At 70.5% G+C, this 54,260-nt stretch carries 59 protein-coding genes (2 of these 59 cut by a window edge); 30 read left to right on the plus strand and 29 right to left on the minus strand.

Translation table 11 applies throughout. From position 1 onward, the window contains the following. The 4 genes from mppP to NLX83_RS26585 form a co-directional block, all read left to right on the plus strand. Window positions 1-283 carry the 3' portion of an enduracididine biosynthesis enzyme MppP gene (gene mppP / locus NLX83_RS26570; RefSeq protein ID WP_254237904.1) on the plus strand. The gene continues 878 nt to the left of window position 1, outside the view, so the window shows 283 of its 1,161 coding nt (coding positions 879-1,161); its start codon lies beyond the left edge, outside the window; it ends in the stop codon at window positions 281-283. Beyond that, the gene (locus NLX83_RS26575; RefSeq protein ID WP_254237905.1) at window positions 283-1,458 is read left to right on the plus strand and encodes an aminotransferase class I/II-fold pyridoxal phosphate-dependent enzyme; all 1,176 of its coding nucleotides are present in this window, start codon (window positions 283-285) and stop codon (window positions 1,456-1,458) included. Before mppP ends, NLX83_RS26575 begins: the two co-directional genes overlap by 1 nt. 7 nt (window positions 1,459-1,465) lie before the next feature. Further along, window positions 1,466-2,245 carry an enduracididine biosynthesis enzyme MppR gene (gene mppR / locus NLX83_RS26580; protein ID WP_254237906.1) on the plus strand — a complete coding sequence of 260 codons (780 nt, stop codon included), beginning with the start codon at window positions 1,466-1,468 and terminating at the stop codon, window positions 2,243-2,245. 453 nt (window positions 2,246-2,698) lie between these two features. After that, a complete protein-coding gene (locus tag NLX83_RS26585) occupies window positions 2,699-3,751 on the plus strand; it encodes a zinc-binding dehydrogenase (RefSeq protein ID WP_254237907.1) in 1,053 nt (350 codons plus the stop codon). Here NLX83_RS26585 and NLX83_RS26590 read toward each other — a convergent pair. Both NLX83_RS26590 and NLX83_RS26595 read right to left on the minus strand, forming a co-directional pair. Further along, window positions 3,741-4,295, minus strand: coding sequence for an alcohol dehydrogenase catalytic domain-containing protein (locus NLX83_RS26590; RefSeq protein ID WP_254237908.1), 555 nt, complete (start codon window positions 4,293-4,295; stop codon window positions 3,741-3,743). The two genes, NLX83_RS26585 and NLX83_RS26590, sit on opposite strands and share 11 nt — an antisense overlap. Before the next feature lie 28 nt (window positions 4,296-4,323). Next, a complete protein-coding gene (locus NLX83_RS26595) occupies window positions 4,324-5,100 on the minus strand; it encodes a helix-turn-helix domain-containing protein (protein ID WP_254237909.1) in 777 nt (258 codons plus the stop codon). A gap of 98 nt (window positions 5,101-5,198) precedes the next feature. Between NLX83_RS26595 and NLX83_RS26600 the strand changes: the two genes are divergently transcribed. After that, window positions 5,199-5,552, plus strand: coding sequence for a nuclear transport factor 2 family protein (locus NLX83_RS26600; protein ID WP_254237910.1), 354 nt, complete (start codon window positions 5,199-5,201; stop codon window positions 5,550-5,552). Here NLX83_RS26600 and NLX83_RS26605 read toward each other — a convergent pair. Next, a complete protein-coding gene (locus NLX83_RS26605) occupies window positions 5,512-6,366 on the minus strand; it encodes an oxidoreductase (RefSeq protein WP_254238146.1) in 855 nt (284 codons plus the stop codon). The genes NLX83_RS26600 and NLX83_RS26605 overlap by 41 nt on opposite strands. Before the next feature lie 67 nt (window positions 6,367-6,433). Between NLX83_RS26605 and NLX83_RS26610 the strand changes: the two genes are divergently transcribed. Genes NLX83_RS26610 through malQ form a run of 5 tightly spaced genes read left to right on the plus strand, consistent with a single transcriptional unit; the run spans window position 6,434 to window position 12,168 of the window. After that, a complete protein-coding gene (locus tag NLX83_RS26610) occupies window positions 6,434-7,060 on the plus strand; it encodes a DNA-binding response regulator (RefSeq protein ID WP_254237911.1) in 627 nt (208 codons plus the stop codon). Between the two features lie 21 nt (window positions 7,061-7,081). Beyond that, complete coding sequence (locus NLX83_RS26615) at window positions 7,082-8,938, plus strand: hypothetical protein (protein ID WP_254237912.1); 1,857 nt, start codon at window positions 7,082-7,084, stop codon at window positions 8,936-8,938. Between the two features lie 5 nt (window positions 8,939-8,943). Then, window positions 8,944-9,375, plus strand: a complete 432-nt coding sequence (locus NLX83_RS26620) for a hypothetical protein (RefSeq protein WP_254237913.1) — start codon at window positions 8,944-8,946, stop codon at window positions 9,373-9,375. A 10-nt stretch (window positions 9,376-9,385) separates the two neighbouring features. After that, complete coding sequence (locus tag NLX83_RS26625; RefSeq protein WP_254237914.1) at window positions 9,386-10,249, plus strand: SDR family oxidoreductase; 864 nt, start codon at window positions 9,386-9,388, stop codon at window positions 10,247-10,249. 23 nt (window positions 10,250-10,272) lie between these two features. After that, entirely contained in the window at window positions 10,273-12,168 is a 1,896-nt protein-coding gene (malQ, locus tag NLX83_RS26630) for a 4-alpha-glucanotransferase (RefSeq protein WP_254237915.1), read from the plus strand. Window positions 12,169-12,314: 146 nt separating this feature from the next. On the opposite strand, the gene NLX83_RS26635 is transcribed toward malQ, so the two are convergent. Beyond that, entirely contained in the window at window positions 12,315-13,790 is a 1,476-nt protein-coding gene (locus NLX83_RS26635) for an MFS transporter (RefSeq protein WP_254237916.1), read from the minus strand. A gap of 172 nt (window positions 13,791-13,962) precedes the next feature. Here NLX83_RS26635 and NLX83_RS26640 point away from each other — a divergent pair, with 172 nt between their 5' ends. Further along, entirely contained in the window at window positions 13,963-14,796 is an 834-nt protein-coding gene (locus NLX83_RS26640) for a TetR/AcrR family transcriptional regulator (RefSeq protein ID WP_254237917.1), read from the plus strand. Between the two features lie 9 nt (window positions 14,797-14,805). Continuing rightward, window positions 14,806-15,387, plus strand: coding sequence for a pentapeptide repeat-containing protein (locus NLX83_RS26645; protein WP_254237918.1), 582 nt, complete (start codon window positions 14,806-14,808; stop codon window positions 15,385-15,387). A gap of 1 nt (window position 15,388) precedes the next feature. On the opposite strand, the gene NLX83_RS26650 is transcribed toward NLX83_RS26645, so the two are convergent. Next, entirely contained in the window at window positions 15,389-16,087 is a 699-nt protein-coding gene (locus tag NLX83_RS26650; protein WP_254237919.1) for a TetR/AcrR family transcriptional regulator, read from the minus strand. A 62-nt stretch (window positions 16,088-16,149) separates the two neighbouring features. Between NLX83_RS26650 and NLX83_RS26655 the strand changes: the two genes are divergently transcribed. Together NLX83_RS26655 and NLX83_RS26660 are read left to right on the plus strand one after the other, a co-directional pair. After that, complete coding sequence (locus tag NLX83_RS26655; protein ID WP_254237920.1) at window positions 16,150-17,331, plus strand: FAD-dependent monooxygenase; 1,182 nt, start codon at window positions 16,150-16,152, stop codon at window positions 17,329-17,331. A 49-nt stretch (window positions 17,332-17,380) separates the two neighbouring features. Further along, window positions 17,381-18,433 carry an NlpC/P60 family protein gene (locus NLX83_RS26660; RefSeq protein ID WP_254237921.1) on the plus strand — a complete coding sequence of 351 codons (1,053 nt, stop codon included), beginning with the start codon at window positions 17,381-17,383 and terminating at the stop codon, window positions 18,431-18,433. Window positions 18,434-18,744: 311 nt separating this feature from the next. On the opposite strand, the gene NLX83_RS26665 is transcribed toward NLX83_RS26660, so the two are convergent. Next, window positions 18,745-20,160: an MFS transporter gene (locus NLX83_RS26665; RefSeq protein WP_254237922.1), complete on the minus strand. Its 1,416-nt coding sequence runs from the start codon at window positions 20,158-20,160 to the stop codon at window positions 18,745-18,747. Between the two features lie 179 nt (window positions 20,161-20,339). Between NLX83_RS26665 and NLX83_RS26670 the strand changes: the two genes are divergently transcribed. The 3 genes from NLX83_RS26670 to NLX83_RS26680 are packed head-to-tail and all read left to right on the plus strand — an operon-like array spanning window position 20,340 to window position 21,756. Beyond that, on the plus strand, window positions 20,340-20,951 hold the full coding sequence (locus NLX83_RS26670; protein WP_254237923.1) for a transglycosylase family protein: 612 nt from the start codon (window positions 20,340-20,342) through the stop codon (window positions 20,949-20,951). A 44-nt stretch (window positions 20,952-20,995) separates the two neighbouring features. Then, complete coding sequence (locus NLX83_RS26675; protein WP_254237924.1) at window positions 20,996-21,397, plus strand: MarR family winged helix-turn-helix transcriptional regulator; 402 nt, start codon at window positions 20,996-20,998, stop codon at window positions 21,395-21,397. Next, window positions 21,394-21,756 (plus strand): hypothetical protein, encoded by a 363-nt coding sequence (locus tag NLX83_RS26680; RefSeq protein ID WP_254237925.1) that lies wholly within the window; start codon window positions 21,394-21,396, stop codon window positions 21,754-21,756. Before NLX83_RS26675 ends, NLX83_RS26680 begins: the two co-directional genes overlap by 4 nt. A gap of 151 nt (window positions 21,757-21,907) precedes the next feature. On the opposite strand, the gene NLX83_RS26685 is transcribed toward NLX83_RS26680, so the two are convergent. Further along, the gene (locus tag NLX83_RS26685) at window positions 21,908-22,690 is read right to left on the minus strand and encodes a glycerophosphodiester phosphodiesterase family protein (protein ID WP_254237926.1); all 783 of its coding nucleotides are present in this window, start codon (window positions 22,688-22,690) and stop codon (window positions 21,908-21,910) included. Between the two features lie 67 nt (window positions 22,691-22,757). Between NLX83_RS26685 and NLX83_RS26690 the strand changes: the two genes are divergently transcribed. From NLX83_RS26690 to NLX83_RS26700, 3 genes are all read left to right on the plus strand, one after another. Continuing rightward, window positions 22,758-23,117, plus strand: a complete 360-nt coding sequence (locus tag NLX83_RS26690; protein WP_254237927.1) for a hypothetical protein — start codon at window positions 22,758-22,760, stop codon at window positions 23,115-23,117. Between the two features lie 123 nt (window positions 23,118-23,240). Then, complete coding sequence (locus NLX83_RS26695; RefSeq protein WP_254237928.1) at window positions 23,241-25,277, plus strand: putative bifunctional diguanylate cyclase/phosphodiesterase; 2,037 nt, start codon at window positions 23,241-23,243, stop codon at window positions 25,275-25,277. Next, window positions 25,274-25,696, plus strand: a complete 423-nt coding sequence (locus tag NLX83_RS26700; protein ID WP_254237929.1) for an acyl-CoA thioesterase — start codon at window positions 25,274-25,276, stop codon at window positions 25,694-25,696. The genes NLX83_RS26695 and NLX83_RS26700 overlap by 4 nt, the downstream gene beginning before the upstream one ends. A 17-nt stretch (window positions 25,697-25,713) precedes the next feature. On the opposite strand, the gene ligD (NLX83_RS26705) is transcribed toward NLX83_RS26700, so the two are convergent. From ligD (NLX83_RS26705) to NLX83_RS26740, 8 genes are all read right to left on the minus strand, one after another. Further along, on the minus strand, window positions 25,714-26,634 hold the full coding sequence (ligD, locus tag NLX83_RS26705) for a non-homologous end-joining DNA ligase (protein WP_254237930.1): 921 nt from the start codon (window positions 26,632-26,634) through the stop codon (window positions 25,714-25,716). Beyond that, window positions 26,631-28,079 (minus strand): non-homologous end-joining DNA ligase, encoded by a 1,449-nt coding sequence (gene ligD / locus NLX83_RS26710; RefSeq protein WP_308209381.1) that lies wholly within the window; start codon window positions 28,077-28,079, stop codon window positions 26,631-26,633. The genes ligD (NLX83_RS26705) and ligD (NLX83_RS26710) overlap by 4 nt, the downstream gene beginning before the upstream one ends. A gap of 3 nt (window positions 28,080-28,082) precedes the next feature. Further along, on the minus strand, window positions 28,083-28,928 hold the full coding sequence (gene ku, locus NLX83_RS26715) for a non-homologous end joining protein Ku (protein ID WP_254237931.1): 846 nt from the start codon (window positions 28,926-28,928) through the stop codon (window positions 28,083-28,085). A gap of 358 nt (window positions 28,929-29,286) precedes the next feature. After that, on the minus strand, window positions 29,287-30,186 hold the full coding sequence (locus tag NLX83_RS26720) for an SDR family oxidoreductase (RefSeq protein WP_254237932.1): 900 nt from the start codon (window positions 30,184-30,186) through the stop codon (window positions 29,287-29,289). 22 nt (window positions 30,187-30,208) lie between these two features. Next, window positions 30,209-31,318: a S1 family peptidase gene (locus NLX83_RS26725; RefSeq protein WP_254237933.1), complete on the minus strand. Its 1,110-nt coding sequence runs from the start codon at window positions 31,316-31,318 to the stop codon at window positions 30,209-30,211. Between the two features lie 112 nt (window positions 31,319-31,430). Further along, window positions 31,431-32,045, minus strand: coding sequence for a phosphotransferase (locus tag NLX83_RS26730; RefSeq protein WP_254237934.1), 615 nt, complete (start codon window positions 32,043-32,045; stop codon window positions 31,431-31,433). A 26-nt stretch (window positions 32,046-32,071) separates the two neighbouring features. Then, window positions 32,072-32,311, minus strand: a complete 240-nt coding sequence (locus tag NLX83_RS26735) for a hypothetical protein (protein ID WP_254237935.1) — start codon at window positions 32,309-32,311, stop codon at window positions 32,072-32,074. An 80-nt stretch (window positions 32,312-32,391) separates the two neighbouring features. Next, entirely contained in the window at window positions 32,392-32,823 is a 432-nt protein-coding gene (locus tag NLX83_RS26740; protein ID WP_254237936.1) for a CGNR zinc finger domain-containing protein, read from the minus strand. A 98-nt stretch (window positions 32,824-32,921) separates the two neighbouring features. Here NLX83_RS26740 and NLX83_RS26745 point away from each other — a divergent pair, with 98 nt between their 5' ends. From NLX83_RS26745 to NLX83_RS26765, 5 genes are all read left to right on the plus strand, one after another. Beyond that, the gene (locus tag NLX83_RS26745) at window positions 32,922-33,221 is read left to right on the plus strand and encodes a DNA glycosylase AlkZ-like family protein (RefSeq protein ID WP_254237937.1); all 300 of its coding nucleotides are present in this window, start codon (window positions 32,922-32,924) and stop codon (window positions 33,219-33,221) included. 147 nt (window positions 33,222-33,368) lie between these two features. Then, window positions 33,369-34,256: a DMT family transporter gene (locus NLX83_RS26750; RefSeq protein WP_254237938.1), complete on the plus strand. Its 888-nt coding sequence runs from the start codon at window positions 33,369-33,371 to the stop codon at window positions 34,254-34,256. A gap of 28 nt (window positions 34,257-34,284) precedes the next feature. Next, entirely contained in the window at window positions 34,285-36,072 is a 1,788-nt protein-coding gene (locus tag NLX83_RS26755) for a thiamine pyrophosphate-requiring protein (RefSeq protein ID WP_254237939.1), read from the plus strand. Between the two features lie 102 nt (window positions 36,073-36,174). Then, the gene (locus tag NLX83_RS26760; RefSeq protein ID WP_254237940.1) at window positions 36,175-36,567 is read left to right on the plus strand and encodes a hypothetical protein; all 393 of its coding nucleotides are present in this window, start codon (window positions 36,175-36,177) and stop codon (window positions 36,565-36,567) included. Between the two features lie 65 nt (window positions 36,568-36,632). Continuing rightward, window positions 36,633-37,499 (plus strand): hypothetical protein, encoded by an 867-nt coding sequence (locus tag NLX83_RS26765; protein WP_254237941.1) that lies wholly within the window; start codon window positions 36,633-36,635, stop codon window positions 37,497-37,499. A 21-nt stretch (window positions 37,500-37,520) separates the two neighbouring features. Here NLX83_RS26765 and NLX83_RS26770 read toward each other — a convergent pair whose 3' ends face one another. The 6 genes from NLX83_RS26770 to NLX83_RS26795 form a co-directional block, all read right to left on the minus strand. After that, complete coding sequence (locus NLX83_RS26770; RefSeq protein WP_254238148.1) at window positions 37,521-38,336, minus strand: carbohydrate ABC transporter permease; 816 nt, start codon at window positions 38,334-38,336, stop codon at window positions 37,521-37,523. A gap of 41 nt (window positions 38,337-38,377) precedes the next feature. Beyond that, entirely contained in the window at window positions 38,378-39,274 is an 897-nt protein-coding gene (locus NLX83_RS26775) for a carbohydrate ABC transporter permease (RefSeq protein ID WP_254237942.1), read from the minus strand. Then, window positions 39,271-40,536: an ABC transporter substrate-binding protein gene (locus NLX83_RS26780; protein ID WP_254237943.1), complete on the minus strand. Its 1,266-nt coding sequence runs from the start codon at window positions 40,534-40,536 to the stop codon at window positions 39,271-39,273. The genes NLX83_RS26775 and NLX83_RS26780 overlap by 4 nt, the downstream gene beginning before the upstream one ends. Before the next feature lie 107 nt (window positions 40,537-40,643). After that, window positions 40,644-41,342 (minus strand): PP2C family protein-serine/threonine phosphatase, encoded by a 699-nt coding sequence (locus NLX83_RS26785; RefSeq protein ID WP_254237944.1) that lies wholly within the window; start codon window positions 41,340-41,342, stop codon window positions 40,644-40,646. Beyond that, window positions 41,339-41,689, minus strand: coding sequence for a MerR family transcriptional regulator (locus tag NLX83_RS26790; protein ID WP_254237945.1), 351 nt, complete (start codon window positions 41,687-41,689; stop codon window positions 41,339-41,341). The genes NLX83_RS26785 and NLX83_RS26790 overlap by 4 nt, the downstream gene beginning before the upstream one ends. 15 nt (window positions 41,690-41,704) lie before the next feature. Continuing rightward, window positions 41,705-42,679, minus strand: coding sequence for an MDR family NADP-dependent oxidoreductase (locus NLX83_RS26795; protein ID WP_254237946.1), 975 nt, complete (start codon window positions 42,677-42,679; stop codon window positions 41,705-41,707). 59 nt (window positions 42,680-42,738) lie between these two features. On the opposite strand from NLX83_RS26795, the gene NLX83_RS26800 reads away from it, so the two are divergent. Then, window positions 42,739-43,242: a tetratricopeptide repeat protein gene (locus NLX83_RS26800; RefSeq protein ID WP_254237947.1), complete on the plus strand. Its 504-nt coding sequence runs from the start codon at window positions 42,739-42,741 to the stop codon at window positions 43,240-43,242. On the opposite strand, the gene NLX83_RS26805 is transcribed toward NLX83_RS26800, so the two are convergent. Then, window positions 43,224-43,592 carry a YciI family protein gene (locus NLX83_RS26805; protein WP_254238149.1) on the minus strand — a complete coding sequence of 123 codons (369 nt, stop codon included), beginning with the start codon at window positions 43,590-43,592 and terminating at the stop codon, window positions 43,224-43,226. The two genes, NLX83_RS26800 and NLX83_RS26805, sit on opposite strands and share 19 nt — an antisense overlap. 100 nt (window positions 43,593-43,692) lie before the next feature. Here NLX83_RS26805 and NLX83_RS26810 point away from each other — a divergent pair, with 100 nt between their 5' ends. After that, window positions 43,693-44,118 carry a YybH family protein gene (locus tag NLX83_RS26810; RefSeq protein WP_254237948.1) on the plus strand — a complete coding sequence of 142 codons (426 nt, stop codon included), beginning with the start codon at window positions 43,693-43,695 and terminating at the stop codon, window positions 44,116-44,118. On the opposite strand, the gene NLX83_RS26815 is transcribed toward NLX83_RS26810, so the two are convergent. The 4 genes from NLX83_RS26815 to NLX83_RS26830 form a co-directional block, all read right to left on the minus strand. Then, window positions 44,115-44,810 carry a DUF6193 family natural product biosynthesis protein gene (locus tag NLX83_RS26815; RefSeq protein WP_254237949.1) on the minus strand — a complete coding sequence of 232 codons (696 nt, stop codon included), beginning with the start codon at window positions 44,808-44,810 and terminating at the stop codon, window positions 44,115-44,117. The genes NLX83_RS26810 and NLX83_RS26815 overlap by 4 nt on opposite strands. A 249-nt stretch (window positions 44,811-45,059) precedes the next feature. Beyond that, a complete protein-coding gene (locus tag NLX83_RS26820) occupies window positions 45,060-45,443 on the minus strand; it encodes a VOC family protein (protein ID WP_254237950.1) in 384 nt (127 codons plus the stop codon). A gap of 33 nt (window positions 45,444-45,476) precedes the next feature. Further along, window positions 45,477-47,282 carry a S9 family peptidase gene (locus NLX83_RS26825; protein ID WP_254237951.1) on the minus strand — a complete coding sequence of 602 codons (1,806 nt, stop codon included), beginning with the start codon at window positions 47,280-47,282 and terminating at the stop codon, window positions 45,477-45,479. Next, window positions 47,279-48,634 (minus strand): M20/M25/M40 family metallo-hydrolase, encoded by a 1,356-nt coding sequence (locus tag NLX83_RS26830; protein ID WP_254237952.1) that lies wholly within the window; start codon window positions 48,632-48,634, stop codon window positions 47,279-47,281. The genes NLX83_RS26825 and NLX83_RS26830 overlap by 4 nt, the downstream gene beginning before the upstream one ends. An 84-nt stretch (window positions 48,635-48,718) precedes the next feature. On the opposite strand from NLX83_RS26830, the gene NLX83_RS26835 reads away from it, so the two are divergent. Continuing rightward, window positions 48,719-49,246 (plus strand): ArsR/SmtB family transcription factor, encoded by a 528-nt coding sequence (locus NLX83_RS26835; protein ID WP_254237953.1) that lies wholly within the window; start codon window positions 48,719-48,721, stop codon window positions 49,244-49,246. A gap of 209 nt (window positions 49,247-49,455) precedes the next feature. Next, window positions 49,456-50,343, plus strand: coding sequence for an alpha/beta fold hydrolase (locus NLX83_RS26840; protein WP_254237954.1), 888 nt, complete (start codon window positions 49,456-49,458; stop codon window positions 50,341-50,343). Here NLX83_RS26840 and NLX83_RS26845 read toward each other — a convergent pair. From NLX83_RS26845 to NLX83_RS26855, 3 genes are all read right to left on the minus strand, one after another. Continuing rightward, on the minus strand, window positions 50,324-51,142 hold the full coding sequence (locus NLX83_RS26845) for an alpha/beta fold hydrolase (RefSeq protein WP_254237955.1): 819 nt from the start codon (window positions 51,140-51,142) through the stop codon (window positions 50,324-50,326). The two genes, NLX83_RS26840 and NLX83_RS26845, sit on opposite strands and share 20 nt — an antisense overlap. A gap of 226 nt (window positions 51,143-51,368) precedes the next feature. Further along, window positions 51,369-52,322: a helix-turn-helix transcriptional regulator gene (locus tag NLX83_RS26850; protein ID WP_254237956.1), complete on the minus strand. Its 954-nt coding sequence runs from the start codon at window positions 52,320-52,322 to the stop codon at window positions 51,369-51,371. A 44-nt stretch (window positions 52,323-52,366) separates the two neighbouring features. Next, a complete protein-coding gene (locus tag NLX83_RS26855; RefSeq protein WP_254237957.1) occupies window positions 52,367-53,548 on the minus strand; it encodes a site-specific integrase in 1,182 nt (393 codons plus the stop codon). Window positions 53,549-53,640: 92 nt separating this feature from the next. Between NLX83_RS26855 and NLX83_RS26860 the strand changes: the two genes are divergently transcribed. Next, window positions 53,641-54,260, plus strand: the 5' portion of a protein-coding gene (locus NLX83_RS26860) for a carboxylesterase/lipase family protein (protein WP_254237958.1). It continues 835 nt past the right edge of the window; only the first 620 of its 1,455 coding nucleotides appear in the window; its start codon is at window positions 53,641-53,643; its stop codon lies beyond the right edge, outside the window.

A 54,260-nucleotide genomic window follows, 5' to 3' on the forward strand; every position in this document is an offset into this window, starting at 1 on the left:
CAACCGCACCCTGCTGCGCACCGCCCTGGACGGGGTGCCCGGCGTCCACTTCCCGGACCTGCACAGCCGGGGCAGCGTGGAGCGCGTCCACACCGGCACCCGCTCCTCGATGGACGTGTGGTCGGGGCTGCGCGACCGGGGCGTGTACGCGCTGCCGTGCCACAAGTTCCACTGGGCCGACCCGGCGGGCGGGGACACCACGCTGCGCATCGCGCTGGCGCGCTCCACCGAGTCGCTCACCGACTGCGCCAAGATCATCCGCGAAGTCCTGCTGGACCGCTGATGACCACCGTCGAGGCCGGGTCCCACAGTCGCAGGTGGACGCCGGAGGTGGTCCAGGGCGGGGAACCGGCCGAGCCGTACAACCTCGGCCCCGGCTACCTGGACCAGGAACTGCTGCCGGTCGGCCTGATGCGCGAGGCCTACACCGCGGCGCTCGCCGAGTACGGCTCGGCGGCGCTGGGCTACGGCCTCGACAACGGCGCGCTGGACCTGCGGGCCGCACTGGCCGCCCGAGTGTCCACAGTGGATGGAATCGCGTGCGCCGCGGAGCAGGTGCTCGTCACCGCGGGCACGACCCAGGCGCTGAACCTGGTGTGCACGGCGCTGGCGGCACCCGGAGACCGGGTGCTGCTGGACCCGCACTGCTACGACCTGGGCAAGCAGATCTTCACCGACGCCGGGCTGGTCCCGGTCGCCGTCCCCGGCGACGCCGACGGGATGGACCCCGCCGCACTGGAGCGGGCGCTGCGCGGCGGGCGCACCGGATTCGTCTACCTGAACCCGACCTTCCACAACCCCACCGGCATCGTCGTGCCCCGGCACCGGCGCGCGGAGCTGGTCCGGGTCGCCACCGGCGGCGGGGTGCTCGTGGTGGAGGACGACGCCTACGCGGAACTGGGCCTGGACGGGACCCGCACACCGCCCTCGCTGGCGGCCCTCGCCGGCTACGAGGGGGTGGTCCGCCTCGGCTCGTTCGCGAAGACGCTGGCCCCCGGGTTGCGGCTCGGCTGGTTGCAGGCCTCGACCGGGCTGGCCGAGCGGCTGGTCACACGGGGGTCCTTCGTCAGCGGCGGCTGCCTCAACCACACCACCTCGCTCGCGGTCACCGCGCTGCTGCTGGACGGCGGGTACGACCGCCACCTGCGGTGGCTGCGGGCCCAGTTGGCCGCGCGCCGGGACGCCCTCGCCGAGACGCTGCGCGCCCGGCTGCCCGAGGAGATCGACTTCGCCCTGCCGGGCGGCGGTTTCTTCCTGTGGCTGCGCGCCCGCGGTGAGGTCGCCGAGGCCGACCTGGTGGGGGCCGCGAGCCGGGCGGGCGTCGCCGTCGCGCCCGGCTCGCGGTTCGGGTCCTCCTCGGGCGTGCGCGTGCGCCTGGCCTACAGCTTCACCTCGCCACAGCGGCTGACCGAGGCCGCCTCCCGGCTCGGCGCCGCGTGGCGGACGATTCTCGCCTAGGAGTTCCATGAGCCCGCACGGTTACAGCCTTCCGTTGTCCCCCAACGGTTTGTCCTCGATGATCACTCCGCCGCCGTGGCACTTCGCCGGTGAGGTGATCATGGTCGACTACCGCGTCGACCCCGAGCGCGCCGCGTCGTTCCTGCCGCCCGGGCTCACCTTGGGGGCTGATCCCGGCGCCGCGGCCGCCGTGTTCGCGGAGTGGAACTGGTGCTCGGACGATTCCGCGGAGCTGGCGGAGCCTCAGCGCTGCCAGTTCGCCGAGTTCCTGATCTTCATCGCCTGCGAGTACCAGGGCCGCCCGCTGGCGCGCTGCCCCTACGCGTGGGTGGACAAGTCCGTGCCGATGATGCGCGGGTGGGTGCAGGGCATGCCCAAGCAACTCGGCTCGATCCACCAGACTCGCCCCAAGCTCGTCGGCCGCACCGGGCCAACGCCGGGTTCAGGAGGTCGTTACGACGGCACCCTGTCGGTCAACGGCCGTCGCGTCGTCGAGGCCACCGTGACCTCTCAGGACGTCCTCGCCGAACCGCCGCTGCTGCACAACATTCCCTTGGTGCACACCAAGACCTCGCCCGCGTGGATCGACGGCGAGCAGCCCGTTTCGCAGCTGGTGACCTCGCGGGTGGACGGCGTGGAATTCTCGCCGATCCGCACCGGCCCGGCTTCGCTGCGCTTCCACGACATGATCGACGCCGACTTCGCGGGCTTGGCTCCGGTGTCCGTGGGTGCCGGCTACACGTTCCACTACGCCGAAACCCTCCACGGCGGCACCCTGCTCACCTGAGTGCGAGCGGGGCGCGGCGGCCGCGTGAACGCTACTGGGGGATTGGCCCACGCGGCCGCCGGGGAGCCCTGCAGGGACCCTGCTCCAGTCAAGCAAGGCACCCGGCGCGCGTCGTCAGTGCTGGGTGGGAGGAGCGGTACGCAGCTGGCTGTACCTCCACGTGGACGACACCCCCCGGTGGGATGTACTCCGCTACGCCGCGGGGGAGTCGACCGCCACTCCACAGGCGTAGTCACCAGGCGTAGTCAGCCCAGGTCCGCACTCCGGCTCAGAGTTCCCCGGTCTTCAAGTACCCCCTACCCCGCCCCCAGGTGTCCGTAACCGCCCCCAACCCCGCGCCGCCGACGGGGTTGGGGGCGGTTTGAGACTGCTGGGGCGGGGGTCCGTCGTACTTGAAGACTGCCCAACGTGGAATGGGTGATCTTCCGGGGCGGGTGTGCGAGATTGGTCCGCGTGACTGCCACGATGCTCGCCGGACGGCTCGACCTGATCACCAAGCGCTTCGCGGTGGAGGAGGTCCCCGTACCGCGACCGGCGCCGAACGAGGCCCTGGTCGCCGTGCGCGCCTCCGGGGTCTGCCTGTCCGACCTGCACCTCATCGCGGGCGTGTTCAACCCCTCGCGCACCGACGCGACGACGGTGACCCTCGGCCACGAGATCGCCGGGGTGATCGAGGCGGTCGGCGCGGACGTGCCGGACCGGCTGCGGGTCGGCCAGCGCGTCGCGCTCCAGGCCGGGCAGTCCTGCGGCGGCTGCGACAACTGCGTGCGCGCGCTGAGCCCGTGCCTGAACGTGCTCACCCGCGGCGTGGACTACGACGGGGGCTGGGCGGAGTACACAGTCGCCCGCCACGACACAGTCGTCCCGATCCCCGACAGCCTCCCGTTCGAGCAGGCCGCGATCATCCCCGACGCGGTCTCCACCCCGTTCGCCGCGATCGTGACGACCGCGCAGGTCAAGGTCGGCGAGTCGGCGGGCGTGTGGGGTATCGGCGGGCTCGGCACGCACGCCGTGCAGATCCTCCGCCTGGTCGGCGCGGCCCCGATCATCGCGATCGACCCGAACCCGGCGGCCCGCGAGCGCGCCCTCACCTTCGGCGCCGACACCGCCCTGAATCCGCTCGACGAGGACTTCGCCGGGCAGCTCCGCGCGGCCACCGGCGGCAAGGGCCTGGACCACGCCTTCGACTTCGCCGGAGCCGGAGCCGCGCGCACGCAGGGCGTGAAGTCCTTGGCACGCAATGGGAAACTCGTACTCGCCGGGCTCACGCCGGAGCAGCTGGAAGTGCCGCACAGCATCGTCTTCTGCTACGAACAGCAGCAGGTGCTCGGCCACTACGGCTCGCTCCCGCAGCACGTGGAGGACCTGATCGGGCTCGCGGGGCACGGGCGGCTGGACTTCTCCCGGTCGATCACCGACCGCATTCCCCTCGCCGAGGCCGACCGTGCGGTGAAGCAGTTGCACGACAAGGTCGGCGACCCGATCCGCCTCGTCCTCACCCCGTAAGCAACAAGGTCTTCCCGAGCGCGTCGCGGGACTCGATCGCGGCATGCGCGTCCGAAACCGAACCGCTGGACGCGCCGTGCACGGAGAACCGCCCGCCGCGCCGGAGCAAAGCGAACGCCGCACGCCCGATCTCGCCGCCGACACCGTCGAAGACGACGTCCACGGGCCCGATCCCCGCAGTCCAGTCCACTGTGGAGTAATCGACCACCGCGTCCGCGATGAGCGACTTCACCGGCGCCGCGGCCTGCTCGGCGAACGACCCGGTCATTCCCGGATCGGCGAGCACGCGTCGGCCGAGCCACCCCGTGTCGACGCGCTTGCCGGTCGTGATCACCACGCCCGCCACGATGCCGCCGGGCACGTAGGGCGGCTCGGGCACCTCGTGCCATTTGTCCACGCCACGCCGGATTTGGGTTTCCACGAAGGTGATCCCGGCGACGGCGACCTTCACGACCACCTCACCCACGCCCGCGGAAGGGGCCTGGGCCTCACCGGGAACCAGCACCTCGGGACCGCCGAACCGCGTCAGTTCCACAACTCGCATGACCCGAGTCTTCAACCTCAACTCGGGTTCAGGTCAACCTCGCGCGGAGAAACGACGCCGTCGCGGCGTCGGCGGGGAAGAAGGACTCGACGGACAGCTCCGCGACGGTGATGTCCAGGGCCGTGCCGAAGGTGGACACCGTGCTCAGCAGGCTCAGCTCCGCACCCGCGTGCCGGACCCGCAACGGCACGAACACCTCGCCGGTGTCGGGCACCTCCACCTCCGGCTCGTCGCACGGGTAGTCGCGCAGCTCCGCGAGCAGCGAGGCGACCTCGGCGTCCCCGCTGACCGCGACCTCCCTGGCGAGGCGGCCCAGCAGGTGCGCCCGCCACTGGCCGAGGTTCACGATGCGCGAGGCCATGCCGTCCGGATGCAGACTGATCCGCAGCGCATTCGGTTGTCCCGCAAGCAGATGCGGTGCGATGTCATCGGTGAACAACGAGCTGGCCGCGTTCGCCTCGACCAGGTTCCACCGGCGATCGACGGCCACCGAGGGATACGGCTCGTGCGCGGCGAGGACCTGGCGCACCGCCGCCTGGACCGCGCTCAGCCGCGGTGAATCCAGTGCGCTCTCCCGATAAGCGGGCGCGAACCCCGCGGCGAGCAGCAGCCGGTTGCGCTCGCGCAGCGGCACCTCCAGCTGTTCGGCCAGCCGCAGCACCATGTCGCGGCTCGGCGCGGACCGCCCCGTCTCGACGAAGCTCAGGTGCCGCGCGGAGATGTCGGCGCGCAGCGACAGGTCCAACTGCGACAACCGGCGCCGCCCGCGCCAGTCCCGCAACAGTTCGCCAACCGGAGTGCTCATGCCCCGAGCTTAAGCGGGGGAGCCATTACCCGCGGGGTAATCGACACCACGACCTCCTCCGGTCGATTGTTGTTCCACACCAACCGAAGGAGACCGCAGTGACCGACATCGCCGCACGCTACATCGCCGTCTGGAACGAGACCGACGCGGTGCGGCGCAGGCAGCTCGTCGACGAGCTGTTCACCGAGGACGCCACCTACACCGACCCGCTGGCCGACGTCACCGGGCGGGACGGCATCGACGCGCTGATCGCCGGGGCGCAGCAGCAGTTCGCCGGACTGGCCTTCACCGCGCCCGCCGAGGCCGACGCGCACCACGACATCGCCCGCTTCCACTGGCACCTCAACGCCCCCGGCGAGGTGGAGCCGGTGGCGATCGGCTTCGACGTGGTGCGCGTGAGCGGCGACCGGATCAGCTCGGTGCTGGGGTTCCTGGACCGGGTCCCCGGCTGAGCCGCGCCATCTCCTCGGCGGAGAGCTTGATCCGCGCCGCCTCCACGTTCTGCTCCAGGTGCTCCGGATCGCCCGTGCCCGGGATCGCCAGCACGTGCGAACCCCGGTGCAGCGTCCACGCGATCATGACCTGCGCCGGGGTCACCCCGTGCGCCGCGGAGATCTCGGCGAGGGTGTCCTCCGGCGCGGCGCGGTCGACGGAGAAGAACGGCACGAACGCGACGCCCTGCTCACCGCACAGGTCGAGCAGGGCGTCGTCCTCACGCGCCCCCAGCCCGTACAGGTTCTGCACGCACACCACCGGCGCGATCGCGCGCGCCTCGGCCAGGTGCTCGGCGCCGACGTTGGAGATCCCGAGGTGCCGGATCAGCCCCTCCTGGCGCAGCTCGGCCAGCACGCCGAACTCCTCGGCGATCGAGCCGGTGCCGCGCTCCAGACTGGCCCCGATGCGCAGGTTCACCACGTCGAGGTGGTCGACGCCGAGCTGGCGCAGGTTCTCCTCCACCTGCCCGCGCAGCTGCTCCGGCCGCGCCCGGTGCCACTCGCCCGAGGGGTCGCGGCCGGGTCCGACCTTGGTCGTGATCACCAGGTCCGACGGGTACGGGCGGAGCGCGGAGTTGATCAGCTCGTTCGCCGACAGCAGCGGCGAGAAGTAGAAGGAAGCGGTGTCGATGTGGTTCACGCCGAGCTCCACCGCGCGCCGCAGCACCGAGATGGCCTGGTCGCGGTCGAGCGGGCGGGTGGTCAGGCGCATCGCGCCGTAGCCGAGCCGGTTGACCGTGTGGTCGCCCAACTCCCATGTGGACGTCGTCATGGTGCCCAGCCTGCGCCCGGTCCGGCGGTCACGCCGCCGATCGGCAACTTCCTGCCACACTGGGTTCATGACCAGCACGATCGTCCGGAGCGAGGAAGCGCTCTTCGCGCGCACGGCGCACCTGTTCGCCTCGGCGACCGAGGTCGCGTGCGCCGCCGACGACCTCAACACCTGGGCGAGCTCGCGACCGCGGCCCCGCCCCCAGCTGCACGGGGACAAGCGCGTCCGCAAGATGTACCGCCCCGGGGTGCTGCTCGACCCGACGTCGGCCGCCCACCTGCGCGAGCTGGACCGGGTCGGCGTCGACGTCCGGATCAGCCCCGACGAGATCAACGAGACGATCATCCTCGACCGCCGCCTCGTGATCCTGGCGGGCGAGCTCGTCGGCGGGTCGCGGGAGTTCAGCGTGTTCGACAGCCCCGACGTGGTGCGCAGCGTGTCCACGCTGTTCGAGGCCGCGTGGCGGGTGGCGAGCCCGCTGGCGGCCTACGAGGTGCGCTTCGCCGAGCTGCGGGCGCTCGCGCCGAAGCTGCTGGACGTGCTCGCCTCCGGCTGCAAGGACGAGACGGCGGCGCGGCGGCTCGACCTCGGCGTGCGCACCTACCGGCGGCGGGTGGCCGAGCTGATGGCGGCGCTCGGCGCGACGTCCCGGTTCCAGGCCGGGGTGCGGGCCCGCGAGCTCGGGCTGGTGTGATCATCCGGGTACGGTTGCCCGGTGTTCGCGGGGCTCGACAAGATCGACTGGTTATCGCTGGAGCACGCGTACGGACCCGCGGAGGACGTCCCGGAGATCCTGCGCGGCCTGGTTTCCGCCGATCCCGGGGCCCGCGAGCTGGCCTATGAGGACTTCGCCGACGTCCTGCACCACGGCGGCGACGTGTACGAGCCGACCGCGCTGGCCGTGCCCTTCCTGCTCGAAGCCGTGTGCGCCGCGTCGACCCCGCGGCGGCACGATCTGCTGAACCTCCTCGCCAGCGTCGGTGGCGTCGACGAGACCGGCCTCAACATGTGGGCGCCGGAGGATCCCGACCCCTATGACAACCACCGGCACACCGCAACCGCCCGCGCGTCGATCGGCACGGCGCTCACCAGGCTCATCGCGCTGTTCGACGACCCCGATCCTGAAGTCCGCCGTGCGCTCCCCGCGGTCCTCGTCGTGTGCCAGGAGCATTGGGGTGCAACGATTTCCGTGCTTCGGCAACGCCTGACCGCCGAGTCCGATCCGCACGCGCGCGCGGCGCTGGTGCGGGCGGTCGGCATGATCGCGCCGCACCTCGACGACGAGACCGCGCTCGACGAGATCCTGGCGTGGATCGCCGAGCGCGCGGCCGACCACGACAGCCCGATCGTCCAGCTCCGCGCACTGGCGACGCTCGCGGAAGTCGATCCCGGCGCTCTGCCCGCCAACGTCGCCGAGGTCGCGATCGCCGCCGTCGACGGTGCCGACGTCGGGCACCTGGTCCGTTCGCTGGACACGGCGCTCAGTGGTCGCGTCGCCGAGCGAACCGCGCTCATGATCGAGCTGCTTTCCTTTCCCAGCAAGGAAATCCGTCGCCTGGGCAGCTCGCTCGCCCGCGGGCTCGTCCGGGAGTGGCGCGGAGACCACAGCGAGCTGGCCCGGCGCGTCGGCGACCTCCTCGCGGACCCGGAGCTGGCCAGGGATGCCGCGGAGACACTCGACCACTTCGGCCCGGACGCCTCGCCCGCTGCCGATGCGCTCGTCGCGGCCATGGACGGCTCCACATGGCTCGTGCGGACTTTGGCGCGCACAGGCGACGAGCGTGCTTTGTCGCCCGTGCGGGAAGCCTTGGAGCGCAAGGACATTCCCTTCGACATCGGCAGCATGCTCTACGGCATCCGTGCGCACGCCGCGCCGTTGCTGCCCGTGCTGTGCGCGCGTCTTCGCGATGTGAGCGACGAATGGCGACGCGGAGCGCTGCTCACCGCGATCGGCAACCTTGAGCAACGCGGCGCCGAGGCCGCTCCGGATCTGGTGGAGCTGTTGGAGTCCGGAGCCCGCGACAGCGCCTTGTTCTACGCGCTGAGAGCGGTGGGTCCGGCGGCGCAGGCGGCAGTGCCGCTGCTGCGGAGGCTCTGCGACGAACACCCGTTCGACGCGCCGCTCACGCTGTGGCGGATCACGGGCGATCCCGCGCCGGCGCTGGCCGCGATCACCGCAGGCAACGAGGGGATGAGGCTGGCCGCCGCGCTCGGCCCCGCCGCGACCGGCGCGCTTCCGCTCGTGCGCGCTCGGCTGGAGGTGGCTGAGCCGTGGGCGCTCATGCACGCCGCCATCGCGCTCTGGGAGATCACCTCGGACCCGGAACCCGTGGTCCCGGCGTTGCTCACCGCCTGGCGCGGCAGCCAGCACTGCCGCATCCCGGTAGCACGATTCCTGGCGGAAATCGGCCATCCCGCCCGCGCGGCGGAAGGGGTGCTGCGCGCCGAGCTCGGCCAGCCCAGGCGGCACAACGTCGGCGTCTACTTCGCCGACGCGGTGGGCGAGGACCTGGAACTGCTCCACGCCTGCACCCGAGCTTTAGGTTTTTTCGGTCCGTCACAGGGCAACTAAATTCCATGCGACATCTACGTCGGCCGCACCAGCCCGGTGACCAGTGGACACCGGTCAACGAAGCGGACCAGAACTTCGGGGCGATCATGCTCGTCGAGCTGGTCGTCCGGCCCGTGGCGTACACGACCTTCGACCCGGGGGCCGACCCCCGGCGCGGAACCATGGCGGAGCTGCTGGCGCTCACCTCCGTCCTGCGCGTCGACCACCTCGTCATGCGCGTGCGCGCCGTGGTGGAGACCGAAGGCCAGCGCGCGCCGCACGGGGGCGCGGACCGGATAGCCACCGCGGTGCTGGAGAGCTGCGAAGCGTTCACTCACCGGTGGCGCACCGAGCTGCTCGACCCGCCGGTGTTCAACCGCGAGCTGACCGTGCTCGAAGAGTTCCTCGACGCGATAGCGCTCGATCTCGCGACGGGCCTCAACCACGGCAGGGTCTGAGGAGGCGGCCATGGCCATCGAAGGACAGCAACCCGAACAGCGGCAGTCCTATCCCGGCAGCACGGACGAGATGAACCCCGAGCCGCACGACGAGATGCGCGGCTACGTCGGCCGTGACCTGCTCGCCGGGCGGAAGGCGCTGATCACCGGCGGGGACTCCGGGATCGGGCGGGCGGTGGCCGTGGCGTTCGCCAAGGAGGGCGCCGACGTCGCGATCGTCTACCTCGACGAGCAGGAGGACGCCGACGCCGAGCACACCAGACGCCTGGTCGAGGCCGAGGGCCGGACCGCGCTGGTGCTCCGCGCCGACCTCGCCGTGGAACGCAACTGCCAGGACGTCGTGCGGCAGACCGTGGACGCGCTCGGCGGGCTGGACCTGCTGGTCAACAACGTGGCCACGCAGAAGCCGGTGCAGGACTTCGCCGAGCTCGACCCCGAGCAGTGGGACCGCACGTTCAAGGTCAACATCTACAGCTACTACTGGGTCACCCTCGCCGCGCTGCCGCACCTGCCCAAGGGCTCCTCGGTGATCAACACCAGCTCGATCAACGGGCTGCGCGGGAACAAGTCGCTCATCGACTACTCCGCGACCAAGGGAGCGGTGAACGCGCTGACCTACTCGCTGTCGCAGTCCTTGCAGGAGCGCGGCATCCGCGTCAACGCGGTCGCTCCGGGCCCGGTGTGGACGCCGCTGATCCCCGCGACCATGGGGGAGGAGAAGGCGGGCGAGTTCGGCACCCAGGTGCCCATGGGCCGCGCGGCGCAGCCCGACGAGATCGCGCCGTCGTACGTGTTCTTCGCATCCGACCGGCTCTCCAGCTACTACACCGGGGAGGTCCTTGCTCCGATCGGGGGTGAGACCCTGCCCGGCTGAGCCGCTGCTGAAAGACTGACGACGTGGATGACGATCTTGTCGCTCTCGCCGCCGCGCACGGCGTCGCTACCTGGTACGAGGACGGGAACCGGGAACGCGTCGACGTGGCGCCGGACGTGGTGGCCGACGTGCTCGCGCTGCTCGACGTGGACGCCTCGACGCCCGCTTCGGTGCGCGCCGAGCTGAACCGCGTGCGGGCGCGTGCGGCCGAGGACCGGTTGCCGCCGACGATCGTGCTGCGGCAGGGAGCGACCCGCCCGGTCGGAGCCGGAGAGCTGCGCTGCGAAGACGGCACTTCGCTTGCCGTGGACGGAGAACTGCCCGCTGACCTCCCGTTGGGCTGGCATGAGCTGCGCGTCGGTTCCCAGGTGGTCACCGTGGTCGTCGCTCCGCCCGCGCTGCCCGAACCGCCGCGCGCGTGGGGGTGGATGCTCCAGCTCTACGCCGTCCGCTCGGCGGAGTCGTGGGGGATGGGCGACCTGGCCGACCTCGCCGAGTTCACGCGGTGGGCGGGGGAGTACGGGGCCGGGATGGTGCTCGTCAACCCCCTGCACGCACCGAACCTCGTCGAGCCCGTGGAGCCGTCGCCGTACTCCCCGTCCAGCCGCCAGTTCGTCAACCCGCTCTACCTCCGCATCGAGCACACCGACGCCTATGCGCGCGCCGACGCGGAAACGCGGGCTCAGGTCGATTCTTTGCGTGCCCCCAACGGTGATCGCATCGACTACGACGAGGTGTGGCGGGCCAAACGCGCCGCGCTGGAGTTGTTGTGGCCCTTCGCCGAGGTGACCGAGCCGGACGCCGCGCTGCGGACTTTCGCCACGTTCTGCGTCATCGCCGAGAAGCACGGTCCCGACTGGCGCACGTGGCCAGAGGAGTTGCGGCACCCGCGTTCCGTCCGGCTCGACAATGACCGCGTCCGGTTCCACGTGTGGCTGCAACAGTTGTGCTTCGCGCAGCTTTCCCAAGCGCGCCAAGGCGTTCGCGTCGTCCACGATCTCGCGGTCGGGGTGAACCCCGCGGGCGCCGACGGATGGATGCTCCAGGACGTCCTGGCGAAGGCCAGCGTCGGCGCCCCGCCCGATGAGTTCAACCAGCAGGGCCAGAACTGGGGTCTGCCGCCGTGGCGTCCGGATCGCTTGGCGGAGCAGGGATATCGGCCCTATCGCGATGTGCTGCGCGCCGTGCTCCGGCACGCGGACGGCATCCGCATCGACCACGTCGCCGGGCTGTGGCGGCTGTGGTGGGTTCCTGAGGGCTCCGGCCCGGAGCGCGGCACGTACGTCCACTACGACGCCGAGGCGATGCTCGGAGTCCTCGCCCTGGAAGCACATCGGGCCAACGCCGTGGTGATCGGTGAGGACCTGGGCACGGTCGAGCCCGAAGTCACCGAAGCACTGCACGCGCAGAACATGCTCGGCTCCACGGTCGTCTGGTTCCAACGCGATCATGAAGCCGACGGCCGCCCGCTGATCCCGCCCGCCGCATGGCCCGCGAACGCCGTCGCGAGCATTTCAACGCACGATCTGCCCACCGCGCCGGGTTTTCTCAGCGGTGAGCACGTGCGGGTGCGCTCCGAGATCGGCGTCCTCGCGCGCCCGCTCGCCGAGGAACAGGCCCACGCGGACGCCGAGCGAGCCGACTTCCTGTCCCTGCTGCGCTCGGAGCTGTTGCTGGGGCACGAGAACGCCACCGATGACGAGATCGTCGTGGCCCTACACGGCTTGCTCGTACACAGCCCTTGCCGTGTCTTGCTGATCTCGCCCTACGACCTCGTAGGCGAGGTCCGCCAGCCCAACCTGCCCGGCACCGTCACCGAATACCCCAACTGGAAGCTCCCCCTCCCGCTGACGCTTCCTTCCCTCTACGAGGACCCCCGCGTCCGCAAGGTAATCGAGCTTCTCAACCCCCTCAGCTAAACTAGGCGCATGCTCATCCTCCCCACCCCGCCCTCCTAGGCCGAGGTGGTCCAAACCAATCCCGTTTCGTACTCATAGCCGTAAATAGAGCGCTCCCATCTACGGCTATGAGTACGAAACGGGAAAGAGCTGTGCGCGCGTGGGGGCTAGCGGGATGTGGAGAGCACGGGGGGCTTGGAGCGGTCGAGGCCCAAGTAGACGCCCAGCATCACGATGAGCGAGATGCCGACACCGACTACGGCCACCACGTGGATCGCTGAGGTGAAAGCGATCCGTGCGGCGGCGAGGGCGGGAGTGCCCACAGCGCCCGCGACGCTCTCGGTGACCTGCGATGGCACTCCGGCGGGGAGATTGGCGCGGTAGACGGCGGTGCCGAGGCTGCCCAGGACGGCGATGCCGAGCGCGCCACCGAACTCGTTGCCGGTCTCCGACAGGGCGGAGGCGGCACCGGCGCGCTCACGAGGAACGGCGGTGAGGATCAGGTCGGTGCCGAGGGTCGCGACGGTGCCGAAGCCACCCGCCAGGATCGCCGAGCCCGCGAGCATCGTGAACAGGCCGTCCTGTGGGGACAACCAGACCAGCAGCAGGAAGCCGGACGCGCCGACGCCGAGGCCGCCGAGGATCAGGGTGCGGAGGTCCACCCACCGGACGAGCCGAGGGGCGAGCACCGCGCCGACGACCGACGCGGCCATGCCCGGGATCGACCACAGGGCAGCGGAGAGCGGGCTCATCCCGAGCACCACCTGCATGTACTGGCTGGTGAACAGGGACAGGCCGATCATCCCGAACAGGGTCAGCGCGTTCGCGGCCAACGCCGAACGGAACGTGCCGGAGGAGAACAGCCGCAGGTCCAGCAGCGGGTCGGCCTGCCGCCGCTGGCGACGCACGAACGCCACGCCCATCGCGACACCGAAGACGATGGCGAGGACGGAGGACACGGCGAAACCGTCAGCGGCGATCTTCTTGACGCCGTAGATCGCGGGCAGCACCGCGGCGAGGGACATGGCGGCGCCGAGCAGGTCGAAGCGGCCCGGGTTGGGGTCGCGGGACTCCTTGAGCAGCAACGGTCCCGCGATCAGCAGCAGCACCATCACCGGCACGTTGATCAGGAACACCGAACCCCAGTCGAAGTGCTCCAGCAGCACGCCGCCGATGATCGGGCCGAGCATCGCGCCGCCACCGAAACCCGCGCCCCAGACGCCGATCGCGGTCGTCCGTTGGGTCGGATCGGCGAACAGGTCCCGGATCAGCGACAGCGTCGACGGCATCAGCGTCGCCCCGCCGATGCCCATCAGGGCGCGCGCCGCGATCAGCAGGCCCGGGGTGGGCGCGAAGGCCGCGACGACCGACGCCAGGCCGAACGCCGCGCCCCCGAGCACCAGCAGCCGCCGCCTGCCGATCCGGTCGCCGAGCGTGCCCATCGTGATCAGCAGACCGGCCAGCAGGAACGGGTAGGCGTCCATGATCCAGAGCATCTCGTCGGCCGAGGGCCGCAGCTCGGTGGTGAGCACCGGCAGCGCGATGAACAGCACCGAGTTGTCCAGCGAGATCAGCAGCACCGGCAGCACGAGAACGGCCAACCCCAGCCACTCGCGCCGCCCGGCCCTGGTCGTGTCGGTCATCCGAGAACCCCCATGTGAGTACGCCGTAGTGCGCTCCGCGTACAAGCTACGCAAAATGTCGAAACACCGGCAAGCGCACGTGATGAAGTGCAAAGACACCAATACGTCACACGTGTCGAAATGATCAGTTATCCTTACGTCACACCGGGCGTGTGTGATGAAAAGAGGGCGGATGGCCGACTGCGCCGAATGTGGCAAGGAGCTGCGGCAGCCCGCGCGCGGCCGTCGCCCGCGCTACTGCTCCCGGTCCTGCCAGGCACGCGCCTACCGAGCAAGGGCCGCGCGCCGCGAAGGCACGGCGCCCCCGGTGCCGAGGCGGCCCGATCCCGACGCCGAGCCCGAGCTGAGCCGCGAGCGCATCGTGCGGGCCGCCATCGCGCTCGGCGACGCCGAGGGGCTGCTCGCGGTGTCCATGCGGCGCGTCGCGGTGGAGCTGGGCGCGGGCACGATGTCGCTCTACCGCTACGTCTCCGGCAAGGAGGAGCTGGTCACGCTGATGGTCGACGAGGTCTTCGCCGCCCGCGTCGACGAGCTGCCGACCGAAGGGCCGTGGCGGGAGCGCGTCGAGATGTGCGCGCGGCTGCACTGGGAGATCTGCCGTCGTCACCCGTGGGTCGTGCAGACCGTGTCGGTGACCCGCCCCGCGTTGAGCCGCAACGGGATGCGCTGGACGGAGGCGGTGCTCGCCGCCTTGGACGGGCGCGGCCTGAGCATGGCCGAGATGCTGAGCTGCATGGTCCTCGTCAACGGCTTCGTGCAGGGCGTGGCGCTGTTGATGCTCAACGAGATCGAGGCGCACCGGGCCAGCGGCATGACCAACCGGCAGTGGTGGGACCGGGCCGAGCCGATGTTCGCCGAGGTGATGGCCTCCGGCGACTTCCCGGTGCTGGCCAGGGCCGAGGACGCCGACTTCAACGACGGCTACGAGAGCATGGACGAGGACTTCGAGTTCGGTCTCGAACGGATGCTGGACGGCCTGGCGGTGTTCGTCGGTGGTCGGGCGTAGGTTCGGTCCATGACCACGCGGACGATCTTCGGGATCGACTGGGACCACGACGACCTCACCGGGTTGAGCTTCGAGCACGTGGCCTTCGTCGACCTCGACCTCACCGAGGCCACCGGCCAGGGCGCGGTGTTCTCCGAGTGCACCTTCCGCGACACGGCGTTCAACGTCTCCGAGCACACCGGGTCGGCGTTCCTCAACTGCACGTTCGCCAAGTGCGACCTCTTCGAGGCCACCTTCACCGACTGCAAGTTCGTCGGCAGCAGGTTCGACGGCTGCGCCTTCACCCTGACGAAGGTCGTCGGCGGGGACTGGTCGTTCACCGGCCTGCGAGGGGCGGACCTGCGCAAAGCCTCGTTCAGCGGAGTGCGGATGCGTGAGGCGGACCTGACCGGCGCGCGGTGTGAAGGCGCGACGCTGCACCGCCTCGACCTCTCCGGCGCGGTGCTGGACAAGGCCAACCTGGAGCGCTGCGACCTGCGCGGCAGCGATCTGTCCTCTGTGGACCCGTTGACGGTCTCGTTGAAGGGAGCGCTGATCGAACCGGAGCAGGCGATGGTGCTCGCCGCCGGGCTCGGCGTGCGGTTCGCCTGACTCAGTCCGCTCGGCGGTCGACGAGCAGGCCGAGTCCGTCGAGGATGCGCTCGATCCCGAACTCCAAGCCCTGGTCCTGCGCGCCGCCCGCCGCGGCCGACGCCATCGCCGCGCACACCGCGGGATAGCGCGCACCGTGCTCGCGCAGCACGCCGCCCATGATCATCCCCGCGTCGCGTTCGGGCTGCTCCGTCGTGCCCTGCTGCGCGATCATCCGGATGTGGCCCGCGATGAGCGCGACCGCGTCGAGCCGTTCACCCCCGTCGAGCCCGGTGTCCTCCATCGCGACGAGCGCCGACTCCAGCCAGCCGATCTCGTTGGGGCCGAGCACCCGCGGCCCGACCGTGGCCTCGACCAGCCACCGATGCGCCTGGAAGCCGGTCAGCATGCGCATCGCCCACGCCCGTAGCCGCTCCCGCCAGTCGTTCCCGGTCAGGTCCGGCGGTGCGCCCAGCGCCCGGTCGATCATCAGCGCGACCAGCTCGGCCTTGCCCGGCACGTAGCGGTAGAGCGACATCTTCGTGAAGGACAGCTCGTCCGCGACCCGCTGCATCGACACCGCGGCCAGGCCCTCGGCGTCGGCGACCGCGGTGGCCGCCCGCACCAGCTGGTCGACGGTCAGCGCGGGTTTGGGGCCGCGCCGAGGCTTCTGCGGCGCTCCCCACAGCAGTTCTACCAGCGGTTCTTGGTCCCGTCCCATAACTGTGTCTACTATACGCAGAAGAAACTGCGTCCGACGGACGCAATTAATGGGAGGCGTTCATGACCAACCGATCCGTGCTCATCTCCGGGGCGAGCGTCGCGGGCCCCGCGCTGGCGTACTGGCTGGGCCGCCACGGCTTCGAGGTGACCGTCGTGGAGATCGCGCCGAGGCTGCGCGCCGGGGGCTACGCGGTCGACTTCCGGGGCCCGACCCACCTGACGGTGCTGGAGCGCATGGGTGTCCTCGACGAGCTCCGCGCCGTGCGGACCGGCGGCAGCCCGATGACCTTCGTGGACGAACACGACCGGACGCTGCTGCACCTGCCCGCCGAGTTCGCGGGCGGCGAGGTGGAGGTCCTGCGATCGGACCTCTCGCGCATCCTCTACGAGCGCAGCCGCGACCGCGCCGAGTACATCTTCGGCGACTCGATCCAGGCGATGACCGAGACCGCCGACGGCGTGCACGTGACCTTCGAGAGCGGCACCGAGCGCATGTTCGACCTGGTGATCGGCGCGGACGGGATCCACTCCGGGGTGCGCAGGCTGGCGTTCGGGCCGGAGTCGGAGTTCGTCAGCTTCCTCGGCTACTACGTCGCGTGCTGGGACATGCCCAACCACTTCGGCGTCTCGTCCGGTTCGATCGCCCACAACACCCTCGGCCGCATGGCCAGTTTCGGCGTCGACCACCGCGACAGCACCAAGGCGGGGGCGATGTTCGTGTTCGCCTCGCCGGAGCTGGACTACGACCGGCGCGACCTGGACCGGCAGAAGCAGCTCATCACCGAGGCGTACCGGGGAATCGGCTGGCGCGTTCCGGAGCTGCTCGATTCCCTGGGACGGGCCGACGAGCTGTACTTCGACTCGATCAGCCGCAGCGACGTGCCGAGCTGGTCGAAAGGGCGGATCGCGCTGGTCGGCGACGCGGCGGCCGGGGCGACGCTGGGCGGTATGGGCACCGGGGCCGCGATCGTCGCCGCGTACGTGCTGGCCGGTGAACTGTCCACATCGGACGGTGAGCACCGGACGGCATTCCGCCGCTACGAGAACGCGCTGCGGCGCTTCGCCGAGGGTTGCCAGAAAGGCGGCAACCGAACGGGAAAATTCCTCGCCCCGCGAACGGGTTTCGGCCTCACCGCGCGAAACCGGCTGCTGGGCACATCACCGCTGATGAGGCTGATGCTCAAGGCGGGCAAGGAGGTCAGCGATCGCGTGGATCTCGCCGACTACCCCGTCGCTGGTTAAGAACTTTCGCTTTGAATGCAACCCGAGGTGACCGCTAACGTCCGCCGGCATGTCCTCCAACCGGCTGAAACGATCGATGCGCGGGGCCGCCACCGCCGGTGCGGTGCTGGCCGCGGTGGCCCTCGTCGGCCCCGCCGGCGCCGCCCCGGACCCGAGCACCGCTTCCGAGGCGCTCAAGCAGCTCAAGGCCGTCAACGAGGAGGCCGAGAAGCTCACCGAGGCGCTGCACAAGGCCAACGACGAGCTCAAGGCCAAGGAGGGCGAGGTCACCAAGGCCAACGAGGATCTGGTCCGGGCCAACGCCGCGGGCGAGCAGGCGCGGCGGCAGGAGGGAGAGCTGCGCAAGCACGTCGACCAGCTGGCCAGCTCGCAGTTCCAGGGCTCGCGGATGAGCCACATCAGCGCGCTGCTGCTCAGCAGGTCACCGCGCGACCTGCTCGAACAGCTCTCCATGGTCGACCTGATCACCGTCGAGAACAAGACCGCGATGGACAAGCTCAACGCCACCATCGCGCAGGCCGGACAGGCCGCCGGCAAGGCCGACGAGGCCAAGACCAGCGCGGCCAAGGCGGCGCAGGCCGCCGCCGGGATCAAACGGGACCTCGACGCGCGAACCCGGGAAGCCAAGGCCAAGCAGGACAAGGCCGAACAGCAGCTGGCCCGGCTCAGCCGCGCCGACCGCAACAAGCTCGGCGACGCCGGTCTGGACATCGACATCTCCGACCTGCCCGAAGGCGGCATCGGTGCCGCCGCGCTGCGGCACGCGGTGACCCAGAAGGGCAAGATGTACGGCTGGGGCCAGGTCGGGCCGGAACGGTTCGACTGCTCCGGGCTGATGGTCTGGGCCTTCCGCAAGGTCGGTGTGTCGCTGCCCCGGTCCAGCGCCGCGCAGTCCCGCGTCGGCACCTCGATCCCCGCGGGCAACCGCGCCGCCTGGCGCCCCGGTGACCTGCTGTTCTTCGCGCACCCGGGAGAGGGCGTCAGCCACGTCGCGATCTACGTCGGCAACGGGAACCAGTTCCACGCCTCCCAGCCCGGTGAACCGCTGAAGTACGGCCCCGTGCAGAAGAACCTCGTCGGCGTCCGCCGCATCGGCACCTGACTGCCAAGATCACCGCATGGTGACCAAAGCGTTCACCGTGCTGATCTCGCGCATGATCGCGCCCGACGAGCCGTCCGGCAGTTGATGAAGAAGGGCCGCCGGCCTCCTCGCGCTGGGGGTCGCGATGGCAGGCCGACGGCGGTCCGGGGAGCGGCTCCGGGCACGCGCCGTGCTCTCGGGGGTGTGCCGCCGGGCGGGGAGCGGGAGAGCCCCGGCCCGTCGGCCCGACACGGTGCGCCCGCACTGGCGCTCGACTCGGACATACTGCACAACGGGCCGGGGAGAACGCTTGTTCCCGCAGGTAACGCGCCTCACACCAGGGTGGGAACGGTGTTGCCGGAGCGCTCGATCGCCTTCCTGATCGGCACCAGCGAGATGAGGATGATGCCCACCACGAAGAAGACCATCAGCGACAGGATGGCGTACCGGAACGAGCCCGTCGCCTGGCCGATCCCGGCGTAGAGCATCGGCCCGAGCCAGGACGTGGACCGCTCGCCGATCTCGTAGAGGGAGAAGTACTGCGCCTCGCGGCCGGGCGGCACCATCTGGCTGAACAGCGAGCGGGACAGCGCGTTGGTGCCGCCGAGCACGAACCCGATGCCGATGGCGACGCCGAAGAACTGGAACATGTCCCCGGCCTCGACGAAGAAGGCCGCCGCCAGCACCACGATCCACAGCGCCAGGCTGATCATGATGGTCCGCTTCGCGCCGATGAAGCGGGCCGCCATCCCGTGCACGACACCGCCGATGAACGCGATGAACTGGGTCAGCAGGATCGTGGCGATCAGGACGTCCTGGTCCAGCTTCAGTTCGAGCTTGCCGTACTGGCCCGCCACGTTGGCCACGGTGGAGATGCCGTCGGTGTAGATCAGGTACGCGCCGAGGAACGCCAGCGTCAGTGGGAAGGCCCGCGCCGCGCGGACGGTGGAGCGCAGTTCGCGGAAGCCGTCGACCAGGACGCTGGAACCGGGGTCGCGCTTGGCGGGCGCGCGGTGCCGCTTGAGCCTGCTCAGCGGGACCAGGGTGAAGCCCGCCCACCACAGGCCGGTGATCACGAAGCAGAGCTGGACCGCGGTGCCCTGCTCCAGGCCGACCTGCTCGTGCATCAGGAACAGCACCAGTTGCAGCGCGAGCGCGAGACCGCCGCCGAGGTAGCCGAAGGCCCAGCCGCGCGAGGACACCGCGTCGCGCTCGTCGGGATCGGCGATCTCGGGCAGGAACGCGTAGTAGACGACGATCGAGGCGCCGTAGCAGATGTTGCCCAGCACGAACAGGATCGCGCCCAGCTCCCAGTTGGACCCGGACACCAGGCCGAGCGCCATCGTGGCCGCCGAACCCGCGAAGGCGAAGCCCGCCAGCATCCTGCGCTTGTTCTGCGCGCGGTCGGCGATGGCGCCGCTGATCGGCAGCACCAGCACCTGCACGACCGTCGCGACGGACAGCAGGTAGCCCCACAGCGAACCGGCGGGGAGCTGGAGCCCGAACGCCACGATGTCGCAGTTGCGCAGGGTGTCGTCGTTGGGGCACGGGTTGGGCCCGTTGAGCGCGGTGTCGGCCTGCGCCGCGGACTGCGCGACGGTGGTCAGGTAGATCGACAGGAACACGGTCGACACCGACGTGGGGAAGACCGAGTTGGCCCAGTCGTACCAGATCCAGCCCCGTTGCTCCCGCTTGCGCGCGACCGGATCGGGGTCGGCGACCGTGGCGTTCTCGTGCTCCGTGCTCATGTGCAGGCCCTCCCGCCGGAGTGATCCACAACACCCGACACGCGGACTGTACTGGGCCGGGTGCGCAGCGTTGAGGCCCCGGGTCGACTCGACCGCGAATCGCTATGCGCCCGTTTCCCACCCCTCGATCGCGGGACTCCGGTGGTGAGCTCCCCCTGGCCCGCTTACGGTCCCCGAATATGTTCTTCCTGCGGCTGTTAGCGCTGGTCGTGCTGCTCGGCGTGGTGTGGTCGGGCGCGGCGTCGGCCGATCCGAGCGTGGCGGACTGGCAGCGGCTGCGGATGTGCGAGTCGACCGACCGCTACGACACTGACACCGGAAACGGGTACTACGGCGCGTACCAGTTCGACCTGCCGACGTGGCGCAGCGTCGGCGGGATCGGGCTGCCGCACGAGGCGTCCAAGGCCGAGCAGGACTTCCGCGCGCTCTACCTCTACCGGATGCGCGGCTGGCAGCCCTGGGAGTGCGCGGGCAAGCTCGGCCTGCGCGACGACCGCGACGCCAGGACCAAACGGCTGCCCAGCTACACCGAGTCCGCCTACATCGGCAACCAGCTGGGCTTTCCGCCGTGGCCGGGCAAGGTCTTCGACTACGGCGACTGCGATCCCGCGCTGCGCGCGTGGCAGCTGCGGATGAACGCCTTCGGCTACAGCTTCCAGGGTTCGGGCTGCTACCTGGCCGAGACCAAGGAGGCGGTGCTGGCGCTCCAGCGGGCCAACGGGATCAAGGACTCCGGGCTGCTCGGGCCGAAGACGTGGGACGCGGCGTGGAACGGCAAGCGCCCTCGCTGAAACAGCTCGACATCGGATAGTACGAATCCGTATAGTTCGGAACCGTGACAACTTCGGTACTCCTCGCCCTGCACCGGGCCACGCACGCGACCGTGCACCGGCTCGCCACCGAGCTGGTCGACCTGGACCTCAAGCCCGCCGAGCTCAACGTCATGGCCACCCTGGCCGACGGGAGCGCCCGCACCGTGTCCCGGCTCGGCGCCGACGTCGGCAGCAAACCGACCACGCTGACCGGGGTGCTGGACCGCCTGGAGCGGCGCGAGCTGATCACCCGCGGCGTCCGGGCGGGGGACCGGCGCTCCGTCGTGATCACGTTGACGCCCGCGGGCGAGGAGACTGCGGCGCTGATCGCGAAAACCGCGCGCGATCTGGAGCACCGCGCCTTGAAAGGCTTGTCGGACAAGCAGATCGCGGGATTTCACGCCGTCGTGGAGGCACTGTCATGAGCAGGTTCGGACATCGCGAGCACGTGCACCTCACCTGGCGCACGGTGCGGAGCTTCGGCCTCCCGGAGGCGATCGACGTCGTCAGCGACTCGATCCGCAGCACGGCCCGCTACGCCGGAATGCCGCAGAAGTACAACGCGACCGTGAGCAGGGCCTGGGTCGAGCTCGTCGCGCACCACGTGGCCGAGGCCGAGCCGGACGAGGACTTCGACACCTTCCTCGACCGCAACCCCGCGCTGCTCGACAAACGACTGCTGCTGCGGTTCTACCGATCCGCGACGCTCGCCCAACCCCAGGCGCGGACCGGATGGGTGGAGCCCGACCTCGCCCCGATCCCACCCGCACACCACGTAAACTGACCCCATGCGCCCCAACCGCCCCCACACCCAACGCGAGGCGCACGCAACCTAGAGATCTCCCGTTTCGTACTCATAACGGGAAAAAGAGCGCTCCCAAATCCCGACAAGAGTACGAAACGGGTTATTTGGCGACCTCAGCGCGGGATGAGGGTTAGGGCGTTGCCCAGACTTTGCGGCGGCGCAGGACGTCTCTGAGGGTGTCGGGGCGGTCGGTGACCAGGCCGTCCACGCCCATGTCCAGCAGCGCGGCCATCTCCGCGGCGGCGTCGACTGTCCACGCGTGCACTTCGAGGCCCAACCTGTGCGCGATCCGCAGCAACCTGTTCTCGATCACGGTGACCCGGCCGCGGCGGACCGGCAGCTGCGCGAGCTGACCGCGCACGGCGGAGCGCAGCGGCAGCACGGGCAGCCGCGCCGCGGCCCAGAGCGCACCGGCGGACCGGCTGCCCAGCGCGGTGAGCAGCCGCCTCCCGCCGTGCAGGCGGAGCCGGTTGAGCCGCTTGTCGGCGAAGGACGCCAGGCAAACGCGATGCCAGGCCCCGAGCCGGTGCACCACCCGCAGCACCGGGTCGACGGCGGTGTCGGCCTTCACGTCGATGTTGAAGAACGTGTCCGGCAGCTCTTCGAGCACGTCCTCAAGGCGGCTGACCTGCTCGCGCCCGGCGATCTTGGCCTTGCTGACGTCGGCCCAGCGCTGCGTGGAGATGAGCCCGGTCCGGTCGGTGGTGCGGTCCAGCAGCGCGTCGTGGTGCACGACGACGACACCGTCGCTGGTCGCGTGCACATCGGTCTCGATGTACTGGAAGCCCTCGGCCGAGGCGCGGTGGAACGCGCTCAGGGAGTTCTCCATGCCGGAGAGGTCGTCGACGTGCCAGCCGCGGTGCGCGAACGCCCTCGGGTAGGGGCCGTCGAGGTAGGGATGGGTACGGGCCACCCTTCGAGTGTGCCTGGGCGGCGTGGCGCGGGGGTGACGGACCGGTATCCGGATAGCGTCAGCTCCCGTGCGGGCGGGTAGCGAGGGCACCGGCTGGGGCAGGCGCCCCGAGGCGCGGCACTGCGGGTGGTGCGGTCAGCGGTTGGCGGACGGCGAGGGGCGCGGCAGACCCCGCCGGTACTGCGGTCACTCCTGCCGCCAGCGCGCCTACGAGCGGCGCGCGGCCATGCAACGCGGCGGCCTGCCCGAGGACGCGGTCGTGCTCTCCGCTGCGGAGCTGGCCGATCTGCAGGACCGTTTGTTCCAACTGCGCTGCGCGGCCGAGGACGTGGCGACAGCGGCGGAGGACGGGGCCGACAGCGGCGAGCTGCGGAGGATGGCCGCCGGATTGGTTCAGGAAGCCAAGGGCCTGGAGCGGCTGCGCTAGTTCATGGGGCTTTGGAGACCTGCGGGGACGCCTGGTACCTGTATCAAGAACTGGCAACGTTGGGCCCTTGCCCACGGGTGCACGGGGCGGCGACCATGGCGCTCAGCGGCGAGGAGGCGTTAGGTGTCGGACGACGGTGCGGCGCAGTTCGCGGTGCTGCGGCACACGGACGTCGGATTTGCGGTGACCGAGCGTACTGGTCGGTTGCTGTGGGTGAACGCTGCCCTGGCGGTCATGCTCGGCATCCCCGAGGACGGGGCCGAGGGACGGTCGCTGCCCGCGCTCATGCCCGGTATCCCGGACGGGCCCCGGGCCGGGATCGCCGCGCTGCTGGCGCCGTCGGCCCGGCCGCAGGGCCACCGCTGGCTAGAAGTCAGCTGCACGCAGTTGGACGGCACCGAGAACCTGCTCTACCGCGCGATCGACGTGACGGCGTGGCGCTCGCGCGAGCTGGAGGCGACGCAGCAGGCGCAGGCCCTGCACCGCGCGCAGATGCTCGGCCGGATGGGCAACTGGGAGTGGTACCTTCCGGACGACCGGGTCGTCTGGTCGGACGCGCTGCTGGACCTGGTCGGCCACCCGCCCGGCACCGAGCTGGACTACGCCGCCTACCTCTCGCTGATCCACGAGGACGACCGCCCGGAGTTCCAGCGGGTCGTCGAGCGTTCTCTGCGCACCGGCGACCAGTTCACCTACACGCACCGGATCAGCCGCGCCGACTGCGGTTCCGAGCTGGTCTTCGAGTGCTTCGGAGAGGTCGTCAAGGACGACGCGGGACGGCCGGTGCGGATGCTCGGCACCGCCCACGACGTGACCCAGTCCCACCGCCTGCACAGCGAGCTGCTCCGGCTGTCCGAAGAGGACCCGTTGACCGGGCTGCCGAACCGCCGCGCGCTTACCAGGGAGCTGGAGCGGCAGCTGGCGGCGGGCACCTGCGGCGCGTTGTTGTTGCTGGACCTGGACAACTTCAAGGACGTCAACGACCTGCGCGGGCACGCGGTCGGCGACCGGGTGATGCGGACCCTGGCGACCAAGCTCACCGGCCAGCTCGGCCCCGGTCAGCTGCTGGGCCGCCTCGGCGGTGACGAGTTCGCCGTGGTGCTGCCCGACGTGGACACCGCGCAGGCCGCCGCGCTCGCGGAGAAGCTGGCCGCGGGCATCTCCGCGCTGCCGGTGATCACCGGCGCCGCCGCGACCAGGATGACCGCCAGCACCGGGGTCGCGCCGTTCGGCGACGGGGCCGGGTGGGAGGACGTGCTCGCCAACGCCGACCTGGCGCTTTACGCCTCGAAGGCCGCGGGCCGCAATCGCGTCACGGTCTACGAGCCCGGCCACTACGCCGACACCGTCAAGCGCGTGTCCGTGCTGGACCGACTGCGGTTCGCCCTGGACAACGACGGGTTCGCGCTGCACGCGATGCCGATGGTGCACCTGCGGACCGGTCGCATCCTCGGCTACGAGCTGTTGCTGCGACTGGAGGACGGCGACGGGCCCGCGCCCGGCCCGGCGGAGTTCCTGCCCGAGGCGGAGCGCTCCGGCCTGGTGCTCGACATCGACCGCTGGGTCCTCGACAAGGCGCTGGACACGCTGGTCAAGCACCCCGACTCGGACCTGCGGTTCAACGTCAACGTCTCCGGCCGCACGCTGGAGGACGCCGACTTCGCCAAGTTCGTGCTGGACCGGCTGATCGCCGCGGGCGTGACGCCGGGGCGGCTCGGCCTGGAGATCACCGAGACCGCGGCGATGACCAACCTGGACGCCGTGCGCGACCTCGCCGAGCAGCTGCGGGCCACCGGCTGCCGGATCACCCTGGACGACTTCGGCGCGGGCTTCGGCTCGTTCGTGCACCTCAAGCACCTGCCGATCACCGGGCTGAAGATCGACGGCGAGTTCGTCCGCGGCATCGACCGCGGGACCAGCGACGCGGTGCTGGTCAGCGGCATCCTGGAGATCGCCCGCGGCCTCGGGCTGTCCACGGTGGCCGAATGGGTGGAGCGGCCCTCGCAGGTCGACGCGCTGGCCAGGCTCGGCGTCCGGGTCGGGCAGGGCTTCCACCTCGGCCAGCCCACGCCGCTCGCGGACATGCTGCGGCACCGGAGGGAGCACCAGGTGCCGACCGACGCCGCCCACGGGCTGCCCAGCCGCCGGGCGGGCCGATGACCGAGCCGTACAGCACGCGCATCGCGGTGCGCGGCTACGAGCTGGACACCCAGGGACACCTGCACGGCGCGATCTACCAGGACTACGGCGAGCACGTGCGCTGGGAGATGCTGCGCGCCGCGGGCGCCTCGCAGGAGAAGATGCTGGCCAGCCGCATCGGCCCGGTCATGCTGGAGATCAACATCCGCTACCTCGCCGAACTGGGCGCCGGTGACGAGGTGGACGTGACCTGCGCGTACAGCTGGGGTGCTGGCAAGACCTTCCGGATCGAGCAGCGGTTCACCCGCGCGGACGGCGTGCTCGCGGCGGAGATGCGCGTCGTCGGTGGCGTGCTCGACCTCGAAACCCGCAAGCTCGTCGCCAACCCCGCCGAGCGCATCGCCGAGATCGCCGACGACCCCTCCGTGCTCGGTCTCTGACCCAGTAGTCAGGAGAACTAGCGCCTGCGGGGGAGGGAGGCGCGGTCTTCGGAGCGGAGGTCGGCGAGGAGGTCTCCGTGTTCGGCCACGCGGTCCAGGACTTCTGGTGCGGTGAAGACCAGGTCCTGCGGTTTCGCGCAGTCCTCGACCTCGTCCCAGGTCACCGGCGTGGAGACGGTGGGGCGCTCGCGGGCGCGCAGCGAGTACGGCGCGACGGTGGTCTTCGCGGTGTTGTTCTGGCTCCAGTCGATGAGCACCTTGCCACCCCGGATCGACTTGATCATCTTCGCGACGATCTGTTGTGGACGGTCCGCGGCCAGCCGCTCGGCCAGCTCGCGCGCGTACTCGCGGGGACGCTCCGAGTCCGGTGCCGTGATCGGCACGTAGAGCTGAAGTCCCTTGGAGCCACTGGTTTTCGGGTACGCGGGCAGGCCGTCCTCCGCCAGGGCTTCGCGCAGCAGCCCGGCCACCCGGCAACACTCCACAATGGTCGCCGGGGCCCCGGGGTCGAGGTCGAACACCAGCAGGTCCGGGTCGCGCCGGGCGCCGCGCGGACCAACTGTCCACTGTGGAATGTGCAGCTCCAGTGCGGCGAGGTTGGCCGCCCACACCAGGGTCGCGGTGTCCTCCGCCACCGCGTAGTCGGCGTGCTCGGCGCCGCGGCTGCTGCCCGGAGTGGACAGACGAACGGTGCGCACCCACTCCGGCGCGTGCCGGGACACGTTCTTCTCGAAGAACGACATGCCGTCGACGCCGTCCGGGTAGCGCTTGAGCGTCAGCGCGCGGTCGGCCAGGTGCGGCAGCAGCACGGGCGCGATCCGGGCGTAGTAGTCGATCACCTCGCCCTTGGTGAAGCCGTCCTCGGGGTAGAGCACCTTGTCCAGGTTGGACAGCTTCAGCGTCCTGCCGTCCACCCGCACCGGCGTCGCCTGGCTCATGCCTCACCCACCTCACCCGGGGACTTGTCCGGCCGCAGGCCGCGCCAGCGGGGCAGCCGCAGCCGACCGTCCGACGTCCAGTTCTGGAACAGGACTTCCCCGACGAGGCTCGGTTCGACCCACTTCGCGTTGCGCGCGAACTGGCGCGGGACCTCGGGGGAGAACGGGCTGGTGCGCCGCGCGAGCCCGCGCAGCCGCTCGGTCAGCGACCGCAGCACCGCGTCGCTGAACCCGGTGCCGACCTTGCCGACGTAGCGCAGCGTCCCGTCCGGCGAGGGCAGTCCGAGCAGCAACGATCCGATCAGGCCAGCGCGTTTGCCCTCGCCCGGCTGCCAGCCGCCGACGACCACTTCACGAGTTTCAAGATCAGTGATCTTGATCCAGTCCGTGGACCGCAGACCCGGCCGGTAGCGCGAGGACCGACGCTTCGCGACCACGCCCTCCAACCGCTGCTCCCGCGCCGCCTGGAGCACGGCCGCGCCCGCGCCGGTGTACGCGGGCGGGGTGAGCCAGTGGCTGCCGCGCAGCTCCAGTGACTCCAGCAGTCGTCTGCGCTGGTCATAGCCGAGTTCCAGGCACGATCGGCCGTCGAGGTGGAGCAGGTCGAAGATCAGGTAGGTGACCGGTTGCTGCTCCGCGAGGCGGGCGATCTGGGCCGCGCCGGAGACGTTGATCCGCTTCTGCAACGCGCCGAAGCTCGGCCGACCGTTGTCGAACACCACGACCTCGCCGTCGAGCAGGACGGTGCCGGGGAAGCGGGGCCCCAGCTCGCGCAGCTCCGGGTAGGTGGCGGTGATGTCGGCGCCGCTGCGCGCGAGCAGCTGCAACCGCCCGCCGGTAATCCGCGCGAGCGCGCGCACGCCGTCCCACTTGAACTCGTAGGAGAACTGTTCGTCCTGGTCAGGCTCGGGAAGCGGGCCGCGGACCGCGAGCATCGGGGACAGCTGCTCGGGTGGCGGAGTGCGCGGGGGAACGCTCTTTCCGTCTGATCCACGCCGGACCATCCAGTTCTTGCCGTCGCGGTCCCGCCGGTCGGAGCGGAAGAACACGTAGCGCCCCTGGGCGCGGGCGCCGTGGAAAACGACCTCGACCTCGTGCTCGGACCACTTGAGGGTGTCGTAGCGACCGGTGTCCCAGATGGTCATCGTGCCGCCGCCGTACTCACCTTTCGGGATTTCTCCAGAGAACGTGAGGTACTCCATCGGGTGATCCTCGGTGTGCACCGCCAGCCGGATGTCGCCCTGGTCCTCCGGCAGCCCCTTGGGCACCGCCCACGAGGCCAGCACCCCGTCCCGTTCCAGCCGCACGTCCCAGTGCAGCCGCCGCGCGTGGTGCTCCTGGATCACGAAGAGGTCGTTGTTCCCGCCGGTCGGCACGCTCTCCGGCATGGGCTCCGGGGTGCGCGCCGCATCGCGTTTGCGGTGGTAGTCCCGGAGGTCCCCCACGGCTCAGGCGCTCTTGCTCTTGCCGCTCTTCTTCGCGGGCGTCTTCTTGGCCTTCTTGGCGGGCGTGGTCTCCGCGCGGCTGGCCTTGGCCTGCGCGACGCTGCGCTCCAGCGCCGCCATCAGGTCGATCACCTCGCCCGCGTCCTCGTCCTCCGGCTGCGCGGGCAGCTCCGCGCCCTCGGCCTTCGCCTCCACCAGCTTCGCCATGGCCTCGCGGTAGTCGTCGGTGAACTCCCCGGGCTCGAAGGTGCCCGCCATGCTCTCGATCAGCGACTCGGCCATCTTCAGCTCCTGCGGCCGCACCTCCACCTCGCCGTCGAGGAAGCCGAAGTCCGGCGTCCGGATCTCGTCCGGCCACATCATCGTGTGCAGCACGAGCACGTCGTCGCGGGCGCGCACCATGGCCAGCGACTGCCGCTGGCGCATGGTGATCTTGACGACGGCCAGCCGGTCCGCCCGCTCCAGCGCGGTCCGCAGCAGCACGTAGGGCCGCACCGCCGCCTTGTCCGGCTCCAGGTAGTAGCTCTTCTGGAAGAAGATCGGGTCGATCTCCTCGGTGGGCACGAACTCCACCACCTCGATGGCGCGGTCGGTGGAGATCGGCAGCTTCTCGAAGTCCTCGCGGTCCAGGACGACCATCCGGCCGTCCTCCAGCTCGTAGCCTTTGGCGATGTCGGCGTAGGCGACCTCCTCGCCGCAGACCTGGCAGACCCGCTTGTACCGGATCCGCCCGCCGTCCTCCCGGTGCACCTGGTGGAACCGGAAGTCGTGTTCCTCGGTCGCGGCGAACAGCCGCACCGCGATGGTCACCAGACCGAACGAGATCGCGCCGTGCCACATCGCCCGCATGGCCCATGCGTACCCTCTCAGCTGCGGATTCGCACCTTGATCACCGCTTTCGTGGCCTAGTCGTGCTGATCCGCTCGCCGTATCCGCGCTATCACCGGCGGGCCCACTGGAATAGGCGGCCGGTGATTCCCGGCGCCCGCACGGAAATGATTACCGGCACACAATGTCGTCCACGGCACGATGACCCGCGCCCCGCTCGCCCAAGCACGACGCTTTTCCCGTTTCGTACTCATAGCCGGGAAGAGAGCGCTCCCAACTACGGCTATGAGTACGAAACGGGATTGGTTTGGACCACCTCGGGTCAGGAGGGCGGGGTGGGGAGGATGTGCACGGGGTTGAGTTTAGCGCCCGCGGGGGATCAGAGAGGGGTTCCGAGGGGGCCGTGCTCGGCTTCGAGGGCCTTGGCCCAGTACGCCTCGAAGTCGGGTTGGGTGCCGTCGACGTCGGTGAAGCCGTAGACCTTGTGCAGCCCCGCGGTGGAGAGCGCGCGTCCACTGTGGACCATCACGTCCGGGTCGGCGGCGAGCGCGGCGACGGCGCGGCCGAGGTAGTGCGGCGTCTCGGACTGGGCGAAGTGCGGGTCCTCGGCGATGCCGTCGCGCCAGTTCTCCTCGGTGACGCCGAGGAAGTCGAGCACCGCCTCCGAGCGCAGGAACCCGGGCGTGATCGCGACGGCGGCGACGTTGTGCGGGCGCAGCTCCGCGGCCATCGCGACCGCGAGCCGGATCACCGACGACTTCGCCAGGTCGTAGAAGAACGAGCCGCGGTATCGGGCGGTGTTGCCGTCGGTGACCTCCACGACGAGCCCGCGGCCGCGTGCGATGAGCAGCGGCACCATGTGGTGACTGGTGATGACGTGCGTGTCGACGGCCTGGCGCAGCAACCGGAAACCCTGGTCGAGGTCCTGCTTCCACAGCGGGTTCTCCCAGTCGGTGATCGGGTCCCCGCCCCACACCGAGTTGACCAGGACGTCGAGCCCGCCGTCCTGCTCGGCGGAGATCCGCTCGGCGAGGGCGCGGACCTGCGCGGGATCACCGTGGTCGACGCGGACGGGGATTCCGGTGCCACCCGCCTCCGTGACCAGCCGCGCGGTCTGCTCGATGGTCTCCGGCCGGTCCATCTCGGAACGGCCCTGGTCGCTGCTGCGCCCGGTGACGTAGACGGTGGCCCCGGCGGCGCCGAGCTGCACGGCGATGCCACGGCCACCGCCTCGGGTGCCACCGGCGACCAGGGCGACGCGTCCGGCGAGGGGTGTCATGCCGGAGATAGTAAATGAACCGTCATTTACTAACAAGCAGGGTCAGCCCGTAGGCCGAGAGGATCTCCTGGAGTGGCTGGAAGAAGCTGGTAGCGGCGCCGCCGCGGCAGGTGCCGGAGCCACCGGAGAGCACGCCCTGCGCCTGGGTGAAGCCCTCGCCGCCGACCCACGAGCCGCCCGAGTCGCCGGACTCGGCGCACGCGTCGCTCTTGGTCAGCCCGGTCACCTGGCCTTCACCGCCGCCGTAGTTGACCGTCTGGTCCTTGGCCAACACGGTCCCGCAGTGCCAGCCCGTGGTGCGGCCGGAGCGGCACACCGCGGCGCCGACCGCGACCTCGGTCGAGCCCTTGACCGTGATATTGGTGCCGTTCTGCCGGTTCACCCACGGCTTCGCGGTCCAGTCGGCGGTCGTCTTCACCCACGCGTAGTCGTTGGTGGGGAACGAAGAACCCGCGTACGAGCCCATCGGGACCTGGTTGAAGCCCTTGACGCTGTCACCCTTGTCGCCGCAGTGGCCCGCGGTGACGAAGCCGCCCTCGACGGAGAAACCGACCGAGCACGGGCTGCCGCCGTTGTAGATCGCGTCGCCGCCGCGCACGTCGTGCAGCAGCCGCGGTGCCTCGCCGACCTCCTCAACGGTGACCGAAGGGGAGAGACGCCGTGCCGCTGCGATGAATTCCTCGGCGTCGCGAGCTCCGCGGCTGACCTCGACGACCACGGAGTTGCTGCGCTCGTCGACGCGCCACCCGGCGACCGACGCGGGCGCCTTGGTGCCGTCAAGCTGCTGCTTCGCGGCCTTGAGCCGGCTGTGCGCGTGCCGCACGACAGCGACTTCGGCGCCTTGGGACCGCACCACGTCGGCCTTGGAGGTGTCGGTGATGCCGACGACGAGCTTCCCGGCCTGAATCCATGCGCCGCCGTAGGAGTCACCGGCGGCGGTCCGCGCGCGCTGTGCGACGTCGGCTGCCTTGGCGTCGTTGCGGAGCCGCGCGCGGGCTTGCTGCGCGTCGAGCCCGAGGTCCCGCTGAACGGCGTGCAGCAACTCCGGCGTGTAGTTCTCCTGGGCGGTGGCGACCGGTGCGGTCAGCACACCCGCGGCCAGGAGGACGACTCCGGTCACGGTGCGGTACATGGGTCTCCCTCGTCTTCGGGGTGGCAGTGCAGGGCGCCACCCCGGCGAACCTAACGACGGAGACGCTCAGAAGACCTCGTCCGAGCAGCTTGTTGAATACACGGAAGTTCTCTCACATCGGGAACCAGTGCCGCGCGAGTGCGTCCAGGGTCGCCGTGCGCGGAACGCCGAGCCTGCGCATCCACCGGGCCAGATCCAGATCGGGATGCAGGAGCACCATCTGGAGCAGGCGCCGTTGCAGTTCCAGATCATGGTGCTCGTACTCGACCTGCGCGCCGTCCAGCAAGCTCCGCACGAACCGCCGCTTGCCGCGCGCCACCGACAGCGCGGTCCACGCGATGTCGAACTCCCTGGGACCGAGCATCGCGCACTCGAAGTCGCTGACACCGCTCAGCAGCCAGCCACCCGGGCGGTGCCGGATCTGCACGGTGGGGAACGAGAGCTTCGTGTGCAGCGGGAGCAGCCTGTCCGGATCGTCGTGCTCGATGCCGTCGAGGAACGGTTCGAACTGGCGTGACCACACCGGCGGCACGCCACCGGCACGATGGCGTTGGAGGAGTTCCTTTCGCCTGCGTGGGACGAAGCCCGCCCAGCCATCCCGCTGGAGTCCGTTGATCGTGCGTTGGTGCAGGTCTGCCAGCGCGAACCCGAGTTGTTCGGCGACGTCCGCGCGCTCCTCGCCGACCATTTCCGACCAAGCCGGGCCCAGGTCTTCGCCGCGAGGCACGCGCAAGAGGAGGTAGCGCAGGTTTCCTACCGTGCCCGTGTCCTCGATGACCGGGCAGTCCCCGGTGTACAACGAAGCCCGGCCAGCTCCGAGAGCATCGTGGTCTCCGTCGCGCGCCGGTCCTCGTAGCCGGGAGGGAACAGCTTCAAGACGACGTCATAAGACACGACAAAGGACGGGGTCGGCCCGCCGGAGTGCATCTGCGCCTCGTCGCGCGACAGGCCGTGCTGAGCGAAAAGCTCGTCCACTTCGGACGTTGTCTCCATGGGACAAGATCAGCACGGCGGCCCGTTCGCTGGACAGCGAGTTCGGTTCGGAGGTCCGAACGGTGCGCGCCGAACGCAGGTCAGCGGCGGCGGGCGCGCTGCTTCGCGCGGTTGCCGCAGCGGTCCATCGAGCACCACCGGCGTTGCCCCGGGCGGGAGAGGTCCACGAACACCAGTAGGCAGTCTTCGGCGGAGCACTCGCGGAGTCGCGACGCCGCGGGGCCGCCGAACAGCTCGATCGCATCCCTGGCGATGCTGGAAAGTGCTTGTGCCGCAGTCGGTTTCGACCACGCGCGCGCACTGCCGGACAGCGCGGGGGGCAAGCACGGCGTGGCCGCGACGGAGTTCAGGGCGGCGACCGCCGCGCGAGGATGCGGGCGGTCCGCGAGCTGGCTGGGGCTGCTCTGCCACGGTCCCGCGGAGGGTGGCCGCGTCACCTTCACCAGCCCGTCCACCTGGCTTCCCGGCTGGCTCCCGGTCTCCGCCGAGGCCGCCGGTCCGGAGCTGGTCAAGCGCTACCTCGGCACCTACGGACCGTCCACTGTGGCCGATTTCGACAGGTGGTTCGCCCGCAGTACCAAGGCTTCCCTGCTCAAGGCGTGGTTCGCCGGTGCCCGCGACGAGCTGGCGGACGTCAGCGTCGAAGGCACCCCGATGCTCGCGCGCCGAGGACGTCGACGAGATCGAGAGCACCGCGCCGAACAAGCTCGTGCGGCTGCTGCCCGCCTTCGACCAGTACGTGATCGCGGTGAACCGCGACCTCATCCCCACCGAGCACCTGGCGGAGGTCACCCGGACCGCCGGGTGGATCTCCCCAGTGGTCTTGCACGGCGGACGAGTCGCGGGCGTCCCGAAGAAGGCCCTCGCCGCCGAAGTGGTTCGCGTTCTGCCCGGAAGGTCTCTAGGGTGACCGCCGTGCACCGAATCTTCATCGTCACCCCGCCGCCGGCCTCCTAGCGGGGCCAGCTGCCAGCGCATCGTGCCGATCCGGCCGTGCGCCTTCTCGGTGTGCCCCGCTTCAGCGACCCCGATCACTTCTGTCGCAGGAGCACCCAACATGCACGTTTCCACCATCGCGCCGTCCTCCCGCGCCCGCGGGCTGTCCACCCTCGCCACGGCCGGGGTCCTCTGGGGGACGGGCGGTCTGCTCGGCACCCTCCTCGGCCGCGCCGCCGAGCTCTCCCCACTGGCCGTCGCCACCTACCGGCTCGGCGTCGGCGGTCTGCTGATCGTCGCGTTCCTCCTGGTCACCCGGCGTCCACTGCCGCGAGGACGAGCCGTCTGGACCCGCATCGCCTGCGTCGGCGGGCTGGCGGCGATCTTCCAGAGCAGCTACTTCGCCTCGGTGTCGCTGACCTCGGTCAGCATCGCCACGTTGATCACCATCGGCTGTTCGCCGGTGTTGGTGCTGCTCGCCGAGCGGGCACTGGGCCGGCGGCGGATCGACCGCACCGCCGTGCTGACGCTCGGGCTCGCGCTGACCGGGCTGGCCCTGCTGGTCGGCATCCCCTCGGGCGAGTTCTCCGGGGCGGCGCTGCTCGCCGGAGCCGGGTTCGCCGTGCTCGCCGCGGCGGGTTTCGCCACGATGACGCTGCTCGGGGCGCGCCCGGTGGCCGGGCTGGACGACCTGACCAGCACGGGCTTCGCGTTCACCCTCGGCGGCCTGGTCATGGTGCCCTTCGCGGACCTGGGTTTCACCACATCGCTCGGCGGGATCGGCCTGCTGGCCGCGCTCGCGCTGCTGCCGACCGCGGCGGCGTACACGCTGTACTTCCGCGGGCTGCGCGGGATCGACGCGAGCACGGGGGCGGTGATGGCCCTGCTGGAGCCGCTGACCGGCGCGGTCCTCGCGGCGCTGGTGCTCGGCGAGCGGCTGGGCGTTGTCGGCCTCGTCGGCGCGGCGCTGCTGTCCTCGGCGGTGATCGTTTCCGCTCGGCGGGGATGATCCGCTGACACGCGGGTAGCCGGGATGCATGGCTGAGACTGTTGCCGACTACCTGCTCCAACGCCTGCGCGACTGGGATGTTGAGCACGTCTTCGGCTATCCGGGCGACGGCATCAACGGCATCGTGGCCGCCTTCGGGGAGGCGGAGAACACCCCGCGCTTCGTGCAGGCGAGGCACGAGGAGATGGCGGCGTTCCAGGCGGTCGGCTATGCGAAGTTCAGTGGACGCGCCGGGGTCTGCCTGGCCACATCGGGCCCCGGCGCGATCCACCTGCTCAACGGCCTCTACGACGCGAAGCTCGACCACGTGCCGGTCGTGGCGATCGTCGGGCAGACCGCGCAGAGCGCTCGCGGCGGCAGCTACCAGCAGGAAGTTGACCTCCAGGCGCTGCTCAAGGACGTCGCCAGCGAGTACCTCGTCGAGGTCACCGTGCCGGAGCAGCTGCCGAACGCGCTGGACCGGGCGATGCGGGTGGCGCTGTCGCAGCGCGCGCCCACCGCGGTGATCATCCCCAACGACGTCCAGGAGCAGCCGTACGCGCCGCCGAAGCACGAGTTCAAGCACGTGCCGTCGAGCAGGCCGAGCCTGGCGATCGGCGCGGCCGTCCCGCCCGCGGAGGAGATCGCGCGGGCGGCGGAGGTGCTGAACGCGGGGGAGCGGGTCGCGATCCTGGTCGGCCAGGGCGCCCGCGGCGCGAAGCAGGAGGTGCTCGACGTCGCGAAGGCCACCGGCGCGGGCATCGCGAAAGCGTTGCTGGGCAAGGACGTCCTCTCCGACGAGCTGCCGTTCGTCACCGGGTCGATCGGGTTGCTGGGCACGCGGCCGAGCTACGAGATGATGCGCGACTGCGACACCCTGCTGATCGTCGGCTCGAACTTCCCCTACAGCCAGTTCCTGCCGGAGTACGGCAAGGCGCGCGGGGTGCAGATCGACATTGACGGGCGCATGATCGGGATGCGCTACCCCACCGAGGTGAACCTGGTCGGCGATGCGAAGGCCACCCTCGCCGCGATGCTGCCCCTGTTGCGGCACAAGGAAGACCGCTCGTGGCGCGAGACCATCGAGTCCACTGTGGAGCGTTGGTGGGAGAGCGTCGAGGCGCAGGCGATGCTCGCCGCCGACCCGGTCAACCCGATGCGGATCGTGCACGAGCTGTCCGCGCGGGTGCCGGACAACGCGCTCATCACCGCCGACTCCGGCTCGTCGACCAACTGGTACGCCAAGAACCTGCGGATGCGCGGTGACGTCCGGGGCACGCTCTCCGGAACGCTCGCCACGATGGGCTGCGGGGTGCCGTACGCGATCGGTGCGAAGTTCGCCTGCCCGGACCGCCCGGTGATCGCGCTGGTCGGCGATGGCGCGATGCAGATGAACGGGCTGGCCGAACTGATCACCCTGGCCCGCTACCAGGACCTGTGGACGGACCGGCGCTGCGTGGTCTGCGTCTTCCACAACAACGACCTCAACCAGGTCACCTGGGAGCTGCGCGCGATGGGCGGAGCGCCGAAGTTCGAGGAGTCGCAGGTGCTGCCCGAGCTCGACTACGCGGGTCTGGCGCGCTCGCTCGGGCTGGAGGGGATCTCCGTCGACAAGCCCGAGGACGTCGGCCCGGCCTGGGACCGCGCGTTGGCCACCGACCGGCCGATCGTGCTCGACGTGCGCTGCGACCCCGAGGTGCCGCCGATCCCGCCGCACGCCACGTTCGAGCAGGTCACGGCCATGACGGAGGCGGTGCTGCGCGGGGAGCCGAACGCCTGGCACATGATCGGCCAGGGAGTGCGGACGAAGCTCAAGGAGCTCTTCCCCGGCCGGTGACGTCCCGCGATAGTGGGGCATTTGGAGCTTCGCAAGGCCCATCAGGGTGAACGTTGTTAGCTTTCGGCCTACACCGCAACAACGACCCCTGAGGTGGTCAGAATGCCCAAGAAAACGGCCTTGAAGCGGTTGGGCGCCGCGGCGTCCGCGACCGTGGCGGCGTTGGGGATGGTCTTCGTCCTCACGCCATCGGCGCAGGCAGACGGCGAGTGGTGCAACAACCAGACCTGCATCAGGACTTACGACACCGGCACCTATCTGGGCCGGGTCGAGGTCTCCGTGTGGACGCAGAACCGCGCGGGCACCACCTACGCGAAGGTGTGGACCACCAACGGCTGGAGCCAGACGACGCGTTCGGAGTACGTGGACGCGTTCCGGACCTACCGCGGCCAGGTCTACCCGCAGCGGCACTTCCCGAACCAGACGCGGCTGTGCGCGGAGGGCTACAAGAGCGGCGGCAAGTACGGCCTGCCGTGCGTGACTCTGGTGGGCTGACGTCGTAGCACGAGAGGGCTTTCGGTCGATGGCCGGGAGCCCTCTTGTGCTGTCAGGATGGGCTGATGGACCTCGACGTCTCGGTCACGGAACTCGGTCATGTACTCGGCGGCTGGACAGTCAACGTCGTCGGCGGCTTGCTCAGCAAGCACAGTCGGATGAAGTGCGTGCGGCCCAACGGTTCCTCCTACGCGGACGAGGTCGTCAAGGCGAGCCGTGCGGACCACGACCGGTGGCACGCGGCGACCAACCACTTCCTGCTGACCATCCGCGCACTCCAGAAGCGCGAGGAAGCGATCAGCCTGCACCAGCGCCCACCGTTCCACGGGCGGCTGCTGTGGCACATCAAGTACGCGCGGCGGAACTGGTTGCTGCGCAAGGGATACGACGAAGCGGCCGAGCAACTGCGGGCTGACTTCACCGCCGCGCTCGCCACCTTCCTCAAGGACGCCGGTGACATCCCCGAGTACGTGGAGGCGTACACCAAGCGGGAGCGGGAACGCCTGCGGCGCGAACAAGAACAGGCGAGACAGCGGCGGGCGACGGCCATCCAGGACGCGTCCGGACCGGTGTGGTCCTACCGGATCAGCAAGAGCGGCGGCAGTCGCAGCTTCTGGATCTACCTGACGACCCTGGAAAGCGGTGGCAACGGCGAGCACACCCCGCCGGAGGTGCAGGCCGCATTGGCGAAGGAGCGGGCGAAACACCGCTACACCAAGGTGAACTGGGGTCCGGAGACCAGTCTCGCGTTGGAGGAGAAGTACCAGACCGAGGTCTCCGGCTGGGCCAGGCTCACCGGCGAGATGATCGTCGCGCACCCGATCGACCCGAACGACCGGTCCTCGCGGCAGTACTCCAAGTACCACTCCGGGCCGTCCAGCAACTACGGCAGCGACGGTGGCGCGGGCGGGTTCGCCGGGGGCGGTTTCTGACCCACCCCCGGCGAGAGCGCCTCAGCCCTTGATGCCGGTCTCCGCGACGCCCCGGACCAGGAAGCGTTGCAGCGTCACGAAGACGATGACCAGCGGCAGGATCGACACCGCGGCGGCTAGGAACAGCTGGTGCACGTTCAGGTTCTGCGCGGTGAGGAAGCTCGACAGCGCGACCTGCACGGTCCACGAGGACTGGTCCTGGGCGATCACCAACGGCCACAGGAACGCGTTCCAGCTGCCGATGAAGGAGATCACCGCCAGCGCGGCGATGAAGTTCCCCGAGTTCGGCACCACGATCCGCCAGAACGTGCCCCAGTGGCCGAGGCCGTCGATCCGCGCGGCCTCCTCCAGCTCCTTCGGGAAGGCGAGGAAGTACTGGCGGAACAGGAACGCGGTGAACCCGCTGAACAGCCCGGGGATCACCAGGCCGCGCAGGTCGCTGAGCCAGCCGAGGCTGGACACCACGACGAAGCTCGGCACGAACGTCACCGCCGCCGGGATCATCAGCGTGGCCACGATGGCGTAGAAGACCTTGCCCGCGTGCTTGTAGGGAATCCGTGCGAGGCCGTAGCCCGCGAGGCCGCACAGCAGCAGCTGGCCGACCGTCTGCAACACCGAGACGAGCACCGAGTTGCCCATGCTGGCCAGCAACGGCACGGACGGATCGGAGAACAGCTCCGCGAAGTTCTCCCAGTGGATCGTGTCCGGGAAGAACTTCCAGTCCGGCGCCGCGATCTCGGCCTCGGTCGCCAGACCGTTGCGCAGCACCAGGTAGAACGGCACCAGGAACAGCGCCGCCGCCACCGCGAGCGCGAGGTAGCGCAGCGCGGAGGTCATCGGTGCCCGCCGGTACCCGGCCGGGCGGTGCACGTGCCCGATCACTCGCCCCTCCTGAAGCCGAACAGCCTGCCCTGCAACAACGTCACCAGTGCGATCAGCAACGCGAGGATCACCGCGCCCGCGCTGCCGTGGCCGAAGTCCTGGCCGCCGCTGCCCAGTGCCGTGTAGTAGAGGTAGACCAGCGGTGGCCGGGCGAAGGGCGGATAGCCGTCCGCCGAGCCGAGCACGTTGTAGAACTCGTCGAACGCCTGGTAGGCGGCGATGAGCGTGAGCAGGACGACCGACACCGAGGTGGCCCGCAGCTGCGGCAGCGTGATGTGCCGCAGCGTCTGCCAGCCCGGCTTCGCGCCGTCGATCCACGCCGCCTCGTAGAGGTGCTGCGGGATGCGTTGCAGACCGGCGATGAACAGGATCATGTAGAAGCCGAGCTGCAACCACAGCCGCAGCGTCACCAGCACCAGCCAGTACCACGGCGGATCGGTGGAGACCGTCCACGCGATCGGCTCGATGCCGAACCACGACAGCACCGTGTTGGCCAGCCCGTACCGCAGGCCGTTGAAGATCGACAGCTTCCAGATCAGCGACGCGACCACGTAGGAGCACGCGGTCGGCAGGAAGAACACCGACCGGAAGAACGTCCGCGCGAAGCTGATCTGGTTCACCAGCAGGGCCAGCGCCAGCGACAGCACGAACGTCAACGGCACGATGAACAGCGCGAACAGCGTGAACGTGCCCATGCTCTGGAGGAACGCGCCGTCGCTGAGCATGTCCAGGTAGTTGTCGATGCCGACGAACTCGGTCGGGGTGACCGTGTTGTGCGCGTCGAAGAAGCTGAGCAGCAGGCTCCAGCCGATCGGCAGGTACGCGAAGATCGCCAACCCGGCGAGGAACGGCCCGACGAAGAGCCAGAAAGCCTTGGCGTTGCTGGTTTTCATCCGTAGAGGCGCTTCAGTTCGTCCTGGGCCTTGGCAACCGCGCCGCGCAGTTCGGTGCTCGCGTCGGCCCCCTCGCGCACCACCCGGGACAGCGCGTCCTGGAAGGCGGTGCGCATGGCCTGCGTCCAGTCCGGCGGGTTGGACGAGCGGGCGTGCTCCTTGACGAAGCGCACCGCGTCCGCGGCCTGGCCGGACTTGAGCTTGTCGGCCTTGGCGGACAAGGAGTTCCGCGGCGGGATGTGGAAGCCGTAGGAGAGGTTGAAGTCCTCCTGGTGCTCCGTGCGGTCGACCCACAGCCACTTCACGAACGCCTTGGCCTCGTCGATCCGCTTGCTCTTGGCGTTGACCATCGCGCCGAACGCGCCGACCGGCACGGACGGCGTGCCCGAGCCGGAGTGCTTCGGCCACGGCAGCACGCCGAAGTCGTCGCCCAGCGCCTTCTGCACGGCGGGCACCGCCCACAGGCCGCACCACTGCATGGCGACCTGGCCCTGGATGAACGCGTCCGGCTCCGACCAGTCCTTCACCGCGCCGAGCAGGAGCGAGTTGCTGGTGTTGAGCTCGCGGAGCTTGGCGATGGCGGTCGCCGCAGCCGGGTCGTCGAAGCCGACCTTGTGCTGCGGGGTGACGTAGTCGAGGCCGACCGACCACAGCGCGGGCCCGCCGAGCGTGGACACACCGCCGTCGTTGCCGACGAAGAGCCCCTTCACGCCGCCGGTGCTGAGCCTGCGCGAGGCGTCGATGAGTTCGTCCACAGTGGTCGGCGGCTTGACCCCGGCCTTGTCCAGCATGCTCTTGCGGTAGAACAGCATCTGCATGTCGATGGCCTGCGGGACGCCGTAGACCTTGCCGTCGACGGTGTGCCCGGCCAGCACGGTCGCGGCGAAGTCGTCCTTCGCGGAGGCGATCACGTCGTCCAGCGGGACGATCTGGTTCGCGCGCACCATGCTGATCTGCAACGTCGACTCGAAGACGTCCGGGCCGCCGCCGGAGAGCAGCGCCGTCGACAGCTTCGAGGAGTAGTCGCCGGGGTTCCACTGCACGGAGACCGGGGTGGCGGTGTAGGCCTTGGCGTAGCGCTCGACGGCCTGCTGGACGCCGTTCTCCCCGTACGCGTGGTACCACTGCTGGAGGCCCTGGCCACCGTTGCCGCCGCGGCCGGTGTTCGACCCGCACGCGCTGAGCCCGCCGAAGGCACCCGCGAGCGCGACCGCACCCGCCGCGTTCAGGAAACCGCGTCTGGACAGCGGTGTTGAGGACATCGGTACCTCCATCGACACGAACATCAACTCGGCTTGGCCGGTGACTTTCCCACACCGCACCCCATCACGCGGAGACGGCCCGCGTCGATCATTCCCGGGAGCTGGGATCAGCCCGTTGTGATCACCACGGCGGTGGCGTTGTCGTTGCCGCCCGCGGCGTCGGCGTCGGCCAGCAGCTGGGCGACCTTGGCCGACGCGGGCAGCGACCAGCCGAGGACCTCGCGGAGCCGCTGGAAGGAGACCTGCTCGGCGACCCCGTCGCTGCACAGCAGGTAGACGTCGCCTGGCCGCACGGTCACGCTGAGCACATCCGGCTCCGGCAGCTCGGGATGCCCGACGTAACGGGTGAGGTGGTAGCGCGCCGCGGCGGCCTCGCGGGAGTCGAACGGGTACCAGCCGTGGGTGGCGCCGAGCCACGCCATCGTGTGGTCGACGGTCAGCAGTTCCAGCAGCCCCTGGCGCAGCCGGTACACGCGCGAGTCCCCGATTTGCGTGATCCAGAATCCCGTTCGCGACTCGACCAGCGCGGTCAGCGTGCACCCGGCGAGCCCGACGACGTGCCTGCCGATCTCTCCGACCCGTTCCTGGGCGGTGGCCACCGCGGCGCGCAACGTCTCGGCTGTGACGTCTCCGGTGAGCGCGTTGACGAACGTGTCCACGGCGGTGCGCCCGGCTCGCGCACTGCCCTCGCCGTCGCCCATCCCGTCCGCGACCACCGCTCGCAGTGGCGTCTCCGCCAGGTGCACGACGTCGAAGTTCGCCTTGTACCGCCTGCCGGTTTCGCTCCCGGCCGCCGCAGTGATCACTGAGTCAGCTCCACTCGTTCCGCGAGCCGGTCACGCACCGCGGTGAGGCGGTTGATCTCGGCGTTCAGCGTCTCCAGGCGCCGCGCCGCGACACCATCGGCCGGGTTCTTCGGGCACGGCGTGGCGCCGATGTCGTCCAGGCGATCAGCGCAGCCGCTCAGGTCGTCGACGGTGAGGCCGAGCGCCAGCAGCTCGCGGATCACCCGGACTCGGGCCACGTCACGAGGACTGTAGACGCGTTGCCCGGTGCCGGTTCGGATCGGCGGCGGCAGGAGCCCCCGTTGCTCGTAGAAGCGAAGAGCCCTGGGCGTAGTGCCCGCCGCTACCGCCGCGTCACCGATCCGCATCCGCACTCCCCGGGTCTAGAACTCCACGATCACCGCGCCGACGTGCTGTCCGCTCAGCAGTTCGTGCAGCGCGCGAGGAGCATTTTCTATGCCCGCGATCCTCGTGTGCGGGAAGGTGACCTCACCAGATCGCAGCCACGCGCCGAAGCGCTCCGCCCATTCGCCCTGTGCGCCCGCGTAGTCGAGGGGGCTCAGCCCGCGCATGGTGATCCGCTTCGCGATCAGCTGCAGCAGGTCGACCTCGGTGAACGCGGTGGTGCCGGGGTGATCCGGCGACAACTGGCTGGACAGAGCGCCGACGAGCACGAACCGCGCGCCGTCGTTGGCAGCGGTGATCGCCGCGGTGAGCTGGTCGCCGCCGACGTTGTCCACGAACACGTCGATGCCCTCGTCGAGCTGCATGTCGCCGCGCAGCACGACCGCGTCGTAGCCGAACTCGCTTCGCATGCGGTCCGCCTTCCACGCGGAGCCCGTGCTGCCGATGACGCGCCCGGCCCCCAGGCGCTTCGCGTACTGCGCGGCGAGCGAACCGACCGCGCCGGCCCCACCGGACACGAACACGGTGTCACCGGGCTTGATCTCAACGGCCCTGGTCAGGGCGGCGAAGGCGGTCAGCCCCTGGGAGAGGTGCGCGACCGGATCGGGGAGCGTGTCGTCCAGGACCACGCACTGCTCGACCGGGACAACCGCGAACTCCCGCCAGCCGAGCCAGTGCGAGATCAGGGCTCCGCGGGGCAACGGGCCCTCGACCACCTCGCCGATCGCGCCACCGAACAGCGTGTCGCCCGGGTGGAGGGGCGGGAACGGCGTGCCCTCGACACCGCCGCCGAAGAGCGTGCGCAGAGCGGGGAAGACTTGGAAGAACCGGTTCCGGACAAGGACTTCACCGGGACCGGGCACGGGCAGCGGGCCCTCGACGACGCTGAGGTGCTCGGGTGTCGGCAGGCCCTCCGGCACGGCGGCCAGACGGACTTCGCGTGAGGTGGTCATGCCGGACGCTAGTTCCTGACCCATGCGTCAGGGGCAAGCCCGATGTCATGATCGTGGCCATGTCGGAGACGATCGAAGCCGGGATCGAGCGCATCACCGCGGCCCGCGCCGCCGGACGCCACGAGGACGCGCTCGCACTGGCGGTGGAGCTGGCCGAGCGGTACCCCGATGACGCGCGCGTCGCCTACCAGGCCGGATGGGCGCATGACAAGCTCGGCAAGGAGAACGACGCCGTGCCGTACTACTCGCGTGCGCTGAGCCTGCCCGGCCTCACCCCGGTCGAGCGGCACGGCGTCTTCCTCGGGTTGGGCAGCACCTACCGGACGCTCGGCCGGTACGAGGAGTCGCTGGAGACGCTGCGCCGCGGTGTCGCGGAGTTCCCGGACTTCGCGCCGCTGAAGGCGTTCCTGGCGATGACGCTCTACAACTGCGGCGAGAACAAGGAAGCCGTGTCGATGTTGCTGAACCTCGTGCTGGACACGACGGACGACGCGTCGGTGAAGTCGTACTCCGAGGCCATCGCGTTGTACGCGCGGGACTTGGATCAGGTCTGGGACAGCTGACTGGGATCGAAGACCGGGCGGATCTCGACCGAACCACCGATCAGCACGTCGGGCACGCGGGCGGCGATGCCCGCGGCCTCGTCGAAGTCCGCGCACTCGACCACGTAGAAGCCCGCGAGGTGCTCCTTCGCCTCCGCGAAGGGGCCGTCCGTGACCATCGGCTTGCCCTCGCGCAGCGATACGTGCTTGCCCAGCCCGGGGTCCCCGAGGCCCTCCGAGGCGACGAGGTGCCCGGACGCGGCCAGCTCCTCGGTCAGCGCCATGTGGCCGTTGCCGAAGTCGGCGCGCTGCTGGTCGGACAACAGCTCCCAGCGGGCGAGCGAGGCGGCGTTGCTCTGGATCAAGATCATGTACTTCACGGGAATCTTCTCTCGTCGAGCATGTCGAGCGGGCGGGTCCGGCTTCGACGTCCCGGTCGCAAGGACCGACGACGAAACCCAGGAGGACCCTATGACCACGATCGAGCAGATCGTTGCCGAACGCGTCGCGGCGATGCGGGAGAAGGACGCGGAGCGCGTCGTCGCGGCCTACGCGCCGGGGGTGGTGAGGTTCGACCTCGCGCCGCCGCTGAGCACCACGGGAGCCGAGGTGACCGACCCCGATGGCATCCGCTCGTGGTTCGGCGGCTTCGTGGGCCCGCTCGGCTACGACGTCACCGAGCTCGTCGTGACCGCGGGCGCCGACGTGGCGTTCTGCCACAGCCTCAACCGTCTCGCCGCGACGCCGCACGGGGAGCCGGAGGGCTTCGAGATGTGGTATCGCGCCACGGTGGGCCTGCGCGTGGTCGACGGCGCGTGGAAGATCACCCACGAGCACACCTCGACGCCGTTCTACATGGACGGATCGTTCCTCGCGGCCACGGACCTCAAGCCCTAACGCAGGTCCTCCGCGGTGCCGGGCACGGCGGGGCCGCAGTCGGCGGGCAGGGCGGCGACGGTCACCGCCACCGCGCCCGCGGCGTCGTCCTCGCCGAGCACGGTGTCGTCCGGCCCGACCACGCGGTAGCGGCCCGCGCCGAGCGGCAGCACCACGGGCGGCACGCTCAGGTAGGGGTAGCCGGTGCAACGGCTGAACAGCAGCGCGCGGCGGCTGGTGAACGGGAACAGCTCGCGCAGCCGCGGCTCGGTCAGGGCGGCCTCGATCAGCGGACGGAGGTGCGGGTCGCCGTCTTCCAGCAGCATCCGCCACTTCACCTCGACGGCGTCTCCGCGCTCGTGCGCCTCGGCCAGCTCGGTGTAGGACAGCAGCGGCCAGCCCGCGCGCAGATCGGCCAGGCGCGCCCCGGCCTCCCAGGCGCGGCAGATCCCGACGACCTCGGTGATGTCCGCGGTGTCGCCCCTGGCGAGGTTCACGCCGCGGCTCCACAGGCTGAGCTGGAAGGACCGTTCCCGGCAGGCGAGGTCGACCTCGACGACACCGCGCGCGCTGAGCACGCGGGCGGAGTGCGGGTGCTGGCCGGGTTCGAACACGAGCGCGGTGCCGTCCTCGGTGGAGGAGTGCAGCAGGGCGGTGCTCAGGTCGCCCGCTTCGACGAGCTCGGGGTAGTGGGGACGCATGTCGTCGCGCATGGGGTGGGGGTGGTCCTAGTCGTGTGCGGGCCGGTGCTGACCCGCACAGCATTCCTCAAGGACGCAGGACACCGAGGAGGGGGGACGGTGCGGCGGTCGCCTCACGGCGGATGGCACGAACGCGGCTCCAGCCGAACGGTATTCCGCGACGGCCCGAGGTAGGCCCGGGGGACACGGTCCGCACCGCCCCAGCTGATCAACTCATGATCTCGCCCCGGTGTTCCCGACATGCGATGTGACCTGGGTCACTCATGCGCCGGAGCCGTAGGGGCGGGTCAGGATCTCCAGGAGGTGGCCGTCCGGGTCGTCGAAGTAGACGCCCCGGCCGCCGTCGTTGGTGTTGATCTCACCGGCGCCCCGGTGGCCCGGACCGGCCCAGTACTCCAGCCCGCGCTCCCGGATGCGCCCGAAGATCACGTCGAACTCGTCCTCCTCCACCAGGAACGCGTAGTGCTGCCTGGTGAACTCGTCCGAGTTGTGCATGACGTCGAGCGAGACGTCGTTGTCGGTCTGCACCGCCAGGAACGGGCCGAACTCCGTGGCCTCGGGCAGCCCGAGGACGGAGGTCAGGAAGCGCGCGGTGGCCGCCCGGTCGGTGGCATTGACGATGGTGTGGTTCAGCTGCACGGTCATGGTCCGACCGTAGGACCTCGACATTGCTCGAGGTCAAGGCGCGAGGTGCCTGGCGAACCAGTTGACGACCATCTCCTCCTCGTTCTCCTTGGTGTCGCGGTCGGCGACCACGTGCCCTTCGCCGTCCACCCGGACCAGCTTCACCGGCAGGTCCAGCTCGACCAGCCGCGCGTACATCCGGTCGGACTCCTTGATCGACACCCGCGTGTCGTTGATCCCGTGCACGAGCAGCAGCGGCGCCCGGAGCCGATGCGCGTGCAGGTAGGGGCTGGCCTCGCGCAGCCGCGCCAGGTCCGCCGGGTCGTCGGGATCGCCGAGCCAGTCCTTCGCCCGCCTGCGCCACGTCGGCGGGAACGTGCGCACGTCGTTGACCAGGTCCGACACCCCGCAGATGGACACGCCCGCGCGCCACAGCTGCGGCAGCCTGGTGACGCAGCTCAGTGCCGCGAAGCCGCCGTAGGACGCGCCGAACACGCCGAGCCGCTGACCGTCCACCCAGCTCAGCCCGTTGAGGTACGCGGCGGCGCCCGCCAGGTCGTCGAGGTCGCCCCCGCCCCAGTCGCGGTAGATCAAGCGCTGGTAGCTCAGCCCGTACCCGGACGAGCCGCGGATGTTGGTCGCCAGCACGCCGATCCCGCGCGCGAGCAGCGCCTGCGTCATCGACGAGAACCAGGGCCGGGTCTGGTGCTCCGGACCGCCGTGGACGTCGACGACGACCCCGGCCCTGGAGACCCCGCGCGGGCGGTAGAGCAGGCCGTGCACGGTGCGGCCGTCCGCGCTCGGGAAGCGGACCACCTCCGGCTCGACCAGGTCGTCCGGCAGGTCCGGGCCGGAGTCGGTGAGCTGTCGGGCCCGGCCGGTCGCGAGGTTCACCGACCACGCGTCCTTTGCCGCGGTCGGCCTGCTGACCAGCACGAACAGCTCGTCGCCGCGCAGGTGGGCGGTCTGCCCGTCGTAGCCGAACTCCTGCATGGCCACGCAGCGGGGGAGTCCGTCGACGGTCCCGCGCTCGCCGGTCTTCGGGTTCAGCCACTCCAGCTGGGTGTAGGTCGCGACGTTGACGCCCCACACGAGCCGCGAGCCGTCGGGCGAGAGCGCCGCGCCGTCGATGTCGTGCTCCGGGGTGGCCAGCCATTCCAGCGAGGCGTCCGCCTTGAGCAGCGCGAGCCCCGTGTGATCACGGTCAAGGCTGGTGCAGACGTAGATCCCGTCCGCCGACCACGCCGCCGGCAGGAACTTCGCCGGGCCTTCGTGCGGCGTGATGTGCTCGATCGCGCCGTTGTCGAGGTGGCAGACGAACAGGTCGTGCTCGGTGTTCTGGTGCAGCCGCAGCACCAGCAGTGCGCGCGAGTCGGGGGAGAAGAACATCGGCAGGTAGCGGTCTTCGCTGACCTCGACACCCGCTTGAAGCACGGTGGTCACCGCGCCCGTGGTGAGGTCGCGGACGAGGACGTCGAAGACCGTGCTGTCCCTGGCGTTGCTCGCGTAGGCCAGCAGGCGGCCGTCCGGGCTGTACGGATCGCCGGAGCTGGCGTAGGGCACGCCGATCTCCACGCGGGTGTCCGCGCTGGTCAGCCACTCGACGGCACCGCTGTCCAGGTCGATCTCGGCGAGCCGGTAGTTCTCGGCGCCGTCGGGGTCGACCTGGACCAGCAGCCTGCTCCCGTCCGGGCGCCAGGCCAGTCTGGTCACCGTGCCGTCCACTTCGGACAGTCGTGGTGCCTCGCCGCCGTCCAGGCGCAGGCACCACGGTTGTGGTGATCCACTCGCGTCGGAGATGTAGGCCAGCAGCGCGCCGTCCGGGCTCGGGGCGAACCCGCCGAGGTCGTCGAAGATCATCGCGGCCCGCCCAGGGTGTGCTGGATCGCCGCGGCGGCCACGATCCCGTTGAGGAACCGGTCGATCTCCATGTTCTCGTTCGGCGCGTGGTTGCGTTCGTCGGCGTTGGCCAGCGGCACGCCGTAGCACGGCACGTCCAGCACGTCGGTGAACGCGGCGATCGGCAGGCTGCCGCCGAGCGCGGGCACCAGCAGCGGCACCTCGCTGAGGCCGAGCTCGGTGCCCGCGAGCACGGCGCGGGTGTACGGCGTCTCCGGCAGCGTGCGCGAGGGCGACATCGAGCCACCCGGGATGAACTCGACGTCCGGCGCGTGCTCGGCCACGTGCCTCCGCAGCGCCTCGATCACGTCCGGGACCTGCTGTCCGCCGACGAGCCGCATATCGCACCGGGCGATCGCGACGCTCGGGATCACCGTGCGGTGCTCGTCGCCGTCCTCGCAGCTCAGCGAGTTGATCGTGAAGGTCGGCGCGGTCAGCCGCTCGTAGTAGCCCGCGAGCGGCGAGGGCTCCAGCCGCCTCGTCCCGATCTCGGCGAGCACTTCGGGGAGGTTGAGCGGTAACGCGCGCAGCGCCGCTCGCTCCTCTGTGGACAGTGGGTCCACGCCGTCGGTGCAGCCTTTGACCAGCACGTTGCCGTCCGCGTCGCGCATCGTCGCCAGCAGCTGCACGAGTTGCCACGCGGGGTTGAGCGCGACGCCGCCCCAGTTGCCGGAGTGCAGCGGCTCGCGCGGTCCGGTCGCCCGCAGCTCGAAGGTGACGATGCCGCGCACGCCCAGCACCACGCACGCGCGGCCCGACTCGTGCACCGGCCCGTCGCTCCACAACACCAGGTCAGGCCGGTCGTCGGCGAACCGTTCCTGGACCACCTGCGCCAGGTAGGGGCTCCCGACCTCCTCCTCGCCGTCGAGCAGCACGGTGACGCGGCACGGCAGGCCGCCGGTCAGCTCGCGCAGCGCCCGCAAACCCAGGAGCTGCGCGAGGTGCTGGCCCTTGTTGTCGCCCGTGCCGCGCCCGTACATGCGGCCATCGCGGATCTCGGGCTCGAACGGCGGGGAGATCCACTCGTCGAGCGGGCCCGCGGGCTGGACGTCGTAGTGCCCGTAGATCAGCACGTGCGGGGCTCCGGTCGGCCCGTCCGCGGTCCCGACGAGCGCGGGCATCCCGTCGGTGGGCACCACCTCCGGTTCGAGGCCGCTGGCGCGCAGCAGGTCCAGCCCGTGCAGCAGCGCCTCGGGCATGCCCTCACCGGTTCGGCTGACGCTGGGCTGCGCCACCCAGGCGCCCAGCTCGGTGATCAGGTTCTCCGCGCGGTCGGCCACCCAGAGCCGGACCTGGTCGATCAGTGCGTCCACCGGCACCTCCCAGTGATTGCAGAAAGTGAAATCGGTAGCACGAACGCGCGGTGCGGACAAGCAGACATCGGTTAACCTGCCCGGATGTCACGACCCATCCGGACGGCGACGGTGGCGGAGCTGAAGGTGCTCGGCCACCCGCTGCGCTGGCGGATCCTCCGGCTGTGCCTGGACCAGGCGTTGACCAACCAGCAGATCGCCCAGCAGCTGGAGATGTCCCCCGCGACCACGCTCCGGCACGTCCGCGCCCTCGTGAAGACGGAGTTCCTCGAAGCGTCGGAGGTGCGCACCGGCACGCGCGGCTCCCTGGAGCGCCCGTACCGCGCGACCGGTCGCACGCGCGGCCTCGTCGCGCTCGACCTGGACGCCGCGGAGCTGGTGCAGCAGCGGGACTTCGCCCTGCTCTCCGCCCACCGCGCCGAACTCGCCCAGGCCGGACCCGACGCGAGCCGGGACATCGCCCGCGGCGTGCTGCGGCTGACCGAGGCGTCCCAGGACGAGCTGAAGCGGCGCCTCGGCGACCTGCTCGCGGAGTTCGAGGCCCGCGAGGATCCCACCGGCGAGCCCCTCAGCTACCTCTGGTCCATCGCACTCCGCCCCGCCCACCCCTGACCCAGCCGCTTTTCCCGTTTCGTACTCATAGCAGTATTTGGGAGCGCTCTTTTTCCCGTTATGAGTACGAAACGGGGTGATCGAGGGTCCCTGCGCGGGGGTTTTCGGATCCCCCGCGAGACCAGAGTGAGGGGAGGGTGGGCTGAGGGCAAGCTTGGTGGGTGGGGTGGGTGGAATTCGCTTCACGGTGGGAGAGAGCAGGCGGCTGGGTGTCTGATGTGGACGGTGTGGAGAACGGTGTCGCGGAGCCGGAGCGGTTGGGGCGGACGCGGTTGCCGGACGACAGGATGCTGGGCTGGGCGGAGTGGGGCCCCGAGGACGGCCGACCCGTGTTGTGCTGCCCCGGCGCCGCGACCAGCCGGTGGCTCGGCTTCGGCACCGACGTGGTGCACCCGCTGAACGTGCGGTTGATCTCGGTCGATCGGCCGGGGCTCGGTGACTCCGACCCGCGGCCCGATCGCGAGCTGACGGACTGGGCCGACGACATCGCGCAGCTCCTCAAGGCGCGCGAGATCGCCGAGCCCGCCGTCGTGGGGTTCTCCCAGGGAGCACCGTTCGCGTTGGCGTGCGCCGCGGCCGGGATCACCGGGCCGGTCGCCCTGGTGTCCGCGGGCGACGAGTTGGCCAACCCGGTGTTCGCCGATCGCCTGGTCCCGGACGTGCGGCGGATGGTCGACCTCGCCGTGAACGACCCGGCCGCCGCGGCGGAGCTGTTCTCCGGGATGAGCGCGCACGCCATGTGGGACATGGTGATCACGATGAGCGGCGAGGACGACCGCTCCGTCTACACCGGACCGAACTTCGCCCGCGTCTACCGCAGGGCGATGGCGGAGTGCTTCGCGCGGGGACCGGCTGGCTACGCCCGCGACACGGTGCTGGCCATGCGCCCGTGGTCCTTCGACCTCGCCGCGGTCACCGTTGCGGTCGACCTCTGGTTCGGCGCGAAGGACACGAGCCCCGTGCACTCCCCGGACTTCGGCGAGTCACTGGCGAAACGCCTGCCCACCGCCCGCCGGACCATTGTGGACAGTGCGGGCGGAGCGATCCTGTGGACGCACGCGGAGCAGATCCTGCGGGCTACCGCAGGAACTCGATGAGCGCGGCGGAGAGCACGTGCGGGTCCACGTAGTGGGTCTGCCCGGCCAGCACGCGATGTTCCCCGTTGAGCACGCCGTCAGCGATCTTCTGTGCTGCTGAGCCGAAGAACGCGGGGCTGTCGCCGCCGCTCATCGCGAGCGTGGGGACGGTGACGGCGGCAAGGCTCTCCAGGGGAACGGTGCCGCCCCTGGAGTAGTAGCGCAGCACCGCCGCGTCGTAGGCCAGCGACGGCGCCACGGCCTCCATCGCGGGCCAGGTCTGCATGTTCTTGATCTGCTCGATGGTCTCGTCGGGCATTCCGGTGATGCTCATGAACAGCGCCACGGCATCGCCGCGCCTGCCCTCGAACAGCAGCTGGGTGAGGCGGGTGGCGTACTCGGCGGCGCCCTTGCGCTGCGCGGGGGTGTCCTCGGCGAACGGCGCCTCGTAGATCGCTAGCCGGGTCACCGGGAGCCCTGACGCGGTCGCCTCCAGGGCCAGTGCTCCACCGGAGGACATGCCGTAGAGCATCGCCGCCCCGCCCGCCTCGGCGATGAGCGCGGCGACGTCCTCGACCTCGCCCGCCGCAGCCTGCTCCTCGTTCTGCGCGGGCGCGCCCGGGGCCATCGGGTCGCCGCTGTCGCCGCGGCCCCTGCGGTCGAAGCAGTAGACGGTGAAGTGCTCGGCCAGCAGTTTCGGCAGTTCGGGATCGGAGTTGCGGGTCATCGTCGCACCGCCGACGTAGATCAGCGGCGGGCCGTCACCGAGGCGGTCGTAGGCGATGGGCGTGCCGTCGGCCGATCGCACCGTCTGGGGCATGGGTTCGCGCTCCGTTCGTCGAGGGAGCCCGATCGTAAGCGCGACCACCGACACCGAGCACCGATCATCGCCCGAGAGGGCAACCCGCCCCAGCGCCGTTTTCCCGTTTCGTACTCATGGCAGGAAAAAGAGCGCTCTCAAATCCCGTTATGAGTACGAAACGGGAGTTCTCTAGCTAGCCCAGCGGATGAATTGGGGGCAGTGGGCTAGGAGCATGCGGGAGATTCTAGTGGGTCGAGGTGGCGCGGGTGACGCGTTCGGCCAGGCCGCGGAGGTGCTCGACCAGTTCGGGCGGCTCGTGCACCTCGAACTCGCAGCCGAGCATGGTCAGCCGCAGCGCGAGCCACTCGATGGTGTCGGCGTCGGTGCGCACCCGGCAGGTGTTCTCGGAGATCTCCTCGATCTGACCGGCGAAGCGCGCGGACAGCTCGCGCGACGGCATGTGCACGGTCGCGACGGCGCTGTAGGTCGGCGCGAGCGAGTACATCTTGCTGGTCAGGAACTCCGCGGCATCCGCGGCGGGCAGGGTGCGCGGGGTGGCGCGAGCACCGGTCGCGAGCGGCTCGGTGATCCGGTCCACCCGGAACGTGCGCCAGTCGTCGCGGTCGAGGTCGAACGCGACGAGGTACCACCGCCGCCCCGATGGCACCAGGCTGTGTGGTTCGAGGTGGCGCTTGGTGTCCGTGTCGTCGGCGGCGCGGTAGGCGAAACGCACCCGCTCGTGGTTGGTGATCGCGGCCGCGAGCACGGTCAACACGCTCGGCTCCACCACGGGCCCCGGCGTCGAGAGCACCGGCACAGTGGCGGAGTTGAGCGCGCCGACGCGGTAGCGCAGCCGCGACGGCAGCACCTGTTCGAGCTTGGCCAGCGCCCGCACGGACGACTCCTCGATACCCGCGACGGCGTGCCCGGCGGCGGTCCGCAGTCCGACCACGATGGCGACGGCTTCGTCGTCGTCGAGCAACAGCGGTGGCAGCGCGGCGCCCGCGATCAGCCGGTATCCGCCGATCGAGCCCATCGTCGCCTCGACCGGGTAGCCGAGGGACCGCAGCCGGTCGATGTCGCGGCGGATGGTGCGGAGGCTGACCTCCAGCCGCTCGGCCAGCTCGCTGCCCGGCCACTCCCGTGGGGTCTGCAACAGCGACAACAGGCTCAGCAGCCGCCCTGGCGTGTCTCCCATGCGCCCACCTTCTCACCGAAAGGTGACAGGCCTCGTCCTAGTTCTCACAGGCCGAGCTTGGTGACCGCGTTGTCTTCGAGCGGGGTGGCGATCCGGATGTAGCGGTGCACCGTGCGCGGGTTGGCCCAGCGGCCCTGGCGCATGATCTCGCGGTCGCTGGCCCCGCCGAGTGCCGCCTGCGTCGCGAAGCCCGCGCGCAACGAGTGACCGGAGAACAACTGCGGATCGAGTCCTGCCTTCGCCGCGTAGCGCTTGACCAGCTCCGCCACGGCGCGGCCGGACATCGCCTTGGCGGAGATCCGGCCGTGCTTGCTCACGGAGGGGAACAACGGGCGTCCGGTGCCGTCGCTGAGCGCGGTGCCCTGAAAGCCGTGGCAGCGATGGACTTTCGTCGTCGTGAAGGCGTGCGACCGGAGCTGTTCGTGTGTCGGGATCTCCAGCAGTTCCGTCCACGCCACGTAGGCGCACACCGGGCAGGTGTCCGGGCGCTGGCCACGCGGCAGCGCGACCTGCTGCTGGCGCACGCCGGTCGGGTCGGTCTTGGTCACCGGCAGCCTGATGATCAGCACCGGCTCGCCCGTGCCCGGATCGGTCTGCACGTCCACGTCGTCGAGGCAGATCGTCGCCAGCTCACTGCGCCGCAGCGCCCCGGCGAAGCCGATCAGCAGCACCAGCGCGTCGCGCCTGCGCGCCGGTTCGGTCGGCCAACCGGGCTCGGGCAGCTGCGCCAGCAGTTCGGTCAGCGTGTGCAGCAGGACGGGCCGCTTGCGCTTGGGCTGCGCGCGGCGGCTGCGGCGAATTCCACGCAGTGTCAAGCGAACCACGTCCGAGCGAGTGGGCGACGGCAGGCCGTTCGCGGCGTGCACGGCGGCGATCGCGGCGGCCTTGCGCTCCAAAGTGGACGGTGCGAAGGCCCAGCGGGCCCCGTCGTCGGCGCGGGCCTCCGCCGCCGCGGCGAGGTACACGGCCACGTCCAGCGGATCGGCGGGCAGCGCCTGGCGCTCCTCCCGGGCGCACCAGCCCGCCCAGCCGATCCAGTCGGCGCGGTAGGCCCGCAAAGTGTTGGGGGACTGGGATTCTTCGAGGTACTTGGCCAGCGCCTCGGCCTGCGCGTCGGCGAAGCGCGCCCGCACCTGGGCGAGCGCGGCCGAGTCGATCAGGACGCTGCGCGGCCGGTCACCGAGCGCGACGCGAACCGGCTCCGGAAGCGGGATCAGTTCGCCCATGATCGGATTCTAGGTCAACCGTGCGCCAGGACTCTGCGCGCCAGCGCCGGGTTTGGGCGGATAAGGGGGCCAAGGAGCCTAGGCTCCCCGTCATGGTGAATGTGCGGCAAGGCGCGTTGCGCGGGGTGGAGCACGACGATCACGTTGTGTGGCGCGGAATTCCCTACGCGAGCCCGCCGGTCGGCGACCTGCGGTGGCGGGCCCCGCGCCCCGCGCCGAGCTGGGAGGGCGTGCGCGACGCGTCGGAGTTCGGGCCGCAAGCGCCGCAGCCGGTCAACGCGCCGGGATCGAGCAAGCACCCGGCCGACGAGGACTGCCTCTACCTCAACGTGTGTGCGCCGAAGGAGCCCGGCGAGGGCAGGCCGGTGTTGTTCTGGCTGCACGGCGGCGGCTACCGGACGGGCAGCTCGCGGCAGATGGGCGAGGGCGCCGCGTTCGCCAGGGCGGGCATCGTGGTCGTGACGATCAACTACCGGCTGGGCGCGCTCGGGTTCGCGCGGCTGGACGGCGAACCGGACTCGGGCGTGTGCGGGCTGCTCGACCAGATCGCGGCGCTGCGCTGGGTGCGCGAGAACATCGCGGCGTTCGGCGGCGACCCGGACAGGATCACCGTCTACGGCGTCTCCGCCGGGGCAAAGGGCGTCGCGAACCTCATGGCGAGCCCGGCGGCGAAGGGGCTGTTCGCCCGCGCGATCTCCAGCAGCGGCGGCGG

The sequence above is a fragment of the Allokutzneria sp. A3M-2-11 16 genome, assembly GCF_024213555.1.
In the GTDB taxonomy this organism is placed as follows: domain Bacteria; phylum Actinomycetota; class Actinomycetes; order Mycobacteriales; family Pseudonocardiaceae; genus Allokutzneria.

Excerpts from the sequence above, each read along its gene's own strand:
- NLX83_RS26610 (WP_254237911.1), top strand. The coding sequence starts at position 6,434 with ATGACCAGCACGATCGTCCGGAGCGAGGAAGCGCTCTTCGCGCGCACG.
- NLX83_RS26635 (WP_254237916.1), bottom strand. The coding sequence starts at position 13,790 with ATGACCGACACGACCAGGGCCGGGCGGCGCGAGTGGCTGGGGTTGGCC.
- NLX83_RS26625 (WP_254237914.1), top strand. The coding sequence starts at position 9,386 with ATGGCCATCGAAGGACAGCAACCCGAACAGCGGCAGTCCTATCCCGGC.
- ku (WP_254237931.1), bottom strand. The coding sequence starts at position 28,928 with ATGCGGGCGATGTGGCACGGCGCGATCTCGTTCGGTCTGGTGACCATC.
- NLX83_RS26855 (WP_254237957.1), bottom strand. The coding sequence starts at position 53,548 with ATGGGCGAACTGATCCCGCTTCCGGAGCCGGTTCGCGTCGCGCTCGGT.
- NLX83_RS26825 (WP_254237951.1), bottom strand. The coding sequence starts at position 47,282 with ATGATCTTCGACGACCTCGGCGGGTTCGCCCCGAGCCCGGACGGCGCG.
- NLX83_RS26660 (WP_254237921.1), top strand. The coding sequence starts at position 17,381 with ATGTCCTCCAACCGGCTGAAACGATCGATGCGCGGGGCCGCCACCGCC.
- NLX83_RS26735 (WP_254237935.1), bottom strand. The coding sequence starts at position 32,311 with ATGGAGACAACGTCCGAAGTGGACGAGCTTTTCGCTCAGCACGGCCTG.
- NLX83_RS26670 (WP_254237923.1), top strand. The coding sequence starts at position 20,340 with ATGTTCTTCCTGCGGCTGTTAGCGCTGGTCGTGCTGCTCGGCGTGGTG.
- NLX83_RS26820 (WP_254237950.1), bottom strand. The coding sequence starts at position 45,443 with ATGACCGTGCAGCTGAACCACACCATCGTCAATGCCACCGACCGGGCG.
- NLX83_RS26605 (WP_254238146.1), bottom strand. The coding sequence starts at position 6,366 with ATGACGACGTCCACATGGGAGTTGGGCGACCACACGGTCAACCGGCTC.
- NLX83_RS26800 (WP_254237947.1), top strand. The coding sequence starts at position 42,739 with ATGTCGGAGACGATCGAAGCCGGGATCGAGCGCATCACCGCGGCCCGC.
- NLX83_RS26780 (WP_254237943.1), bottom strand. The coding sequence starts at position 40,536 with ATGTCCTCAACACCGCTGTCCAGACGCGGTTTCCTGAACGCGGCGGGT.
- NLX83_RS26760 (WP_254237940.1), top strand. The coding sequence starts at position 36,175 with ATGCCCAAGAAAACGGCCTTGAAGCGGTTGGGCGCCGCGGCGTCCGCG.
- NLX83_RS26770 (WP_254238148.1), bottom strand. The coding sequence starts at position 38,336 with ATGACCTCCGCGCTGCGCTACCTCGCGCTCGCGGTGGCGGCGGCGCTG.
- NLX83_RS26655 (WP_254237920.1), top strand. The coding sequence starts at position 16,150 with ATGACCAACCGATCCGTGCTCATCTCCGGGGCGAGCGTCGCGGGCCCC.
- NLX83_RS26575 (WP_254237905.1), top strand. The coding sequence starts at position 283 with ATGACCACCGTCGAGGCCGGGTCCCACAGTCGCAGGTGGACGCCGGAG.
- NLX83_RS26650 (WP_254237919.1), bottom strand. The coding sequence starts at position 16,087 with ATGGGACGGGACCAAGAACCGCTGGTAGAACTGCTGTGGGGAGCGCCG.
- NLX83_RS26640 (WP_254237917.1), top strand. The coding sequence starts at position 13,963 with ATGGCCGACTGCGCCGAATGTGGCAAGGAGCTGCGGCAGCCCGCGCGC.
- NLX83_RS26790 (WP_254237945.1), bottom strand. The coding sequence starts at position 41,689 with ATGCGGATCGGTGACGCGGCGGTAGCGGCGGGCACTACGCCCAGGGCT.
- NLX83_RS26815 (WP_254237949.1), bottom strand. The coding sequence starts at position 44,810 with ATGCGCGACGACATGCGTCCCCACTACCCCGAGCTCGTCGAAGCGGGC.
- NLX83_RS26845 (WP_254237955.1), bottom strand. The coding sequence starts at position 51,142 with ATGCCCCAGACGGTGCGATCGGCCGACGGCACGCCCATCGCCTACGAC.
- NLX83_RS26755 (WP_254237939.1), top strand. The coding sequence starts at position 34,285 with ATGGCTGAGACTGTTGCCGACTACCTGCTCCAACGCCTGCGCGACTGG.
- mppR (WP_254237906.1), top strand. The coding sequence starts at position 1,466 with ATGAGCCCGCACGGTTACAGCCTTCCGTTGTCCCCCAACGGTTTGTCC.
- NLX83_RS26850 (WP_254237956.1), bottom strand. The coding sequence starts at position 52,322 with ATGGGAGACACGCCAGGGCGGCTGCTGAGCCTGTTGTCGCTGTTGCAG.
- NLX83_RS26590 (WP_254237908.1), bottom strand. The coding sequence starts at position 4,295 with ATGCGAGTTGTGGAACTGACGCGGTTCGGCGGTCCCGAGGTGCTGGTT.
- ligD (WP_254237930.1), bottom strand. The coding sequence starts at position 26,634 with ATGAGCCAGGCGACGCCGGTGCGGGTGGACGGCAGGACGCTGAAGCTG.
- NLX83_RS26750 (WP_254237938.1), top strand. The coding sequence starts at position 33,369 with ATGCACGTTTCCACCATCGCGCCGTCCTCCCGCGCCCGCGGGCTGTCC.
- NLX83_RS26775 (WP_254237942.1), bottom strand. The coding sequence starts at position 39,274 with ATGAAAACCAGCAACGCCAAGGCTTTCTGGCTCTTCGTCGGGCCGTTC.
- NLX83_RS26765 (WP_254237941.1), top strand. The coding sequence starts at position 36,633 with ATGGACCTCGACGTCTCGGTCACGGAACTCGGTCATGTACTCGGCGGC.
- NLX83_RS26620 (WP_254237913.1), top strand. The coding sequence starts at position 8,944 with ATGCGACATCTACGTCGGCCGCACCAGCCCGGTGACCAGTGGACACCG.
- NLX83_RS26720 (WP_254237932.1), bottom strand. The coding sequence starts at position 30,186 with ATGACACCCCTCGCCGGACGCGTCGCCCTGGTCGCCGGTGGCACCCGA.
- NLX83_RS26665 (WP_254237922.1), bottom strand. The coding sequence starts at position 20,160 with ATGAGCACGGAGCACGAGAACGCCACGGTCGCCGACCCCGATCCGGTC.
- NLX83_RS26725 (WP_254237933.1), bottom strand. The coding sequence starts at position 31,318 with ATGTACCGCACCGTGACCGGAGTCGTCCTCCTGGCCGCGGGTGTGCTG.
- NLX83_RS26595 (WP_254237909.1), bottom strand. The coding sequence starts at position 5,100 with ATGAGCACTCCGGTTGGCGAACTGTTGCGGGACTGGCGCGGGCGGCGC.
- NLX83_RS26805 (WP_254238149.1), bottom strand. The coding sequence starts at position 43,592 with ATGATCTTGATCCAGAGCAACGCCGCCTCGCTCGCCCGCTGGGAGCTG.
- NLX83_RS26795 (WP_254237946.1), bottom strand. The coding sequence starts at position 42,679 with ATGACCACCTCACGCGAAGTCCGTCTGGCCGCCGTGCCGGAGGGCCTG.
- NLX83_RS26680 (WP_254237925.1), top strand. The coding sequence starts at position 21,394 with ATGAGCAGGTTCGGACATCGCGAGCACGTGCACCTCACCTGGCGCACG.
- NLX83_RS26835 (WP_254237953.1), top strand. The coding sequence starts at position 48,719 with ATGTCACGACCCATCCGGACGGCGACGGTGGCGGAGCTGAAGGTGCTC.
- NLX83_RS26700 (WP_254237929.1), top strand. The coding sequence starts at position 25,274 with ATGACCGAGCCGTACAGCACGCGCATCGCGGTGCGCGGCTACGAGCTG.
- NLX83_RS26810 (WP_254237948.1), top strand. The coding sequence starts at position 43,693 with ATGACCACGATCGAGCAGATCGTTGCCGAACGCGTCGCGGCGATGCGG.
- NLX83_RS26645 (WP_254237918.1), top strand. The coding sequence starts at position 14,806 with ATGACCACGCGGACGATCTTCGGGATCGACTGGGACCACGACGACCTC.